Origin of the sequence: Cryobacterium sp. TMT1-19 (genome assembly GCF_004403055.1) — a bacterium.
GTDB classification, from domain to species: Bacteria; Actinomycetota; Actinomycetes; order Actinomycetales; family Microbacteriaceae; genus Cryobacterium; species Cryobacterium sandaracinum.
Genome location: NZ_SOHB01000017.1, coordinates 1 through 56406, shown reverse-complemented (window position 1 = coordinate 56406; position 56406 = coordinate 1). Strand labels below are relative to the sequence as shown.

The window sequence follows — 56406 nt, the reverse complement described above, 5'->3', positions numbered from 1 at the left end:
TGAGCTAGCAGTGACTCGCCTAGTTTGCGGCCATGATGTTCCTATGTCCAACAACCGCAACGATTCGTATACGGCCGTCGATGATCTAGCCGATTGGTCTGACTGGGCATCCTTCGCAACTGCGGCACCCGTTGCTCCGCTGACACCGGGTGTCTATCAGATGAGAACGCGCGATGGGGTGATCGTCTACGTTGGCATGGCCGGCGAACGCAAGGGTCAGGGCATTCGGGGCAGGCTTTCGATCTACCGTCGTGGGAAAGGCGCGGTGAGCGGGTTTGGCGAGGCGGCGCTCGATCGTGCGCTGGCGGACGCTACGTTCCTCGAGGAACACCTCGACGCCGTGCGCGCCGGCCAGCCGACACGAGCTTCGGTGTGGGCGCAGGACGCGATTCGGTTGCTCGATGTTGAGATTCGGTGGGCGGAATGCGCGACCCAAGGCAATGCTCTCGCGCTCGAAAGCGCTGTGGTCGAGATACTCAAGACTCATTCGATCTGGAATCGCATCGCATCCCGTGCACCGCGCACACAACGCCCCACTGGAACTCCATGGTCATCAGGTTTGGACCCCGAGGAAGAATTCGGTGCGAGCGGAGATCGCACGGTGACGGTCGCCCAGCTCACTCTAGAGCTCGGCCGCGACGGTGGGGCGGTTCGCCGGGCACTCCGCGCCGGGTTTCCGGACCATGCGAAGGGCAAATCATGGGATCCGCTCACCGCCGCTCAGATCGCTCATGTCCGCATCGTGCTCTCGCGGTAGCGACGGTTGCTAGCGTTGGCCGGAATCCAGATCCCTCAGCGGAACATTCGCCCTGCGTGAGCGTGAAGCCAGTCGCTTGCTTGCCCGGGATCGCTACTAGGTCGTCACCACCACCGCGGGTGAATATCGATCCGGTCGCCGTGATCGTCCTCCCGCGCGGTGCTGACGCTCGAGCCCGACTAAATCGAAAGCAGCAGCTGGACCTTTTGTGGCACGCTAAGGAGAGGGGCGTGACAGTCGAAGATTTCGCAACACCTCCAGAAGTATCAGTTCGACTGACTTGAGATTCTCCGCGGTAGTTGTTGCGGTTGCGGTATACCCGCGCCCAAGCTCGGCGTAATAAAGTTGTGCTTGAGCGACGCGCACTCCGTCTGGCGGCGTCCACTCGAATGTTCGCAAGTACCCGTCGCGGTTACCCAGCACCGCCACCCGCTCAAATGACTTCTCCTCATACTCGGGGAATTCCTTGTCGAGGAGGTCGCCCTGAATATCTGCGTACTGATCCGTGTCGATGGATGAGTCCAATGGCTCGCTAGAAGCGATGATGTTTGACCTACCGTCAGGTGATAAAAGTGTTGTCGATTCCTTCACTAACCAACCATCGGGAACCAAAGCGATGATCTCACCACGAAATTCAGTCATTCCACCCGCCTCCTTCACTTCGTCGAAAAGTTCATTGAGGATCTTGCGCACTTCGTCGGAACTGCCCGTAAGGCTGGCTACAGACCCGCATTCTTCAACCAGCCCCCAGATAGACGAGCGGATCCGGCCAGCCATCATGCACTCCAGGGACTCCCGGAAATGTTCTTTGGCCATCGCTGCGTCGGTTTCCATTGCTGCCAAGAATCCCAAACGAACGAGGAATTCTGCGTCGTCAAGCGGGGTCTCCGTCGTAAGCCGGGCCAATTCCAGGCCGTACGCATACTCCGAGGCCGCCTCCAGTCGCCGTCCGTTTCGGATCAACGAATCCCCGCAACTGCGTTGCGCTCGGACTGCCATGTTGCGGGTCGCGTTGACGACCGCCGGATCGCCGTCCGCGGCATCGGAGACAACGTCGACCGCCGCTCGCACGAACCGTCGCGACCGATCTGCTGCAGCCGCCTCTGTCAGCTCGAAGCCGAGTCCCGAAAGCCGCAGTGCCGCCTCTCGCTCGGCGGGCGGCGCCGCCATGACTACCGCAATCACTTCGCGCAGTCGACGCTCGGCCTGCGGGATGTCGCCCTCCGCGACCGCCAGCCCAACGAGACTGATAAGCCCCTCAGCAACCCGGTAGTGCCGGGGGCCGTAGTTCGCTTCATAAATTTCGATGCCGCGAGTGAGGCGCAAGCGCGCGGCTTCGAAGTCGCCGAGCCGCCTCAGAAAAACGCCCACGAGGAGCTGGCCCGAGGCGACCGCAGGATGCAGCGGACCGTATTCGCCCTCAAGGTATGCAGTAAGTTCGATCGCACTCTCAGGTGCGCCTTCAGAGCCTTTAAGCACCTTGAGAAAGAAGCGATTGATCGTCGACTCGGGGGATTTCCCGCGGTCGTTCAACTCCCGGATCGTGAGCGTGCGCTCGAGGAGCTCGGCTGCGTCCTGCCAGCGCTCAACCTCGAGCAGAAGCTCGACTGCGCTGTCAAGGATCGGGGTGAGCGTGATGTCGTCGGGCCCGTTGAGCTCGGTGAGGATCTCTACTGCCTCACGGTAGTGACGCGCGCTCAACTCGAAGTCGCCCTGCCGGTGCGCAATCGTTCCGAGATTGCGTAGGTCGTCGGCAACATTGGCGTCGGGGGCCAAACGCGCGGTCGTCGCGCGCGCAGCGTCATGGGCGGCAAGGGACTCGACAGCGCGGTGCTCAAGAAGCGGCAGTGAACCCCCAAGCGATTCTCGGTGCAGTTGGTGCAGCTCTAGTGCCTGGCTCGCCTTGAGCTTGGCGCGATTGAACTTGCCTAGCTCGCGTTCGACGACAGCGAGTTGATTGAGTACCGTCGCGTGCAAGGGACCGCCTCCCGCGACCTCAGAGACGCGTTTCAGTGCGACCGAAAGGGTCAATTCGGCGGCCTGAAGCTTGCCCTGGTAGGTCAGATAGCGCCCCGTTCTCAACCGCAATTCAATGGCCATGAGCGGCTCGATATCGAGGGTCTCAAGATGATCGATCACGCGGGCGGCGTGTGGCAGCAGCCGACCGGCCCAGGGCCAAGTCTCGGTCGGCTCGGGTACCGGGGGGAACGAATGCAGTACGATCTGCGCCGCGGCAGCTGCCCAAGCCTGCCGCTCCCGAGGACTTAGGCGCTCACGGATTGCTGCCTGACGTACGCGGTGGATTCCTAGAGCATTCCCGTCGCCCTCCAGCAATTGGTAACGATCGAGTGCAGCGACGGCCGTGATCAACGCGCGGGAGTTGGCAATCGGGCCGCGATAACCTTCTGGTACTGCATTAGCCCCGCGCAATAGAAGCCGCCGTGGAATGTCCTCAGGCCCCAAGAACGCGCAGAGGAACAACAGGAGCACAGAGGGGGGCGACTCTCGCTCAATCTGTTCGATGGCGATGTCTGTGGTCACGCGGATGACGCGAAGGTCATCCATCGATGCAAGACTCATGACAAACCCGATTCGCGCAAGTACTTGAATTCGTCAATGCTCATCGCGCCAACCGAGACCTATACTCACGGAGGAAGGCGCGCAGGGAATCGCCCTGATGCTTCACCGCAGCCGCGGTATCCTGCAGGGCAAGGGGTCGGCCCTCCAGCAGGTCCGCGAGGTCGGCGGCCGCAGCGGCATCATCGTCGCCCGTCAACTTCATCAGCAACTCGGCCGCGTGGTCGGGCGAGAGACGATCCACATCCATCTCTGTGGCCACCTCTGTCCATCCGTGCTTTCGCGACGTGATGATGACACTGCCGCTGAGCTTGGCGGGAAGGCACCCCCGGACGTCATCTACGTCGGTGGCATTGTCAAAAACCAATAGCCAGCCTTCATTGGTTTCTAGCCACTGCCGTAAGCCCGCGTGGCCGTCAGCGTCATCTGAGGGGGCGAGCCCCAGGTGCATCGCCATCCTGGCGCAATCCGACCCTAGTGTCATCGAGTTCTCAGCTCGAAGCCACGCGACGAAGTTGTACCTCGATGCGTACTGCCACGTGTACTCCAGCGCTACGGTTGTCTTCCCAACCCCTCCACTCCCCACGAGCGCTACCGAGCGGTCGCTCACGAGCTTGGAGGCTAGGGACCCGATCGCATGCATGCGCCCCACGACAACTTCGCGCCGTTCCGGTGCTCCAATTACGTGTGGGGGTGAAGTTGGTCGGCCTGCGCTTTCGAGGTATTTGGTCGTCGTCGCAACTGGTTCGGTCTCGGCGATTCTTCGTATTTCCTGTGCCACGCGGCTGTAGGCTTCCCTGCGTCTTTTCCAGGTATCTATCGGGCGAAGGCACTTGTCAACCTTCAGAAGGCCCTCGATCCGCTTGAAGGGTGTCCCCGGGTAGTCGACCTCGGTAACCACAAGGGGGATGATTGTCAGACCCTGCGTGAGTCTCTCCTCTGCGCGCTGAAACTCGACGTCCATCACGTAGTCAGATTCGCAGCATTCATAGCTGACCAAAAAGATGATGACGTCGGCCCTCTCGAGTTCTGCCCTGATCATGGAGTCCCAGTCGTCGCCTGCCTTGATGTTTTCGTCGTCCCATGTCTCAATGAGGCCGAGTCGGCGCAACCCCGACAGAGCGATGTGAAGTTCGCTCGAGAACTTATAGTCCTTATGCGCGTAGGAACAAAAGACACGCAAAGGCGCCCGCTGAGGCGTCGTTCGCTGCGCCATCGCAGTGCGCTCAACGGAACCGGTCACCTCAGAAGAGTCACCTCTGTTCACACCCGCATTCTGGCACGTATCGTCCCCATAGTGATCAACTCACTCAGAGCCGGGTTTGAGTCGACTCCGGGCATGTCGACGAAGTAGAGACGGAGACTTGTGCGTATTCCTCACACTGACGGTGCGACCCGCGTTCGTGCCTTGTCCTGTCACGCAACCAGACGCCGACGGGCGTCTTTGAGGCTCATGGTTGAGGCTCCGGGGTCTACTGCACGTGCAGAATCATCTTCGGTGCGAGCGCGCGGATACGCCTCACCGGGTTCGACAACCGTCAGGGTTACTCACGAGAACGCGATTTGACGTTTGGCAAAAATGGGGAGTAGACAACCCTCGTCGCGGTGTTCGAGGCCGACCCCGATAGGGATTCAGACCATCTCAAGAAGTATACGAAGTTGCTGTCTCTCTCAGCGGGTGACCCGAGAGGAACCGCACCTGGCGATGGTCGTCTGGATTGAGCGGACCTACCACCGCCGGCGGCGGCAACGCCGCCTCGGCAAGCTCACCCGGATCGGGTTTGAGACAGTAAACACGGCCCTCAAAACTGCCTGAAACCACTCGCCCCTCGAGTCAACTGAACTCGGGGCAGTCGCCTCGGTCGTTTGTGGGAACTCGTCGGCGGTCTGTGGCCAGCCGCAGCGGCCTCGCTCATCGGGAAGTGCCCACTGCATTCCGGTGTTCAAGCAGTGCAGATCACGCACACCAACTTCTTCTCAAAGCTGGGTTGCCGGTGTCGGCGGCCGCGAAGCAGGGGCTGTCCTGAGGAAGCCGTCGAAGTGCTCGCGCCGGACCTGCTGCGCTACCTTGCGACCCACCCGTTGGAGCTCGTCCATATGGCTCGTGGAATCGAGGCGTTGGACGTCACGCGGGTCGATGTGGCCGAGGCTGTGGCCCCCCAGCCACTCAGCGGAGAGCTCGGCGTCGTACCGGACATAGGTGAATAGCTTCGGGTCGGCGGGGCCCCGCTTGTCGATCAAGGTGCCGACCTCACGGTCGAGCTCCTCGCCGTGCCGACACTCCCCGAACACCCGGCACAAGAAATCCTGCTCGTTAAGCGCGGCGAACATCAGCGCCGACGGTATGGAGCTCGCGTTGTAGATGAGATTCATGTCCTCGGGTGCGAGATCCTGGTTGGCCTTCGGGCTCGTGCCGGTGCCGATCGATACGACGAGCATCTGGTCTTGGCGAGCCGTCCAGCGCAAGTTGTACGGCTCGACCGTGGCCATCAGGAAGACCAGGAACGCGGGGTTATTGTACATGGTCACACCCCCGTCGACCATCAGGAAAGCCCCCGGTCCGCCGGCCTGGATCACCTCGGGCGGAAAGTAGGTCGGCGCGGCAGTGCTCGCGCGAACCAGCTGCCAGAGAAGGAGATCGAGGTTGCAAGCGAGCCCGTCCCGGCTCCGGTGCTCAAGGTTGTACTTGGCGTGCGGGTTGTTCGATAGCGGCCACGGCGAGTCGGTCGTCGCGTTACGCATGACGATCAGCAGCAGCGTCTTGAGCCGATCCGTCCCCAAGGTGGTGTCCGCGCCGATGACCTCCTTGAGTTTTGCGGCGAGCTTTTCGTCCTCGAACTTCGTGTGGAAGCGGCGTAGGAGAGTCGCCTTGTCGAACATCGCGGTGCCGCTGTCGCGGTAAAAGGCACGGATCTCGGCGACGCTCATTCCGAGCGAGAGGCATGTGGCGATGATGGCCCCGGTGCTGGTCCCGGCAATGTAGTCGAACTCGTCTGAGAGCCGGAACTCATCGCCACGGTCGCCCCGCAGCTGATCCTCGATCTCGCCCAACACCTCGATGGTGATCAAGCCGCGTATGCCGCCACCGTCGAGCGCGAGCAGCTTCCGAGGTCCACTTCGTTCCAAGACAGTCTTGACAGACACGCTGGCCTCCCGGGGTCGATGTCCCGAGCCAAGCACGGGTGGGTCAAGCCGTCAATCGGTGGAGGACGGCTACGGTGTTGGGTCGATCACGACGACGTGGTCCTTGCCCGAGACGCGCGCCAGGCGGGCAACGAAGTCGCTCGTGCCGCCGGGCCCGTCGCCCTCCTCGCCATTCCACACGATCAGGGCGAGCGGGTGATCGTCGACGTCGCATGCTCGCTCAATGATGCGCTCGTTCGTCCGCTCGTACACCTCATCATCGGAGCCGCCGACGATCTCTACGTCAACCCGATCGACTAGCGCGTGGAACCTCTCCTCCCAGTCTGTCTGCGGGAGTGAAACGGAGTCCGACACGAAATCGCCGGGGTCGCGTGCCAGCACTAGGCGGACCGACGCACCGCGCTCCAGCGCCGCCTCAGCGGCAATGATATCGGCACCGCGAGCACCGCCCGTAAGCAGCGTCGTTCCGGGACCGACGCCCCAGCGTTCAAGCTGGTCGCGCACCTCTGCGGCCACGCGCGGCACCTGCTCGGGCGGAAAGCGCGGCTGCGGCCGGCCGGCTCTATCAACCATGTGGCCGCTCACGACGACAGCCCGCGCTCGCTGAACCATGCTTTAAACTCTGCACCGCTGACTGGCGCGCGTCAAGAAGCCGAATGCGCCGCCGCTTCCGCCTACAGTCTTCCGATGCCCGATCAAGTCTGGTCCGCCACGTGTACAAGGTCGCCTCGGAATTGAGAGGCACGCCGCAGCTTGGTCCATGGTGAGAATGCCGACCTGCTGGCCGGTATCGATTGTTGTGCTCATCATGTGCTCCTTTGCCGTGACGTGAACAGGTTTGCGCTCGTGCCCAGAAGGTGCGCAGGTCGCCACCAGGATGCCCATGGACGGCCGCGGCCGGACTGAAGCAATGAATGCTCAGCGCCCGACGGACAGGAGGGGTCGAACATGTTGGGCTACGAGTGGATTGGGGGTGTCCCTTGGCGATCAGATGTGCGGTGGTTTGACTCGAACCAGAGTCGCAGGTTCAAATCCTGTCCCCGCAACAAATAGTCCCGGAAACCGCAAGGTTTCCGGGACTTTGAGGTTCAACGCACGTGTACGACCTACAGAAAACCTATGGAAACCCCTGCGCGAACGGGCTGCTCTCTTTCAGTCCTCCGGCGGGTACAAGGTTGTTCTGGTTACTGCCGGTCGGCAGGTCCGCCCGGGCGCACCTCCTGAGCATGAGCAAAAACGAATCGATCACTGGCAACCCGGGGGGCCTGGAGCCCTTGCTCGACGTGGGGGACCTGGCCGCCTATCTCGGTGTGCCGGTCTCGACCGTGTACGACTGGCACACCAACGGCAAAGGGCCGACTGCGTACCGCTTCGGCAAGCATTTGAAGTTCGCGGCGTCGGACGTGCGGATCTGGGTCGAGCAGCAGCGCGAGTCGCTCTCGTCCGACGGGCGGTAGTCCGATGAGCCGGCCACGGCTGTCCATCGGCACGTTCGGAGAGCTGGGGTACTTTTCCGCGGCGAGCGGACGTGTTACTGCGCGAGCTGCCTACCGGGATTGGGATGGCAAGACCCGGCTCGTACAGGCCACTGCCGGCACGGCGAAGGCGGCTTAGCGCGCGCTCAAGACCAAACTTGGACCAAGGGGCCGTTTGCGAAACTCTTCACGAAACGGTCCGGTCGAAACAAGAAGAAATCGCTCCTGAGACTTGTCAGGAGCGATTTCTGGTTTAAGGAGTTCTCGCGTCCGGTTTCGGTCGCGATTCTTGAATTGTGAGCGGGATTTTTGCGGGGGTTGAAGTTCGTCAGCAGGATGGTGACGCGACCTCCGAAAATTCGGGGCGCTGCGTGCAAGACTTACGGCGGAAGCGACATATTTAGTATGTGAGGATCGCCAACACCCCAGCCACCGCCGACATGAGCGAGGGAGCGGCGATGCCTGACAGCGCGGACCCGCCCAAGACGGCGGCCGACGTCGACTGGTTCACCGTGATCGTCCGGGCGCACTCGACTGCGCTCGTGCGCTACTTCGCCCGCCGCGGACCGCGTCAGGATGCCGAGGACCTGGCCGCTGAGGTCTTCGCGACGGCTTGGCGACGCCGCAATGACCTGCCACGGGAGGCGGTGCTGCCGTAGCTGTATCGCACGGCGGGATTCACGCTCGCGAATTCGCGCAGGAAGCACATCGATCTTCCCGTCGACGAGGTGCCCGAGTCGGGCGTAGTGCGAGTCGACGGCGATCCGGAGTTGAACCTCCTGTTCGATGCGGAACTCCGCGGCGCGCTTGCAAGCGTGGGGGAGCGCGACCGGCAGATCCTTCTCCTCCACGCGTGGGAGGGTCTCGACGGAGCCGAGCTCGCCGAGGTGCTCGGTATCTCCCGATCCGGGGCGGACGCCGCGCTGTCGCGCGCGCGTAAGCGATTGCGAGAAGCCTGGGGCGAGCGGATGTCGTTCTAGGGCTTCTGCAAGATTCGGCACGCCCCGCACATATAACAGGTGAACCGAAATTCCGGAGGCTGATCGATATGAACGACGACGACAAACAACGAGACCTGGTTGCCCGGCTGCGTGCCGCCGACCCAGCGGGGGATGTCGAGGCGCGTGCCGGGTTCGCCGACGAGGTCGTCGCTCGGATGACCGGTTCTGAGGCTGAACCGATGGCCGGATCGGCACCCGCGGCCGACCTGGCCCAGGCACGAGCAAGCCGACGGCCACGCTGGCTCCCGTTCGTCGCGGTCGCGGCGTCGATTGCGATCGTGGGTGGCGCGGGATACGGGATCGGAGCGACCACAGGCGGGCCAATGAGCCTCGCCGACGGCGCTGCACCGCCCATCACTCTGCAGTCCAACGGGGGCCCCGAAAGCGTCACGCAAGGCGGAATAGAGCCAGCCGTGGGCTCTGGCGCCGCTACCGACCAGAAGATGTCTCCCTTGACCTACCCCTACGGATCCGGCCGGAACGCCTTCAGCGCGTCCAGTCTTGGCACACAGGCGGGCACAGCTCAGGCCTACGCCTACGACCCCCGTTCGGCATCCAGCTCAGACAAGGTCACCGCGCTCGCCGCGGCGCTCGGCATCGGGTTACCAGTCGAACTGCGCGATGGCAGCTGGGTCGCCGGCCCGCAGGACGGCAGCGCCCCGAGCCTGTCAGTGAGTCTCGACGGCATGCTGTCCTTCTACTTCCAGAACCCGGAGGTGAACCCGTGGCAGTGCGAGGGTGATCAGGTCTGCGAGCCGACCGGCGAGCCGCCCAGCGAAGACGCTGCGATCGGAGCACTTCGCGCGCTCCTCGTCGCCGCCGGCCGGGACCCTGCCGCGTTCGAATTTACCTCTCAGGTGTGGGAAGGCTCTCCCACGCGAGCCGCCGAGGCAAAACCGGTCATCGACGGGCAGCAGCTCGACCAAGGTTGGTCATTGGAGATGGCAGAAGATGGTGTCGTCTCCGCCAATGGTGCCCTCGCCGACGTCGTTGCTCTGGGGATGTACCCGGTGGTAAGTGAGCAAGAGGGCTTCGAACGACTCTCAGACCCGCGGTTCAGCGGAGCACCGACGGTTCTGCCGATGGCCCTCCGTGATCAGGCGTTGACGACCGAGGAGTGGGTGGCGCCGATGGAGCCGCCCGGGACACCAGTCGCCGGTACCTCGGTCTCATGGCCCGTGAACAAGGTTGAGATCGTCAGCGCACAGCTCGGTCTCGCCAGCCAGTGGCAGCCGGACGGGAGCGTCCTGGTGGTCCCCGCGTACGCGTTCACGGATGCCGAGGGCGGCACCTGGTCGGTTCTCGCCGTCGAGGAATCGATGCTCGACGTCCGGGCTTTTTAGACCATCGTTCACTGCCGGTTCGTGGGCGGGGAAGGCTTCATCGAGAAGCCCGACGTGCCCGGCCGGGTCCGCCGATCAGGACAACCCGACGATCTCGCCGTTGTCGTCGATGTCGATGCGTTCGGCTGCCGGTGCGGACGAGAGACCAGGCATGGTGCGCATGTCGCCGCAGATGGGATAGATGAACCCGGCCCCGATCGACGCACGCACCTCACGCACTGGCAGTCGCCACCCGGTGGGTGCTCCCTTGATTTTGGGGTCGGCCGACAGGGACAGGTGTGTCTTGGCGATGCAAACCGGCAGGCTGCCGAAGCCTGCCCGCTCGTACTTGTCGAGTTGCCGAGCTGCCAGAGGCGAGAGGTCCAAGCCGTCGGCGCCATACATCTCGCGCGCGATCACATCGATCTTGTCGACCAAGGGAAGTTCGTCGGGATAGAGCCGGTGGAAGCTCGACGGTTCAGCGCAGGCCTCCGCAACCGCCTCGGCCAGCTCGACCGCACCCCTGCCGCCTTCGGTGAAGTGGTAGCTGATCGCCGCGCGCACACCTTCCTCTGCCGCGACGTCCATGATCGCTTGATGCTCACTGTCGTAGTCGGTGGGAAATGCGTTCACCGCAATGACCGGCGTCACTCCGTGCCGTCGGATGTTGGCGATCTGCCGGCGCAGGTTCGCTGCCCCGGCGATGACGTCGTCGGGATTCTCGGCGAGCATCTCCGGTGGCAGCGGTCGGCCGGCGACGACCCGGTACTTGTTTGAGTGAGTTTTCAGGTCACGCACGGTCGCGACGATGACGGCGGCATCCGGCGCCAGCCCGGAGGCACGGCACTTGATATTGAAGAACTTTTCCGCGCCGATGTCTGCACCGAACCCCGCCTCGGTGATGAGGTAGTCGCCGGCATGGATGCCGATCAGATCGGCGACGACCGAGGAGTTACCGGTGGCGATGTTCCCGAACGGACCGCTGTGGACGAGCACTGGCGTCTGCTCCACGGTCTGCATCAGGTTCGGCTTGATGGCGTCCTTGAGTATCGCGGTCATGGCGCCGGCCGCCTTGAGCATCTCGGCGGTCACCGGTTCGCCGCCGCGGTTGTAGCCGACGACGATTCTTCCCATCCGTTCACGGAGATCCCGCAACGACGTGCACAGCGACAACAACGCCATCACCTCGCTGGCTGCGGAGATGTCGAAACCGGATTGGAACGGATTGCCGTCGTCAGGACCGCCGAGCCCGGTGATGATGGTGCGCAGCTCGCGATCGTTGACGTCGAGGACACGTCGCCAGGTGATCTCATGGGGGTCGAACCCGAGACGGTTTCCCTTGTGGATGTGGTTGCCGATCATCGCCGACAATAGATTGTGGGCCGCGGTAACGGCGTGCGTGTCGCCGGTCAGGTGCAGGTTCAGTGCCTCCATCGGGACCACCTGAGCGTAGCCGCCACCAGCGGCTCCGCCCTTGATGCCGAACGTCGGCCCCATCGACGGCTGCCGTATCGCGACGATCCCGAGCTTGTCGATGTGCCGGAAGCCCTGACCGAGCCCGACCGCGGTGGTCGTCTTGCCCGACCCGAGTGGAGTCGGCGTGATTGCGGTTACGACGACATACTTGGCCCGTGGACGGTCACGGAGCTCATCGATCGCATCGAGGGAGATCTTCGACGCCGCACTTCCGTGCGGTTCCAGCAGGTGTGGACCGATGCCCATGTCGGCTGCAACCTCTTCAAGCGGGCGACGGGCCGCAGCGCGCGAGATAGCGAGATCCGACGGCATGGCCGTGGTGATTGATCGAGATGGCTTGAACATGGTGCCTCCTCAGCGCCTCAGCGCCTCTGGGGCCTGGTGACCCAAGCGTACTGTCAGGCCACGGGCTCGTGCCGGCATGGCGTGGAGCAGTTCGAATGGGGCGTGCGGTACTGCCCCGGGTCCAGTTGACTCGTTGGAGCTCGTCAGAGTCAATCAAGTCGTCATCAGTCCCCATTAAACGAAACGTGATGAGACGACTTTCCGAGGCGCTCGGGGCAGGGGTACCGAGCTCAGCGACTAGGTCCGGCTCAGCGCTTCCTCATCGGCCGCAACATTCTTCTGCACGGCGAACTGGGTCCGGTGCAATTCCTCGTACCGCCCACCCACAGCCAGCAGTTCCTCGTGCGTACCGCGCTCCACGATCGAGCCGTCCTCAACCACGAGGATCAGGTCCGCGCTGCGGATGGTGGAGAGGCGGTGTGCGATCACCATCGCCGTCCGTCCCTTGAGCGCCTCGCTGAGCGCCGCCTGCACGGCGGCCTCAGACGTCGAGTCCAGCGCCGCCGTCGCCTCGTCGAGGATGACGACGCGCGGCTGGGCGAGCAGGAGCCTCGCGATGGTCATCCGCTGGCGCTCACCCCCGGACAGCCGGTAGCCACGCTCTCCCACCATGGTGTCCAGCTGGTCCGGCAGGGACCGGATGAGCGGCTCGAGCCGCGCACGGCGGACGGCGTCCCACACCTCGTCATCGGACGCCTCCGGCCTCGCGAGGCGCAGATTGGAGAGGATGGTCTCGTGGAACAGGTGGCCGTCCTGCGTCACCATGCCCAGGGTGTTTCGCATGGAGACGAAAGTGACATCGCGGACATCCGTCCCCGCGAGGCGCACGGCGCCGCTGTCGACGTCATATAGGCGCGAGAGGAGCTGCGCAATTGTGGACTTGCCGGCACCGGACGTACCAACGAGGGCAACGGTCTGCCCCGGCTCGATCCTGAAGGACACGCCGTGCAGCACCTCCTCGCCGCCTCGGGTGTCTAGCGTGGCAACCTCCTCGAGAGAGGCGAGGGAGACTTTGTCCGCGGACGGGTAGGCGAAGCGGACGTTGTCGAACTCGACGGCCACTGGGCCTTCGGGGACGGCGACGGCGTCGGGTTTCTCCTTGATGAGCGGGTCGAGGTCCAGCACCTCGAAGACGCGCTCGAAGCTGACCACCGCGCTCATGATCTCCACCCGTGCGTTTGCGAGGCTGGTGAGCGGCGCGTAGAGGCGGGTAAGGAGGAGCGCCAGGGTGACCACGTCACCGGTATTCAGCTGGCCGGCGAGTGCGAGGGAGCCGCCGAGCCCGTACACGAGCGCGAGGGCGAGAGCGGAGACGAGCATCAGTGCGGTGAAGAAGACGAACTGCAGCATCGCGGTCCGGACCCCGATGTCGCGGACGCGGGCGGCGCGGACGCGGAACTCCTCGGCCTCCTCGTCGGGCCGGCCGAACAGCTTGACGAGGGTGGCGCCGGGCGCCGAGAAGCGCTCGGTCATCTGCGTGCTCATGGCGGAATTGTGATCGGCGGCCTCGCGGCGCAGCGCGGCGAGGCGGCTGCCCATGCGGCGCGCGGGTACCAGGAAGATGGGGAGCATGATCACGGCGAGAACCGTCACGAGCCAGGACGTGCTGAGCATGACGATCAGGGTGAGGATCAGCGCCACGAGGTTCGTAACCACGCCGGACAGCGTGCCGCTGAAGGCCTGCTGGGCGCCGATCACATCGTTGTTGAGGCGGCTCACGAGGGCGCCCGTCCGCGTGCGGGTGAAGAACGCGATCGGCATCTTCTGCACGTGGTTGAAGACGGAGGTGCGGAGGTCCAAAATCACGCCTTCGCCGATCCGCGCCGAGTACCAGCGCGTCACGAGTGACACGGCGGCGTCGGCCACGGCCACGAGGGCGATGACGACGGCGAGCCAAACGATCGTGGTGACCTCGCCCTGGGCGACGATGACGTCGACCACCTGGCCGGCGAGTACCGGCGTCGCGACCGCGAGGAAAGCTCCCACGATGGAGAGGGCGATGAAGATCAGCAGCTTGGACCGGTAGGGCACCGCGAACGTCATGATCCGCCGCACGGACTCACGGGAGAAGCCGTGCTTGCCGTCCCTGGCGGTCGAGATCTTGTGTAGCGAGCTCCAGGCCGCGCCTTCCATGCTCATTGAGGTTCCTTCCGTGGGCACCAAGCTCAGTTTAGATGGCGACTTGCCCGAGCTTTGCGACGCGGCTGCCGAGGTGACGCGCGGTGCGCCGGTCAGGACGGCGTCGGGTTCGCGGTCATTCCACGACTGTGCGCTGGCTCCGGGTTAGAAGCACCCTCAGGCACGGGTTGCATCGAGTGCGCACTAGAATATGATGCACAAGTCATATTGGAAATAAGGAGGAGACGATTGTGGCAGCTTCATCTACTCTCGTCCGCGCCGCTCGCCGGAGCAAACACCTCACTCAGGCGAGACTCGCAGAGCTAACCGGCATTGACCAAGCCAGCGTCTCCCATCATGAGCGTGGACGGGATGCTGCCTACAGTACGGTCGATCGGCTGCTCGCCGGCGCCGGACACCGACTGTATGCCGCTCCCACTCGTCGTGATGACGCTGCCAGCTCCGCAGAGGCGATCAGAGAGTATCTTCGAGCGAAGGATACAGACCGCGCGCTCCGGGCTTTGCTTCAGTTGAACGATAATCTCATCGCCGAACACGGACTCGTTCGAGGAATCCTTGGGCTGACGGAGCCGGAACCCACCGGCGATCATATGTGGGATGCCGCCATCGCGGCTCTCGTGGCATGGCGACTCAATCAAGAGAACATCCCGCTGCCTGGATGGGTCAACAACCCCGATCGCGCACTGACCGAACCTGTCGTGTTTCGGGTCGACCCGGCCGACCCCGCGCCCGAACGTGATGACGTGCCGAACGAGTTCGCCGAACGCGGCGTTCTTGCCTGGGCAGATACCTTCGCGAGCGTCTGATGTCCGGCACCGCGCTGGACCGCAACGCGATCATCATCGGCCTCCGTGATCTCGTCGCCGAGCTTCGTAATTTGGGGTGAGGTGGCCGGCATCCGGCTCGTGGGCGGTGCGGCACTCGCCCTGTGCTACTTCGATCGGGTGACCACGCAGGACCTGGATGTCCTTCACGTCCGCCCCGGCTCGGACGATTCCGTCGCTGCCGCCGCCGAACGAGTCGCACTGAAGCATGGGTGGGACGCGAAGTGGCTGAACTTCGAGGTCACGAAGGCCGACGCCGTCCCGACCCTCGGCCGCGTCGTTGAGTGGGAGACAATTGACGATGAGGACGGCATCGTTTGACTAAAGCTCCCGTTGACGTCGGCTTCGAGTCCGCCGGTGAAAGCCCAGAGGGCCATCAGCACCGGTGGACCCGCGGCGATGCCACCATCGACGTCCTCATCGCAGAGCACGTCGGTGAGAAGGCCGCAGCACGACGAGGAGTCACAGGAGGCACCCCCCTGGAAGCCCGAGGATCCAACCAAGCAATCGACCGGGCTGAGCTGGTCACCGTCAACCATGATGAACGCCGGGCCCAGATCTGGCGGCCGAACCTTTTTGGGCTGACGCTGGGGCGTCGACCTGAGGATGCCTGATCGCACGCCATCAGAGCCTGCTGGGGCGGTTCTCAAGATGATGTTAGCGTCGAAGTCGCTGATACCGTCAGGAGTTCCAATGACCGACGCCCTACCCGTCACTTTCACTGCAGGCGATGCTGGCCAGTGGCGTATTGATCGCATCATCGCGGTGACCGGTGACGGGCTCCCCGCCGCCGCGCGTCTGCTGATTCGTGAAGGAGCGGCAGAGGATGAATCATGGTTGTCGGGGTCATCGGCCACGGACGCCCCGGGGTGGACCCTGCGCGGCACCGTTAGTCATCAGCGTTACACGACCGCTGCCGAACTGGCCGAGCTGACGGCGCGGTCACCGGCTCTGGGCCGACCCGGCGCGACCGTCGCCTCCTTTATCCCCATCACCAAGTCAAAGGAGTGGTGGGAACTGGCCCAAGACGAACGCCGGCAGATTTTCGAGGAAACCAGTCACCACATCCGACGTTCCATGAACTCGCTGCCAGCTGTGGCCCGGCGGCTCCATCACAGCCGTGATGGGGGTGGGCCGTTCGATTTTTTGACCTGGTTTGAGTACGCGCCCGAAAGTGTCGCGGATTTCGACGAGCTGCTCGATGAGTTGCGGAGCACCGAGGAATGGATCTTCGTCGAACGCGAGGTCGAGGTGCGCTTGTCGCTCGGTTCGCAGTGACGAGCGCCCCGACGCCGGTCAGTTTACCGCAGATGATGAGCAACGGGCGAGAATGTCCCTCCGGTTCTGGCCTTGGCGTGGTGTCCGGTGGCTGGGGCGTTGGTGGGTCGCTAGTTGCTCCGGGACGGTCCCCGTTCTGGAGCCGGCGGGGCTGCGGGCGGTGAGGCCACCCACCCGGACACAAAGTCATCGTCGTAGAGGGATTCCCAGCCGGGGTTCTTCGCTATGGGTATGTATGTCTCGGCGTGGGCGTTGAGCCAGTCGCCACCCCGCCCTCGGTTGTCGGCGATCTCGAGGGCCTACTCAAGCGCTCGGGAAGAGGGACGAATCTCAGCGTCGATATCGTCGGTGAGACCACGATCAGGGATGTATCGAAGGGACAATGCGGCGCCTCCAATGAAGTAGACACCGGTGCTCAAACCGTCGCCCTGCAGACGTTGGACAAGGTCCCGGAGGCCGTCGATCAGGTCGGCTCGGCCAAGACGGTTAGCACTCTGCGGCATTTTTAGATGGCCAGGACGGACTTGTCTAGTACTATGTCGCGACGGGAGAACCCTGCCGGCACGTTCTCATCCCGAATCGTCCTCGTGTAAGTGCTGCCTGAAACATCCGTTGTTCCGGGGTGGGCGAGCAGCTCTTCGCTTTCCGAGCCGTCTGCGCTCACCATGAACGGCCGTAGCCGCGTGATGGTTGGGATGCCCGTTCCCCCACCCGCTTCGAACACCCGCAGGGGTGAACGTTGGCCTTTCCAGCAATCAAGAACCTCCATCGAAACGGGGGTGCGATACTACTGTTGCCGTATGTTCACGATCGAGCCGCTGCCCAGCCACCCCGCTCCGGATAACCCGTCGGGGAAGCTGATTCTCTTGCGCCATGGGGAGACGGAGTGGTCGAAGGATGGCAAACACACTGGGCTCACGGATGTTCCGCTCACCGACCGGGGAGAGGGACTTGCCCATGGCGCGGGCAAATTAGTGGCCGGTTACGATTTCTCCCTCGTGCTGACCTCGCCGCTGCAGCGTGCGCGACGCACCGCTGAGCTCGCTGGCCTTCATGCTGAGGTCGATCCGTTTCTCGTTGAGTGGGACTACGGCGGGTACGAGGGGCGTACGACGCGGGACATCCGCAGTGAACTCGGCTACAACTGGAGCGCATTCACCCACGGTGTGATTCGTGGTGACACGCCTGGTGAGACGGTGGAGGAGGTCGCCGCCCGCGCGTCGCGGGTGCTCACGCGGGTGCTGCCTGCCATGGAGGAGGGAGATGTCGCCCTGATCGCGCACGGACATTTCCTGCGCATTCTCACCGCCGTGTACCTGAGGATGGCCCCTCGATTCGGTGCTCAAATCACCCTGGATGCTGGATCAGTCTCCGTGCTCAGCTTCTACCGAGAGCAGCCGGCCATCTTGTCGTGGAACTACGGAGCCGAACTGCCCTTGGTGCCCTCAGAGTCCTAAGTCGCGACCCAAGGTGCTGAAGGACGTGGGATCACGATGCCGACCGCGACGGTTCAAATGGTCATCATTTACTCATCACATTCATCTCGATTCGACCCAAATTGACAAAGTACAATTGGAGGCAGCGAACCGCCCGGTTCCCTGTCAACATAAGGGAATCCGCGAGTATTGCGGGATGTTCGGCGAAGACAGAGTTAAGGCCTGAGCCTTCAAGGGGTCGCGGGTTCAAATCCTGTCAGTCCCACCAAATGGGCCGTTTACGAAACTCATTACGAAACGGTCCGGTCGAAACAGCAAGAAATTGCTCCTGAGGCTTCTCAGGAGCCATTTCTGGTTTATGGGGTTCTCGCGTCCGTTTCCGGTCGCGATTCTTGAGTTGTGTGCGAGATCTGCGGCGACGGCCAGTCCGGGAAACCGGTGCTTCCCAGGGGTTTCGGAGTCGACGCGGACGGCGATATTGATTTCCCAGCCCCAGCGGAAGTTTGCGTTCCGGGCCTTCTTGATGGGTGTGGTTTTATCGACCTGCCCTTTGGGCGTCGACACCGCTGAGCAGCGAATGAATTTGCCCCTCGCGCTGGGTCCGATCCGAGTCAGTGTCCGCCGGACTATTGCTCGAGCGTCGTTAGTCCATGAGGTCGGGCGCGCGCCAGACTCCAGTGTGGCGGCATCCGTTGCCCTCGATTTGCACGGGTGAGATAGTGACCTCATGGTGTGGATGCGAGGGCTAGCCGGCGCGATGGCGATCGCCCTCGACGGCACGGGCGCCGGAGCGCCCTACGACTTCACGTGGGCGTTTGTCCTTCAACCTCGAACCGACGGGTCGACGCGGCTTGTCGTTCGCGAGCGGTACGCGTACCTCACCGACTGGGCCAAGGTGCTCGTGGAGCCGATCGAGATGGTGAGCTTCCTCATGACCGAGCGGATGCTCCGGGGCATCCGGGACCGTGTGGAGCATTCTCCCTCGCGCGCCTCCTTGCGGTCGCCGAACCATCGTTGAGCAATTCTTATTGAGATCCCTGTTCCTGGCGATACTCGGAAGGGGACGGGACGACCCCCTTGCTGATGAAGCCGGGAGAGAGTTAGAGGTCACTCGCTCCCGCTTCTGGCATCCGACCGTGTCGACGCGGTGGAGAACGGGTGGCCGCCTTGATGGGCAGTAACCCCGATCCGCTCGCCGAGAGTGGGGTGACCGAAGAGGCTCGCACCCAGGCCGCCCCGTCCAGATTCCGCCGGCGCGATGAGGACTCGCACATGTCGAGGCGTGCTCGGCCGGTAGCGGCGACGCTACTGTTTGTCGCTGGCCTGGGTCCGCGGTTCTGATCCGGTTCCTACGCCGTTCCTGAATGTCCACGCAGAACCCTGTCGGCATCCGCGATGGTGGCGCTGCATCGTCGTTAGGAAGTCACCGTGTTTTGCTGGAGAAATCGTTCGGGTCGAGGCCGGCGATTCGATGCGCATGCTCGTGGAGTGCTTCTTCGCTCACGGTGTGTCCAGCATCTGCGAATCGTTCACGCAGCGCGTCGAGGACTTGGGGCTCACTGTGGCCGGCGAGGTCAGCTTCCTCCTGTGCGAGAATCCCCGCCACCTTGTCCTCGTCCGATTGAGAATGCTGGTCTTGGATCGGTTCACTCTGTGTGCCGTCACCATTCATGCTGCTCCTCCGATCTCAAGGGTTCTGTTAGCAAGCCTAACGTTCAGAGTGAGACGCGGACAGGCTTTAGTGTGAAGCGGTCGACGTGGACCCGGATGTGCTGCGGGCGGCCGAGTTCGACTTCGCCGGCCCGAGCGTCGCCTTCGAACGCGTCGACGAAGCTGTGGCGGACCACCGCGCTGCGGAAGGGACGAAGTGGATGACCGGCCTCGGTCCCGACCTGGACAGGGTTTTATCTGCCGGGCTCCTGGATGCCATCAGCGGATTCCTCAACGATTTCGGGGCGGCCGCGCCCCTGCCTGCGCTGATCTGGACGCTGGGGTTCGAATACGACGCGGTCTCGGTCAGGCTGAGCCGCTCCACGGCGCGGGCACGATGACCCACAGCACGACGGCTGGCTGGCCGCCCTCGACCTGCCAGGTGTGCGGCTCTCGACCGGGGAAGGTCAGTGCGTCGCCGGCGTGGACGGCCACGGTGCGACCGGCGAATCGCACGGTGAGTGATCCCGAGACGACGTGGAGCGCTTCGACGTCGCAGTTGATCGTGTACAGATCGGTCCCGCCGTGCGCGTCCGGCTCGAGTTCTGATCGCAGCAGCTGAACCCGCTCCTCGCCGCGCGGCGACATCAGTCGCTCGTCGGCGTGCACTCCGCCCAAGTTGATCCGCGGAGCGTCGGCGTACGCGACATGGTGAACGTCGGGCTCGGCGAAGAGCGCTCCGACGGGCAACGAGAGCACCTGACACAACTGGACAAGCGTTGCCACGCTCGGTGACGTCTCGTCGCGCTCGACCCGGCTGAGGAAGCCCTTGCTGAGGCCCGTCGTCTGAGCGACCTGGGCGAGTGACATGCCCTGAGCGGTGCGCGCGGAGCGCAGCTTGGCGCCGATGGGTGTCGCGGTGCCTTCGGCGGTGGGGTGGATGGCGCGCACAGTTCCTCCTCGAAGCTGCTCACACATTCGTCCTTGACGATCTGCACGGGGCAGCGTATGGTAGCGCTGTAGTTGTCTATAGCGTACCGAAAGTTGTCAAATATGCAACCGTTCAGCAAAGATGCGACGGATGAGCCCCGCGGGCCGGTGGACGCGAGTGTCGTGCCCCGGTTTGCCGGAATCGCGACCTTTGCGCGACTCCCGCGGCTCGACGAGGTCGAGCGGGCAGACATCGCGATAGTCGGGATTCCCTTCGACAGCGGAGTGAGCTACCGACCCGGTGCTCGGTTCGGCCCCGCGCATGTGCGCGAGGCCTCGCGCCTACTGCGACCGTACAACCCTGCGCAGGACGTCTTCCCGTTCGACGCCCAGCAGGTCGCCGACGCCGGCGACATCGCCGCGAACCCGTTCGACATCGCTACTGCCGTAGCCGAGATCGAGGCAGGCGCGCGCCAGCTCAGCGAGCACGCCGACCGACTAATCGCCATCGGCGGAGACCACACGATCGCTCTTCCGCTGCTTCGCGTCGCGCACGCGCAGCACGGGCCCGTCGCGGTATTGCACTTCGATGCCCACCTCGACACGTGGGACACGTACTTCGGGGCGCCGATGACTCACGGGACCCCCTTCCGGCGGGCGTCCGAAGAAGGCCTCATCGACCTGACCGCGAGCATGCACGTCGGAATCCGCGGCCCCCTGTATTCGAAGGACGACCTCGAGGACGACGCCCGGCTCGGCTTTGCGATCGTCACGAGCGAATTCGTCGAAGAGCACGGCGTCGCGGCCGCCGTCGAACGCATCCGCGCCAGAGTCGGAGACGCGCCGCTCTACATCTCGATCGACATCGACGTACTCGACCCCGCCCACGCGCCGGGAACAGGAACTCCGGAGGCGGGCGGGCTCACGAGTCGAGAATTGCTCCGGATGCTGCGTGCCCTGGCCGACCTGCGCATTATCGGCGCCGACGTGGTCGAAGTCGCCCCCGCGTACGACCATGCCCAGCTGACCGCTGTCGCGGCCAGCCACGTCGTCTACGAGCTGCTGAGCGCGATGGCGCCTGAGGTGACCCAACCCGACCGACAAAGCCCCGACCCGACGTAGAAGTCCTGAACCCGACCGACAAGCCCGACACAGGAGACACCCATGACACTGCCCACCCCGACGGACGAAGCAGTCCGTGCCGCGGCATCCGCCATCGTCGAGGCGTTCGCCGCCACCGACGGCCCGCGCTACTTCTCACTCTTCGCACCTGACGCAACCTTCGTCTTCCACACCGAACCTGCGCGAATCGAGGACCGGGCTGCCTACGAAGCCATGTGGGAGGAATGGGTGGGCGGCGGCTGGAGCGTGGAATCCTGCGCATCGAGCGCGGTCGCAGTGCAGGCGTTTCCCGGCGGAGCCGTCTTCACCCACTCCGTCGGCACGAGCGTGAGCACCGCGGACGGACCCATGTCTTACCGGGAGCGCGAAACGATCGTCTTCCGGTCTGATTCTGGCGGCCTCATCGCCGTCCACGAACACCTCTCACTCCAGCCCTGACCCGACCCCTTTCATCGAGGAGCCCAAAGATGTCGCTCTACACCCGTGTCGACCGCCGACTGGACACCAACTCAGATGACGCGGGCCCGGTTCGCGGAACCTACTCGCTCGGCCGCGTGCTCATGATCTGGCTGGCCGCGAACCTTGTGGTCACCACCCTTCTGACCGGCACGCTCTTCGTGCCGGATGTGCCGTTCGGCCTCGTCATCGCTCTGATCGTGGGCGGAACGATCGTCGGAGCAGCAGTGCTCGTGACGGTCGGTGCGATCGGAACGCGCACCGGCCTGCCGACGATGGCAATCACGCGCGGACCGTTCGGGACGCGCGGGAGCCTGCTGCCGGTGGCCGCCAACGTGGTCATCCTCATGGGCTGGAGCTGGGTGCAGGCGATGCTCGCCGGGATCGCCCTCAACTACATCGTCGCGTCGATGACCGGGTTCTCGAACCCCGTCATCTTCGCGGTGCTCTGCCAGACGATCGTTGTGATCCTTGCGATCTTCGGCCACGCCGGAGTCGCTCGGGTGGAACCGTGGTTCGCCGCGGTCATCCTCGCGATCGCCGCCTACATCTTCGTCGTGGCTTTCACTACGTTCTCGCCGGCAGACTTCGCGGCCATCCCGGCGCCGCTCGAGCCGTTCTACTCCCCGGGACTGGCGTTCGATGTCGTGGTCGCGACCGCCATATCGTGGACGGTGCTCTCGGCCGACTTCAACCGCTTCGCATCGACGACCCGCGCGGGCGTGGTCGGCTCGGGAATCGGTTACACCCTGTCGACGGTGATCTCGATGACGCTCGGCGCTAGCGCGATCGGCTACGTCGTCCTGCGGGGCGGCGACGCGATGGCGTTCGACCCTGTGACGATCATCGAACCCTTCGGCGCCCTGTTCGCGGTCGCGATCTTCCTATCCGTGATGGCGACGAACACGATGGTCGTCTACGGCATGGTCACAAGCGTGGTCAACGCGCTCCCCGGCCGCCGGGTGAAGTTCCTGCCCACCGCGATCGTCCTCGGGCTCATCTCGATCATCGGTTCGACCTTCTTCGGTCTGCTGGCCCAGTTCACGACCTTCCTGGTCACGATCGGTGCCCTGTTCGCACCGATCTTCGCGATCATGATCGTCGACTACTACATCGTCGCGCGCGGCAGCTACAGCGCCGACATCCTGAAGGCTCAAGGCGGTCGCTACTGGTACACCGGCGGCATCAATTGGCTCGCTGTCGCGTCGTGGGTGGTCGGTGCGGTGTCCGCCTACGTGTGGGCGTACGTGTGGCCGCTTCCGTTCGGTGCGACCGTTCCCGCATTCCTCCTGACCTTCGCCGTGTACTTGGCCTTCTCGCTCGCGCGCCGCAGCAAGACGCCTTTCGAGCCCAGCCGGCACCTCGCCGATGCCGACACCTCTCGCTGACGGCCCTGGAGCGCCGCCGCGCACGGCGCTCCGGGACCTCAGCCACCCGATCACCGACGGGATGCCGGTGTATCCCGGCGACCCGGCGGTCCACGTCGACGCCGCGCTGGACCTCGACCGCGACGGGGTGGCCGTGACGGGGCTGCGAATGGGGTCTCATACCGGGACGCACATAGATGCGCCGTCCCATACCGTCGCCGGTGGCCGGACAATGGCCGATGTGGCCCTCGACGAGCTCCTCGGCGATGCGCTGGTGGTGCGGGTGCGAGCGCTCGCCGAGGGCGAGGTATACGGGTGGGACCGGCTGAATGCGGAGCATCCGCTACCGGATCGATTGCCCCCGATCGTCGTGATCGACACGGGCTGGGCGCGGTGGTTCGGCGACGCACGCGCAGTGCGGCATCCGGCCCTCGATGCCGGTGCTGCGAGCGAGCTCGTCGCTCGCGGGATGCGGATCCTCGCGGTCGACACGCTGAGTCCCGACCCGACCGGCACGTCGTCGGCCGCCTTTCCCGTGCACGAGGTCGTGCTGGGCCGCGGCGGGCTGATCGTCGAGAACCTCTGCGGACTGGATGACCTGCCCTCACAGGTGCGGATCGGCTTCTTCCCCCTGCGACTCGGCGGCGACGGGGCGCCGGTGCGCGCGGTCGCCTTCGTCTGAGGCCGAGCAGCGAATGAATTCGCGCCTCGCGCTGGGTCAGATCGGGAGTCAGTGGTCAGGCGCTGGCCTTCCTGGAGGAAAAGAATGAGGGCTGCGGAGGAAATGGAGTTCAACCCTCACCGCCGATCCGCGCCCTGCTGGCTTTCGTAAACAGCCCACCAAAAGGGCCGTTTACGAAACTGTTTACGGAACTGCCCGAGAAGTCTTGTTTCTGCCGTTCTAGGGTGTGTTGAGGGGCGCGATTCTGTGGCTGCGGATGCCATCTGGCTCGGTTTCCGTGTTTTCGTGCGCGTCGGATTGTCGTGAATGCGGGGCAGTCCCGAACCTTGAGCGGGCGATGACGCGCAGGTGGCGCAGCCAGGAGTGGTCAGCGGGGAGGTGGTGACGGTTAGCATCAATGGATGTCCTACTCCGTTGAGCTTTCAGACGATGCCACTCTTCGACTGCTCACCGCGCGAGACATCGGACCAGTTCTTGATGCCTATAAAAGAAACCGCGAACATCTTGCTCCATGGGATCCGGCCCGTGCGGAGTCCTTCTTCACCACCGCCGAACAGACTCGGATCCTGGCGGGCCAGATTGAACAGCTGGAAGCCGGAGCCGGCTATCCGCTTGTCATCGTGAACGGTGCCACTGTCATCGGCCGGGTCACTCTCTCCGGAATTGTTCGTGGGCCCTTCCAGAGTGCGAGCATTGGGTACTGGGTCGACAATGAACACACCGGGCAGGGCCTCGCCTCCGCGGCCCTGCGAAGCGTTGTAAAGCACTGCCTTGAGGATCTCGGTCTGCACCGCATCGAAGCAGGCACGCTGCTGCACAACCTCGGATCCCAGAAGGTACTGCGCAAGGCTGGATTCGCGCCCATCGGTATTGCCGAGAAGTATCTCAAAATTGCCGGTACATGGCAGGACCACTTGCTCTTCCAACGCATCCTGAGTCAGTAAGGCACCCAGTGCCTCTGGAAGCACCAGTGACCAACCTTTGACGGACCAACCTCATTACTCGGGAAGCCTGATCCAACGAGCATGCTCTGAACCGATTCACTTGCTCAGGAGGTGCGCTCAGTCACCTGCGACGCAGGGCAAACTGGTCTAGATCCATCGTGTGGTGTCTTTTGTGAGTTCTTTGATCGGTACTCACTGACCATCCCACGGTGGCTCTTCACGTTGACAAAGCAACACTCAGAAGCCGGAAACCACACCACTCACGGGGGCGTAACCCAAGCCTGACCGCCCGCAGAAAGAACTCCGGTCACTTGCTCTCGATAGCGGCGAGGTCGAAGGTGACCAGCTCGGTTGGCGCTCCGAGTTGCCGTAGAACGCGTCCTGCTGACTTCTCTCGCATGATTGTCCTGCTCAAATGCTAGGGCCAGCGCGTGATGCGTCTTTCTTTGATTTCTTTGATCGCAAGACTCAAACCAGGGCATGGCTTTCGCTCAAGCCGCACACCCTCGTTCCGGAACCGGGGGCGAGACCCGGTATGCTTCGATCAGCATCATCCAATTGGTAGGCTAGAACGCATTCCAAGTGGAGTGCGTCCACCCCATGCCCCCGGCCAAGTCTCGCCGGTCGCATCGTGGGAGCCGCCGCGGCAAACGTGACGACGTGCGTCAAGCGTATTTTGACGCGCCCCACTGCCCGTAGTGGCCCGCCTCCTGTTCGGGATCCTCAGCTGGGCGAGCATGACCTGCCATTAGTGCCTGTTTTGCGCGCCGAAGAGCCGTGTGAACCTGCGACAAGTAGGAGGAACATGCCATGAAGATTCCCGCCATGAAACGAAGAGATTTTCTCAAGGTTGGCGGTGGTGTGGTCGCTGGCGCGGCCGTTGGCATCACCGGCACGAACCTTGGCAACAATCTAGGAGCCGGTGGGGAACTCGCGGCTGTGGCCTCAAGCCGGGGACTGACCGGTGCCGAGGCGCGTGCGGCTCTGACGTCGGTGGTGCCACCCGGCAAGTATGATCCGTACTTCATGTTCGCGTCCGGCGGGCACTCCGGTCAGATCTCGATCATCGGCATCCCTTCGATGCGGCTGCTAAAGATCATTCCCGTGTTCTCTCGCGATTCATTCTCTGGATATGGCTTTGGTACGGACGTTGACGGCGTCATCCCGCGGGGGTCCGATCCGACCAAGAGCAATCTGCTGAGCTGGGGCGACACCCACCATCCCGCCCTCTCGGAAACCGGAGGCCGGTATGACGGCCGCTGGCTGTACGTCAACGACCGTGCCAACGGGCGGATCGGTATGGTTGACCTCGCCGACTACAAGACGAAGCAGATCTACGACATCCCCAACATCGGCAGCGCTCACGGCGGAGTGTTCGTCACGCCCGATTCCGAGTACGCCCATGTGTCGTCCATCACTCCCCGGCCGATTACCGATAACGGATATGCGCCGCTCGAAAGCTACGCGGACCTTTATCGAGGCTTCTCGAGCTGGTGTGCGATCGACCAGACAACGGGCCACCTGGTGCCCGAAAAAAGCTTTCAGATCGAGCTCCCACCCTATAATCAGGATCTCGCGGACATGGGCAAGCTGGCCAGCGCGGGCTACGGGTTCCTGAATTCGTTCAACGCCGAGCTCTCGGTCGGCATGTCTCACAAGAACCCGCCGATTGAAATCGGGGCGGCCAAGAACAAATACGACTACCTCCACGTCATTGACTGGAAGAAAGCCGAAAAGGTCGTCGCGGCAGGCAAGATCATTATGCGGAACGGCATCCGCGTGATCCCGTTGCAAGTGGCCATCAGTGAGGGCATCCTGCACTTCATTCCTGAGCCGAAGAATCCGCATGGAGTTGAGGTCTCTCCCGACGGAAACTACATCGTGATCGCGGGCAAGCTCGACCCGGCCGTGACGGTTTACTCGATCACGATGATCAAGAAGGCCATCGAGGACAAGAACTTCGAGGGCACGGACCGCTACGGCGTTCCGATCATCCCGATCACGGCCGTCACTGCGGCGCATGTCGAACTCGGTGCCGGGCCGCTCCATACGCAGTACGACGGCAAAGGCAACGCGTACACGAGCCTCTTCATTGACAGTGCGATCATCAAGTGGACCCTGGGTCCCGATGCCGGTGTGACTGAAAAGCCGTTTACCGTTCTTGAGAAGATCCCCGTGCACTACAACATTGGCCACCTCGCGATCCCCGGCGGAGACACCGTAGCGCCGGTCGGGACGTACATGGTCGCCCTCAACAAATGGTCGCTCGATCAGGTGCAGAAACTTGGTCCGCAGCATCCGGTGAACTTGGAGCTTTTCGACATTGATCACACGCCGCCACGCGTGCTGAGCAGTTTGCCCCTCGGCGGATCCGAGCCGCACTACGCGCAGATTATCAGCGTCGACCGGCTCAACCCGCTCACGGTCTACCCTCCGGGTACCAGCCCGGAGACCATGGCTAAATCGGAGTTCGCAACCGCCTCCGGGCAGGAGCGAATCGTGCGCGCGGACGGCTTCGTCGATGTCTACGCGACTGTCATGCGCAGCCACTTCACCCCTGAGCAGATCCCGGTCACTGTCGGTGAGAAGCTGCGCATCCACCTGACCAACATCGAGACAGCGGAAAACGCCACACACACATTCGCAGTGCCCAATCACAACCTTCAGGCCACGCTCGACCCGGGGGAGACCGTGAGCGTGGAGTTCACCGCCGACCGGGTGGGATCGTTCGCCTTCTACTGCGCTCAGTTCTGCTCTGCCATGCACATGGAAATGTACGGGTGGCTGCTTGTAGCACCGGCGGGCGCCTGATGAGGCCGGCATCCTCGCGACGCGCGGGCCTTGCATCGTTGTTCTTGACCGTGGTCCTGCTGGCGACGGCATGCAGCACCGGCGGGGCTCAGCCTGACCGGTCGGCGACGTCCTCGTCCAGCTCGTCCACCGCGGTGCTTGCCGTGGTCGGCAAGGAGTTCTCCTTTACGCCGGCCGCCCTCACTGCGGTCGCGGGCGAAACGACGATCCGCTTCACGAACAAGGGAACGACAGGGCATGACCTCTTGATCGATGAGTTGCATGTGCATCTCATGGCTGATGCCGGTGAAACCGTCGAGGCAGACGTCACCCTCGCACCGGGCACATACGCGGTGTACTGCTCGATACCCGGGCATCGGTCAGGCGGAATGGAAGGAACGCTGACGGTCTCATGACGGCAGGAACCGAAGGTTTCGCCCGCTTTTTCCGGCGAGGTTCGGTGACGCGAATCGGAATCGCGCGGATCGTTGCCGGTGTCGCCGGGATCGCTTTGGTACTCGTCGCTGCCACATTGCCGATCTGGCAAATGAGGTTCCTCGCCCCCCAATACCCAGCCGGCCTCGACATCAAAGCGTACGGCAACAGCGTCAGTGGCGACCTGAGTGAGATCACGGTGCTCTCGCATTACATCGGGATGCCGCGCTTCGACGCTACAGGGATGCCCGAGATGACGCTGTGGCCGTTTGTGATCCTGCTCGCTGTGCTGGGAGTAATCATTGCGACAGCGGCGGACAGAGCCTGGTGGCGACGTCTCGCCTGCACCGGATTGTGGCTTATACCTGTCGGGGCGCTGGCCGATGTGCAGTTCCGCCTCTGGCAGATGGGACACAACCTGGATGGTTCCGCACCGATGACCATCGACTCTTTCACCCCACTGGTCGTGGGCCCGACCGTGGTTATGAACTTCACAATGTGGGGCATTCCCGGATTGGCTCTCGCGCTGATCGCGGCCGCCGCCGCACTGGTGACGTTCGCCCCGGCAATCCCACGACGCATCCCACGGCGTGTCTCCGAGCGCTGAACGCAGCGCTCACCCGTTCCACTCACGAACACCAAGCAGTTTGGCAGGACATTCGAATGTCTAATAAAGCAGACGAGCCAGTCGAGGCAGGCGACAACCGGGTGAGAAAAACCGGCGTCGGCACGGAAGGTAAGTCGCACACTCTCAGCCGTCGCAACCTCCTCGCCACCCTCGGGATCGCGGCAGCCGGCGGAAGTGCCATAGCCCTCGGGTTCCTCAACGACGACGCGGAGGCGACAACCGGGCAGGGAGAAACGAATGGAAAGAAGGGAAAAGGACCGGAGCACGCGTGGTGCATGGTCATCGACCTCCGAAGCTGCGACGGCTGCAAAGCGTGCACAATTGCCTGTCAACAGCGGCACAAGCTACCGGAGGAGCAGACCTGGATAATGGTGTATTCGATGGAGGACAGCACAGGGGGCACCTATCCGATGCCACGGCCGTGCATGATGTGTGAGAACCCGCCGTGCCTGTCGGTCTGCCCGGTGAGCGCCACCTTCCGCACTGATGAAGGGCTCGTCCTCGTCGACCCGAACACCTGCGTCGGCTCCCGGGCCTGCATGGCGGCCTGCCCCTACGAGGCGCGCTACTTCAACTGGAACGAACCAAAACCAGTCACCATGATGCCATTCCCTCCGACGCCGCAAATGCCGGTGCCCCAACAGAAGGGAACAGTCGGCAAGTGCGTTCTATGCGCAGACCGACTGCCGTACGGTGAACTACCCGCGTGTGTGACCGGCTGCCCAATGGGTGTCATGTATGTCGGCGACCTGATCACCGACGTCGCCGTGAATGGCCTCGGTGACGTCAAGGTACTCTCCGAATTTCTCAAAGAGAACGACGCCGTGCGATTCAAGGAGGAACTCGGGACCAACCCGCGGGTTTACTACATTCGCGGCCACGGACAGGACCTCTCGTGAGCAACCCGGTCCGGGCCGCAGCGCTTCGCCCATTCGGGACCCCCAGCCGCCGCTACTGGTACGCGATCACCGCCCTCGGCATTGTGGTCCTGGCCGGTGTCGTCGCCTGGATCGTACAGCTTGTGTTTGGGATGGGCGTCGCCGGCTACAACGATCAGGCGTTCTGGGGCATCTACATCGCCGACGTGATCACATTCATTGGGGTCAGTTACGGCGGAGCGGTGGTTTCCGCGATCCTGCGCCTCACCGGCGCCGACTGGCGTGCACCGCTCACCCGGCTTGCCGAGGGCACCGCAGTAGTAACTGTGCTTGTGGGCACGGCACTCATCATCCCGCACCTGGGACGCCCGGAGCGAGTCTGGGAGCTGTTGACCCAACCAAACTTCGCGGCCCCAGTATTCTGGGACTTTATCGCCGTGATGACCTATACCGCCGCATCCCTGGTGTTCTTCCTGTTGCCACTCGTGCCGGACATGGCCATCCTGCACGGTGAGGGCCCGCACCGGCTCGGCCGGTTCAGAGCCGGCTTGTACAGAGTCCTATCGCGCGGCTGGGTGGGTAACCCTGTACAACGGAGGGTGCTGAACCGGTCACTTGGACTGGTGTCGATCATGATCATTCCCTTGGCGGTGTCGGTGCATTCCGTGCTGTCATGGGCCTTCACACTAACCAACCGCCCCTGGTGGAATGAAAGCATCTGGGCGCCGTACTTCGTCGTCGCAGCACTCTACTCGGGCGTAGCGCTGGTCATTCTTGTCGTCGCGTCATTCCGTCGTGGCTACCACCTGGAGGCGTTTATCACCCCAAGACACTTCGTCCGTCTCGGGATGCTGCTGGTCACTTTCTCCGCGACCTACCTCTATATGACCTTTGCGGATCTCCTGCCTGGCGCGTACATCGGTGAACCAGACACCCTCGCGGTGTTTCACGAGCTCCTGCTCGGCCGCCTGGCCGTCTGGTTTTGGCTATTCGTTATCGTCGGGGGCGTACTGCCGATCGTGATCATGGCGTTGCCCTGGACCAGGAATGTGTGGGGCATCGTCACAGCGGCGGCCCTCGTCGTTCCGGCAATGTGGCTGAAACGGATGCTCATGGTCGTTGCTCCGGCCACATTCGACAACATGACCGGAACCTTCGGCGACTTTCGAATCACATGGGTCGGAGTGGCCATGACCCTCGCCGCAGCGGCCGCCGTTCCGCTGCTGCTCATGCTGCTCTTCCGGGTGGTGCCCCTGTTGTCCATCGACGAGATCGAGGAGATCGACGCCGCGAATGGGACTGTCCGGAAAGCAGAATCCGGGCAAAAGGTTGTTGGTAACGGGCGGATGGCCCGATCCGTGGGTATCGTCGTCCTGCTCGTGGGGCTGATGGGTGGGGCGGCAGTCGGGGCTGCGGCTCCCGCTCAGGCGGACACGACGTCAGACACGGCATCCATCGCCCTGACCGGGGTGGAAGCGACCGGCCTAGTGCGGCTCACCGCGACCCTCACCGATCCGGACGGTCGACCCATGTCCCAGGGGGATGTCGAATTCCTCACGACGACGAGCGCACTGGGGGAACGGCTCCTTCCCCTGGGCACAATCGCCACCGATACCACGGGCGTCGCCGTCCTGACCCTGGGCGGAGACTCTGACCACCTCTACCGGCCGTCAGAGGCCGGGCCGCAGGAATTCTTCGCCCACTACACACCGTCTATGGGCGAGCAACCGATCACAGACTCGGTAACCGTGAATGTCACGGTGGGCCAGTCGGCATACCATCCGGCCGAACCCAAACCCTTTGTCACGATGGGAAAGGTCACGGTCATAGCGATCTTCACCATCGTCGCCGCCATCTGGTTGACGTTGACCGTGCAGGTTGTAAAGGTCCGACGGGTCTGTACCGACGCCCAGCTCAACCAGGACACGCAGGGCAGCGAGGGCGGGAAGGTCACCTCCGGCTGACCCCGGACCAGCTACGAAAAAAGGAACGTCCGCGACAATATCGCGGGCGTTCCTTGTATGCCCTTTGGCACCCGTCTCAGAGACGGGGGGCAGGCTCCGGTGACTCGGGTGTAGCGGCCACCGGGGCATCGAGGCCTGATTCGGCGGAGGTCGTACTCTGCATTTCGCTCTTCAAAATCTTTGTCGACTGCCCAAGGCTGCGAGCAAGGGCGGGAAGTTTGGACGAGCCGAAGAGAAGCACGACGATTGCAAGGATGATCAGGGAATGCCATCCGGTTAGGTTGCTGAACATGCGGGTCCGATCTGTAATTCGGTAGGGGTGTCGATACCGCCCCCATCCAGGGGGAGGTGGACAACGTCAATCCGAAATCTCCGCGGCCGCTCAATCGCGACGCTAAACGTCGCTGAACGCCTCCGAACTAGCGATGACCTACTAAGTAATTTAGCACTCTGCGTTGCGGACCCGGAGTGGGGACGACGACGAGATCGATATTCGGGTGAGCAATGAGGTCGTTGTTGCCGCCGAAAGCATTCGCAACTTTTAATTCTTCAGCGAGCTGGTCGGCGCTTTCCTGGCTCCGGCTCAAGACGGGGACAAGTCGAGCTGATTCAGTCTTCTCAGCGGGAATGTGGCCTCCTTGGTCCAGCCGCCGGCCCCGATGATGCCGACTGTGACGGTGTAAGTACCGCCGACAATGCGCAACGCCGCGGCGTTCTCATTCCAGTGGGTACAGCTCCGCGGTTCGAGGGCGAATTGAACGGCCTCGCTCTCGCCCGCGTGGAGGTGCACTCGGGTGAAAGGGGCGATTTGTCGCAGGTGACCAGGCTCTGCTCCTTGGTGTCCCGCAGGAGTGAGGTGTTCCCGGGCGAGCCGGATCCGCCAGCAGGCACGGCGCGACTCTCCTCGCACGCCACCACCCTCCTGGGTACCCCAACGTGCTGGCCTGAAGTACATGCGGACCGACGTTTCTTTATGAGCGGCCAGCAGACCCCGCGGATTCCGCGGGTCCCCTCGATGCCCTACTCTGACGACACAAGAGATTTTCACTGCGGCATTGTGCCGTGGTATCCGAGTGAATCTCCCCACCCGGGAGCTTCCATGCGCGCACACCGTCACATCCGATCCGTGGTCGCGGTTTCGGTCGTGTTACTTACCATCCTGGCCGGATCCACCGGCATGGCTGCCGCCCCCAGCGCGTCGGCCGCGTCGAGTGCTACCACTCTCTCATTGAGCCCGAACACCGGCCCGGCCGGCTCCACACTCACCGCCAGCGGACGCGGATTTCCGCGAAACACCGCGGGCACGGTGACCATGGGAACTACCCGTCTTGCGGTTCAAACCAGGGCGAACGGAACCTTCAGCGCCGATCTGACGGTTTCCAACACCACAACCAGCATCCTGCCGGTGACGGCAACAGTAGGCACCGTGACGGCCAGCGCGTCCTTCACCGTCAGCTTCGCCCCCGTCTCCACCGCGGTGGACCCGGCAGCCACCACCACCCTCACCCAGCAGGCCATTACAACGAGCGCCCCAATCAGCGCGTCCCGTCTACGTTTCGGGGTGGCCACCCCGGGCGGCGCCCTGGCGAATTCCGAACTGGACGCGGTCGCCACTCTCGTAAACGAGAGCCCCTCGATCGTGATGTCGTACAAAGACTTCAACCAGGCCTTGTCGATCGCCGAACTCGACTCCGTGCGGGCGCGCGGAGCCACGAGCCTAATCACCTGGGAACCCTGGGTTTGGGGCGGCGGGCTAAGCCAGCCGGCCTACTCTTCTACTCGCGTCACTGACGGCACCTACGACACCTACCTCACCCAGTGGGCCAGGCCCTGGCCGCCTGGGGGCAGCCGGTGATGCTGCGCTACGGCCATGAGATGAACGGCAACTGGTATCCCTGGGCGGATAGCGTTAACGGCAACGCCCCGGGCGACTACGCCGCGGCCTGGCGCCACGTGCACGACGTCGTCGCCGCAGCCGGAGCCACCAACGTGTCCTGGGTCTGGAGCCCGAACATCCCGTTCACCGGTTCGACCCCGCTGGCCGGCCTTTACCCCGGCGCCGCGTACGTCGACGTCGTTGCGCTGGACGGGTACAACTGGGGTACGTCGGCGGCCTGGAGTACCTGGGAGGCACCAGCGGCCCTCTTCGACACCGGGCTCGCCCAACTGCGCGCACTGGCGCCCGGGAAGCAGATCATTATCGCCGAAACCTCGTCCGCCGAGGCCGGTGGGTCGAAGTCGAAGTGGAACACCGCCTTGGTGGCCTACCTGGCGAAGCAACCCGACGTCACCGGTTTCGTCTGGTTCCACTTCCTCAAGGAGACCGACTGGCGCATCAACAGCTCGACAACCTCCACAAGCTCCCTCACCAAGGCACTGGCGGCGCGCTCGGTGAATTGAGCCGCCAGGTTGGTGACAGCCGACCGCTGAAATAGGAAGGGGACTGCCCCCGGTTTGGTTGACTCCTAACCTGTGGAGATTCGTCTTCGCTGGAAGGATGTCATCATGCCCAAGCCCTATCCACCCGAGTTCCGCCGCGATGTTGTCGCGGTCGCCCGGAAGCACGAAGCCCCGCTGAATCAGATCGCGAGAAACTTCAGGATCTCGGAGTCTTGCCTGGCGAATTGGCTGAAGAAAGCCGACGTCGAGGAAGGCGTCAAGCCGGGCGTGACCGAGAAAGAGTCCGTTGAGCTGCGGGATGCGAAGAAGCGCATTCGGCTGCTCGAGCAGGAAGCCGAGGTCATGCGCCGTGCCGTCGCCTATCTGTCCCGGGACGTCAACCCAAAATGATCTACCCGCTGGTCCTTGAACTGGCTGTCGACGGTGTCCCCGTCACGGTGACCTGCCGGGTGTTGCGCTTCTCCGAACAAGCGTTCTACCAATGGAAGCGCGACCCCATCTCCCAGCGCGACTGGACGACGCCCACCTCACCAACGCCGCCTGGGATATCCACCGAGACGACCCCGCGTTCGGCTACCGGTTCATCTCCGACGCGCTCGGCCAGGCCGGCCTCACCGCAGGTGAGAACCGGGTCTGGCGGCTGTGCTCGCAGCAACGGCTCTGGTCCGCGTTCGCGAAGAAACGCGGCCTCACGCGCAAGGCCGGCCCGCCCGTCCACGACGACCACGTCAAACGGAAATTCACCGCGACACGCCCGAACCAGCTCTGGCTCACCGACATCACCGAATACCGCACCGACGAGGGCAAGATCTACCTCTGCGCGATCAAAGACGTCTACGCGAACAAGATCGTCGGGTACTCGATCGACTCCAGGATGAAGGCGTCCCTGGCCGTCGCAGCCGCCCGGAACGCGATCGGCCAGCGCAACATCGACGGCACGATCCTGCACTCCGACCGAGGCTCGCAGTTCCGCTCCAACGCGTTCCTGCGGGTGCTGAAGAACAACGGCATCACCGGGTCGATGGGCCGCGTTGGCGCATGCGGCGACAACGCCGCGATGGAGTCGTTCTTGGCCCTGCTACAGAAGAACGTCCTCGATCGTCAGCGGTGGTCAACCCGGGAGGAACTGCGCCTGGCGATGGTGGTCTGGATCGAGCGCACCTACCACCGAAAGCGCCGGCAGCGCCGCCTCGGTAAGCTCACCCCGATCGAGTTTGAGACAATAAACGTGGCCCTCAAGGCCGCCTGAAACCACTAACCCTTTGAGTCAACTGAACTCGGGGCAGTCCCAAATCTCCAAAACGGTACTTTCGCAGTGCTCTAACTTCGTGGTGCACCGGATCCAGAACCCGGAAGACCTCCAGCACGTCCGACGAATGACCCCTTTCATATCCGAAGCGGTGCTCAGCCGCCTGCCGTCTCTGCCAAAACAGCACGCACTGATCTTCGGTAATTCAGTGAGCGTGCCCACGACATTCAAAGTTCGCAACGCTAGCCCTACACCGAGAAGCGACGATGCAAATATCCGACACGTCTGGTTCGTGGAGGACGCATCGGTTGCTGCACTCTGAATGAGTGGGGGAGTGCCGCTCGGCCGGACTGGCGGGTTTCGGCCGGGCTGACGTAACCGGTCTTATCGGGGACCCCATGAGCCGGGGCTGAGTCCTCAGATCAACAAGTCAGTGGACAGCTGTTTACGCCAGCAACGCGTTGGCAGGAAACCGGGAACGGTTCAACCCGGCATGTGATTGATGTCATAGCTCTCAGCGACTTTGTGCGGTACTGCCCCATCAGTCCTGGTTGCTGAACACCGCGTCAAACGAAGTCGACGCTGGCGTCCAGAGTAGTGCCCGAATGAAAGCGAGCGCTTCCGGGGCACCGCGAAGTCGGTCCATACCGGAGTCCTCCCATTCGATGGAGATGGGACCGGTATAGCCGATCGTGTTCAGGGCGCGGAAACTGGCTTCCCAATCCACGCTGCCGTGACCCGCCGAGACGAAGTCCCATGAGCGTTTCGGGTCGCCCCACGGTAAATGCGATGAAAGCCGCCCGCGACGGCCGTCCTTCGGCAGCAAAGTGGTGTCCTTGCAATCCACGTGATAAATCCGATCGGCAAAGTTATGTATGAACGCCGCAGGGTCGATGTCCTGCCACATCAAATGTGAAGGGTCCCAGTTCAGGCCAAACGCCGGACGGTGTCCGATGGCTTCAAGCGTCTTCTCCGTCGTATACCAGTCGTAGGCAATTTCGCTTGGGTGAACTTCAAGGGCAAACCGCACACCATTGTCATCAAAGACATCCATAATCGGATTCCATCGGTCCGCGAAATCTTCATAACCCGCCTCGATGACATGCTCCGGTACCGGCGGGAACATGGCAACGTACGGCCATATTTTTGAGCCCGTAAAACCCACCACGGTGTCGACGCCAAGCCTGCGAGCGGCGATGCCGGTGAGTTTGAGCTCCTGGGCGGCGCGCTGGCGAACGCCCTCGGCTTCACCGTCTCCCCATACTCGCGAACCAACGATGGCCTGATGGCGAAAATCGATGGGATCATCGCAGACGGCCTGGCCCTTGAGATGGTTCGAAATTGCAAAGAGTTTCAGGTTGTGGCGCTTGAGAATATCGAGGCGTTCCTGAAGGTAAGCATCATCTTCTGCGGCACGCCATACGTCGAGGTGTTCGCCTGAACAGGCGATTTCCAGGCCGTCGTAGCCCCACTCGGCTGCATACTTCGCGACCTGCTCAAGCGGCAGGTCGGCCCACTGACCGGTGAAAAGGGTGACGGGTCGAGACATGTGTTTCTCCTTCCTGGTCAGTATGAATCTACTGAGTTAGGGCTGCGTCGAGGACGCTGAGGCTGTTGTTCGTCACAGCAGTAATTCCATCAGTAGGACCCACGACGTCGACCCATCGGCCGGACTGTGCGGAAGTCAACACTGCATCTGTGATGATCGCAGCCCGTAAACCGTCGACAAACGTGGGAAGGTCATCGACATTCTGGTCCTGAAATGAAGCATAGGCATCCGCTGTAAAAGCGTTGAAAGCATCTTGATATCCCTTCGGATGCCCGGCAGGAAGATGTGCCAGACGCTGGGACGACAGGGCGGACAGCTCTGCGGAGCCAGAGTAGATTGTGCTTTCACTACTCTGGTTCGAAGCCGTGAACTTTCCCGGGTGCTCCTGGTTCCACCGGTATGATTCCAGTTCCCCATCAAAGGAAAAGTGGAGCCGGTTCTTGCGCCCATGGGTAATCTGACTGGCGATGAGCGTGCCGGATGCGCCGCGATCTGTCTCAAACAAGATGGATGCGGCATCTTCGGTCGACCCGCGTTCAGGATGTGATCGCGAGAGCGCTGAGACGAGTCTGGTGATGCGGTGCCCTGTCACGAACTCCATCAGGTCGCACCAATGAACGCCGATGTCAGCAAAGGCACGCGATGAGCCGCCGACCTTCTCATCGACCCGCCAGTTTGTGGTTGTGGGCAGTGCGAGCCAATCCTGGAGATACGAGCCGTGGAGCAGGTGCATCTCTCCGGCCGAACCGTGTGAGATGCGCGACCGAATCTCACGAACCGCAGGGTAATAACGGTAGATGAACGGAACGGCAGTCGGTGTTCCAGAGATCCTGGCGCGGCTCACCAGGTCTTCCGCGTCTGACACCCGCGTCGCCAACGGTTTCTCGCACACGACAGGTTTTCCGACTAGAAGAGCCAGCCCTGCCTGCTCAGAATGAAACGCATTCGGTGTGCAGACATGAATGACATCCACCGCATCGGACTCGATCAAGGCGCGGGCGTTTGGAGCGATACCGTGGATACCCAACCGAGCCGCAGCGCGAGCGGAGCTGTCGGGCGAAGAGCTCGCGATCAGTACAACCTCGGAGCCGGCTGCCCGGATTGCCCGGGCATGTACTTCTGCCATGAAACCACCGCCGAGGATACCGGCTCGGAGTCGGGGCTGCATCAGCTTGAGGCCTTTTTGCTCGACAGGGCGACGGCGACAATGATGATGGCGCCACGAACGACCTGCTGCTGACTCACTTCAAGGCCGGCGAGGATCAAACCGTTGTTGACCAGGCCGATGAAAAGCGCACCGAAGAGTGATCCAATGATTGCACCGCGGCCGCCGAAGAGGGACGTTCCCCCAAGAATCACAGCAGCGATGACTGAGAGTTCATCACCGGTTCCCCACTGGAAGCGTCCCGACTGAAGTCGACCCGCGTAGAGCATGCCTGCGATGGCGGCCACGAGCCCGGAGAGGAGTAAAACGTAGAATTTGATCCGGGCGGTGTTGACTCCAGTAAACATGGCTGCCTGAGTATTCCCACCCGTAGCCCGAACTTGGCGGCCGAATTTCGTCTTGTTCATGACGACCGCGCCAATGGCCACAACGACCACGGCCCAAATCAGAAGGGACGGAATCGCGCCGACATTACCGCCACCGAAGATCTGGATGAACGTGGCATCGGCGATCGGCACCGGTGCAGAAGCCGTGATCCAGCGAGCCACGCCCACAATGAGACCGAGCATTCCCAAGGTCACGAGAAAAGACGGGACCTTGAGCCATGCCACGAGTCCGCCGTTGACAGCACCGACAACGAGTCCGACCAGAAGGCCGGCGAGAATGCCCGGTACCAGTCCATAGGAAGACACGGCCAGGGCAGAAACCACGGAGGACAGACCCGCGACAGACCCGATACTGAGGTCGATTTCGGCGGTGGCGATCACGAATGTCATGGCCACGGCCATGATCGAAATGGTGGCCGTCTGGCGCGCAATGTTCAGGAGGTTGTTGGCACTCGTGAAACCGCTGTCGCCCAGGAGTACGGCGAAGAGGATAAACACCACTACAAAACCGACGTAAATAATGTTCTGACGCCAGTCAAAGCGCTGAACAATTCGAAAACTGCGGGTCATTTGCGTAGTCAGCGTAGACATTTATGCTCCTTGCACAGCGAGTTGAAGGAATTCTTCAGATGGGATCTCGGCCCGCGAAAGATCGCGAACCGCTTCGCCATCTCGGAGAACGAGGATGCGGTCGCTCACCGATAGCAGTTCCGGAAGTTCGGACGAAATGATGATGACGGCCTTGCCGTCGTCGGCAATCTGGCGAACCATAGCCAAGATCTCCTTCTTGGTACCGATGTCTACGCCAGCCGTGGGCTCATCCATCATGAGGATGTCTGGATCAGTGCCGAGCCATTTTCCGATCACGACCTTCTGCTGGTTTCCACCTGAGAGCCTCGAGACATCCATTGTTTGGTCGGCGACCTTGATGGAAAACTTGCCAATGATCTCTTGTGCTCGTATGGCTATCTTGGAGGAACGCAGGAGCGGACCACTCTTGAGCTCGTCGAGAAGAGGAAGGGTGATGTTTTCCTGCACGGAGTGCTCGAGCACCAGACCCTGAGCTCGGCGATCTTCGGGGATGAGTGCGAGCCCGAGGGAGATCGCGTGCCCTGGATTGCGAATGGATACGGTCTGTCCATTGATCGTGATGGTTCCAGCGGAGGCCCGATCGATTCCGAACAACGTGTTCACGAGTTCCGTGCGACCGCTGCCCATGAGACCTGCCAGACCGAGAATTTCTCCGCGGTGCAAGTCGAAAGTGACATTTGACAGACGTTTGCCGGAAGCCAAACCGGTCACGGTCATCACGGCATCCGTGCTGATCTTCGCGCTGCGGTCTTCGTAGGCCATGATTCCGGACATTTCTCGTCCAACAATGGCCGCGACAATCTGCGCCGGAGAGACATCGGAGAGTTTTGCGGTCAGAGCTTTCTTGCCGTCACGAAGCACGGTGATGCGATCGGCAACCCGGTAAACCTCATCCATGCGGTGTGAAATGTAAATGATGGAGATTCCACGGGCCTGGAGTCGCTCGATGAGTTCGAAGAGCGCATTCGTCTCGTGCTTGGCCAGCGATGCCGTTGGCTCATCCATGATGAGCACACGGGCGTTCTGGGCCAAAGCTTTGGCGATTTCGGTGAGCTGCCAGAGCGCCGTGGGCAGATTCTCGAGCAGGCTCGTGACGTCGACGCTGACACCCATGTCCACGAAAATGGCATGCGCTTTCTCACGGGCGAGTGAATCATTGATGAGACCGAATTTTCCCATGGGTTCAGCCGTTAGGAAGACGTTCTCCCAGACGGTGAGGGTGGGGATGAGGCTGAACTCCTGGAAAACCATACCGATGCCTGCAGCCCGCGCAGCGAAGGTGTCGGTCAAGGAGACTGTCTCACCCGCAACCCTCACCTCGCCGCTGTCACGCTGATACACGCCCTGCAGTATCTTCATGAGAGTCGACTTGCCCGCACCATTTTCACCAGCGAGAGCGTGCACTTCGCCAGTGACCAGTTCAAAATCGACCTCGCGAAGAACAGGAACTCCGCTGAAGGCCTTGGTGATGCCGGACATCTCAACTGCGAGCACAGGAGTCGTGGACATCTGGTTTATTCGACCCTTCCGGTCTCGCGGTTGAGCTGAGGAACCTTAACCCACTGCCCGGACGCTGCCGAGGTGAGAATGGCGTGATCGACCAAAGCAACCTGGTAGCCATCGCCGAAGTCGGGGCGAACAGGGTCACCACCTGCAATAGCGGTGAAGAGGTCATGGGCTTCGATGATCTTCGTTTCGCCATAACCGATACCCAACGCAGGGATGGGCCACAGATTGGCGCCATTGGGGTGGTTGGGGCCGGTGTATACCGTGCGGAATCCGCGACGATCGTTTTCATCGCTCTTGAAACAGACCTGAAGTTCGTCCCTGTTCTCGTAGTTGAAGACGATGGACCCCTCCGAACCATGGATTTCGAGGGTGATGAAGTTGTTGCGACCCCAGGCATTACGCGTTGCTTCTACGGAACCGATGGCTCCGCTGGCGAACTTCACAAGCGACAAGACCTCGTCTTCTACATCAACGGATCCCATTGGTCCGCCATCAGTTTTGGAATTCCCGAGCGAGTCGGCACCAGCCTGCTGCAAGGGGCGTTCCGTGATGATGTTGGCCGTCAGACTGCTCACTTCGGTGATCTCACCTGCGAGGTAACGAGCCATGTCAAGCACGTGGGTCAGGATGTCGCCCACAGCGCCCGAACCGGCAATTGACTTCTTGAAGCGCCACGACAGGGGAGAGTTTGGGTCGGCCGACCAGTCCTGTAAGTACGTCGCACGAAGGTTCAGGATGCGCCCAATGGCGCCTTCGTCAATATATCGTTTCGCCAGAGCGACAGCGGGGGTTCGGCGGTAGTTGAAGGCCACCATGTGGACGCGATCGCTTCCGCGCGAGGCTTCGTACATTCTCTCTGATTCTTCCACTGTGCGGGCCAGTGGCTTCTCGCAGATGACGTGCTTACCGGCTTCGAGAGCGGCGATGGCGATCTCCGCGTGAAGATTATTAGGGGTTGCGATGTCAACGAGGTCAATCTCCGGGTCATCGATGATGGAGCGCCAGTCACTTGTGGACTTCTGAAAACCGAAGCGCGCCGCAGCGTCTGAAGCCAGGTCATCCGTGGCCTCCGCGATGCTGTGTTTAACCGGCATGATGTCGGTGGGCCAGTAAAACATGGGGACAGCCGAATAAGCCAGCGAGTGGGCCTTGCCCATGAATCCGCCGCCGATGAGGCCAACATTGATTCTCTTCATTGTGAATTCCTTGTCGTTTTAGGCGAAAGCTTTGGAAAGGCTGCAACCTAGCTGTTTCGGGCAAAGCGTGAAGTCCGTGGGGCCGGCAGCAAAAGATGAAATGTCTGCTGCCGGTCCCACAGTTGGAAGTGCGTTTTATTTCGTGTAAGCGCTTGAGATCGAATCAGGTGCTTCGACCTGGTAAACCGTCTTCCACGATTCGAGGACGTTCTCGTGCGTCACCGCGAGGGCGCCGAGGGCAACGAAGTTCGGAATGTCTGCCTTGCCGATGAGTGCCGCTGCGCCAAGACGAGCCTCCGCTACACCCTGGTCATAGGGGCGCTGAGCGCCCAGGCCTACGATGAGTTCGTCCTTGGCCAGAGCAATAGCAACGTTGGTTCCGAGGTCTTCGGTTGCAATCTTCAGGTCCGGGCGACCGGACTCACGGGCAGCGGCCATGATGCCTTCGGCAGGAACGTCCCAAACTCCCCAGATTCCGGCGAGGTTCGGGTACTTGGTCAGCAAGGCGGTGGTGGCTGCCTGCGCGTCGCCAGCGAAGTCGGGGCCGCCGATACCCTTCTCTTCAACAATGGTGATGCCGGGGTACAAGGCAATCGTTTCTTTGAAACCCTCGTAGCGCTGTGCTGTCACGAAGAACTCCGCGTCGTGGAAGACGAGACCAATCTCGCCTTGGCCGCCGAGAGCTTTGGCCAAAAGGTGAGCTGATACGACACCGTTGCCTTTATTGTCGGCGGAGACAACCGAAACGTAATCCTTGCCGCCGACAAAACCAGCAGGAACGTTGTCCATGAAGACGAGCTTCACGCCGGCGTCGCGAGCCTGTGCGTACGCGGAAGCGGTTGCCACCGGGTCGGTGGGAATAGACACGATCAGGTCGGGTTTCAACGCGAGTACGGTCTCCAGGTCAGAGACCTGCTGCTCGGGTTTGAAGTTGGCGTCTGTCACTGCAACGACTTCCATGCCCAGGCGAGTGAATTCTGACTCGAGCCCTTCCACCTGTGCAGTGGACCAGTCGTTTCCGGCGTAGTGCATAACAATCGCGACCTTGAAGTTTCCGGTCTTGACCTTGGCAACTTCGTCATCGGTCAGCGTCGTTGCATCGAAACCCGCGGGTTTTTCGCCGTTCGGACCAACACTCAACACCTGTCCCGACAATTCGGACAGTGCTGCGTCTACCTGCGCCGACACATCAGCGTTTTCACTGCTCGCGGTTCCGGTGGCTGCTGTTGAGCATGCTCCAAGACCAAGCATCAACGCTGTGCCGAGGGCAAGCGCTGCAATTGATTTCTTCATTGAAATAGCTTTCTTTTTGTGGGAGAGGGGGGATTAGTCTCGAAGCGTGTTGCTAGTGGGCAAGAACGTCATCGAGGTACCGCTTACTGATGACGGCGGCGTCGGTGGGGTCGCCATCGTATGAATCCAGTTCGACCATGAGCCAGCTGTCGTAGCCAGCTGATCGAACTGCTGCAATCACGCCAGGAATATCGATGTCTCCCTGTCCAAGGGGAAGAAAATCACCGGTGGCGTATTTGTAGTCCTTGAGGTGTACGTGGGCCAGACGGTCGGCGTATTTTTCGATCAGTTCAACCGGATTTCCGCCACCAGCAGTCAGGTGGGCGGTATCGGGACAGAACTTGATTGTGGACAGACCCATCAGCCGTTCGAGGGCGTCCGGCCCCTCAACGATGGTTCCGAGGTGAGGATGGTAGGTGCAGTCCAGACCAAAGGAGGCGGCGATCTCCACAACTTGGTCAAGGGCACGACCCAGCTTGGCCATATCGTCTGGCTGCTCGCCTCGAGCGCGCTTGGCGCCACCGCCCACAACCAGCCTGGTGGCGCCGAACTCCGAGGCGAGCTTGGCCGACTGGGAGATTTTGTGAAGCTCATCTTCGAGGATGTCGTCATAAATGAAGTTGGCGCCGGTGTAGACGGCAACGAGCTCAAGCTTGGCCTTCTTGAAAGCATCAATCAGCACGTCTGGCCGATCCGCATATTCGGCGAGATCTCCGTCGAACACCTCTGTCCCCTGATAACCAGCGGATGAGATGTCCGAGATCGCTTCGAGGGTATCGCCGTTCGCACGATAAAAGAGGTCTTTCACAGCCGTGACGCCGGAGGGATGCCCTACGACCCCGCCCCATGTAATGGTCGAGTAGCCAATCTTCATCGATGTGCCTTTCATAAGTAAAGCTCCACTGCCCTGTGGCATTGATCTCATGGTGATTCTGTGTGTGGATCGATAATGACAGTGAACAATGGTCTTCTGTCGAAAATCAACATTACGTTACCTACCTGTTATCAACTACTGTCGATAACAACCAGATCAGGGGCAGATCGTTGCGTCCGGCGCCAGTAAAATTCGGGGATGGCTGAGATTCAAATCAAATTCAACGGCTTCAGTGCCGCAGCCCTTTTTCAGCTCCTACGAGATGGGCAGCCACGAACAAAGGCCGAATTGGTGACAATGACGGGCTTGGCTCGATCGACCATCCAGCTCCGCATCGACACTTTGCTTGAGCTGGGCCTCATTGCACCTGTCAATGATGCCGTTTCTACCGGTGGTCGACCCTCAGCCCAAGTAGCCCTCAACCCCAAAGCCCGTGTGATTGCGGCCGTGGACTTTGGGGCAACGCAAGCGAGCCTGGCTCTGACAGATCTGGCAGGCGAGATCCTCGGCCGAACATCGTCAAAAATCATCATTGCGGATGGTCCTGAAACATGTCTCGGCTGGATGGTTAGGACAATTCGCTCAGAACTCGCATCTCTCCGCCTCAAAGAAGCGGATCTGATCGCCATCGGAATCGGTCTCCCCGGCCCCGTCGAGCACTCTACCGGGCGCCCTTCGAACCCACCGATCATGCCAGGGTGGGATGACTTCGATGTACCTGGTTTCGTCAACCACCATCTCACAGCGACCGTCCTTGTCGATAACGACGTGAATATCATGGCGCTCGGAGAGCAGAAGTTCGCCTGGCCCGACATGGAGAACATCATCTTTCTGAAGGCGTCCACGGGGATCGGCTCCGGAATTATCAGCAGCGGCGTACTCCAACGGGGCGCCGAAGGTATCGCAGGAGATATCGGGCACGTGCAAATCGCCCGCGGTCAGAACGTGCCCTGTCGCTGCGGCAACAGCGGTTGTTTGGAGGCTATGGCCGCTGGACCAGCGTTGGCTCAGCGACTAGCCCTCGCCGGAGTCGAATACAACGGCAAGTCCATCGCTGTTCTCAGCGACGTGGTGGCCGCCACAAAGGCTGGCGAATTGGCCGCCATTCAGGCAGTTCGACAGGCGGGCCGCGATATCGGCGAAGTCCTCACCACCTGCGTCAGCGTCCTGAATCCCTCCATCATCTCGATCGGGGGTTCCCTCGCCTTCGCCGGGGACCATCTTCTTGCCGGCGTTCGCGAAGTTGTCTATTCGCGCACGATGCCGCTGGCCACGGAACATCTCATCGTGGCACAATCTCGAGCCGGTGCCGACGCCGGCATTATCGGAGCCAGCGTCATGGCAATCGACTTCGCCCTCTCGTCCGCGAGCATTGACGCGATGGCGGCCGCGCTGGAGTCTGCAAACAAATAGCGGGCACTTCGGCAGGCAGTTCTTACCAGGAGCGGTCACTGCAAGAAGATCACCGGCGCGCTGCCGATGAATTGCACAACCTGGTAGGACGTGACCATGGAAATCCACTTGCAGATGCACGACGCATGGATCTGGATCGTTCTTGGCCATCGACCTAGATGTACCGCCCAGAGACGTTAGTTAAGCGGCTGATGGGCGGGTAGTTTCCGATGGCGGTGTGGGGCTTTGTGGTGATCGTATTCGTGGATCCATGCTGGCAGTGCGTTTCGACGGGCTGATTCTGAGGCGTAGAAGCGCAGGACCTCTTGGACGAGAAGGGTCCAACCGTGGCAGCATTTCTCCGAGCCATCGATCGGGCCGAGCAACTCATTGTGAGCGATTCAGCCGAGGTGGAAAGACTCCTTGCCCTATACGAAGAGGCCATGGACACCGCCACCCTGGAAGCCCTGATCCCGATCATTCAGGCGCACGTCTCAGCCAGCTCACAACCCACCGAATCCGGTTTCGAGAAGTCCGTCGACTTCCAGCTCCAAACAGGGTTGGTGGACGATGCTCCCGCATTCTCCGACATCATTCCAGCCGACTGGATCGAAACGGCGCTGAAGGGTTGAACCCTTACGAGCGGGAGCCGAAGACCGCCAACGGTGATCTTCGACTTCCATAATTTTGCTCTGATGCCGACTGATCTAGACCTTGCAAACTCCCACGAGGTTCCGAAACATTCGGTGACAACCAACCGAGACGGCTTCTCACCGCTCTGAAGAGAGCAGCGGACGGTGAAGCATCTCTCGCGATCGCCGCCCATCAGCCGCTGAACTAACCTCCTTGGGCAGTACAGCTAGCGCGGAGGAGAACGGCGACAGCCGTGACGCCCGTTTCGTCGGCGTGCACTTCGGCGTAGGCGAGGCGGGTGTGGTCGTCGATGACAGCGTGCACGTAGTCATAACTGACCCGAACCTGCCCGGCTGTGTGGTTGGTGCGGGTTGACCGGGCTGGGCCCGCCAACCGCCGCCGTCGGGGATACGACCGAGCTCCTTCACGTCGATATGCCCCATCTCGCCACGGCGGCATAGAGAGGTTTCGTTAAGTGGAGGAAGATCCAGAAATCGTGGAGGAAAACGCCTTCTGCGATCTTGCGAGACCCGTGCCCCACTGCTTTTCGTAAACAGCCCACCAAATGTCCCGGAAACTCAAGGGTTTCCGGGACTTTTTTGGTTAGAGATTTGACTACCCCATCACAAACCCATCTTTTACTCCTCTCCGGAGCTGCTGAAACGGCATTCCCATCCGGGGCGGAGACGTCGTTTTCGGTCCAGCCCGGTCGTCTGGGATTGCGGTGCGCACCTTCTGGGTATGAGCATCCACGACGACTACCCAACCTCCTCCTCTACGCCCTCCACCGACGCGTGGGGCCTGGAACCCCTGATGGACATCAACGAGTTGGCGTCCTACCTGGGCATACCGATCTCCACGGTCTACGACTGGCGTGTGCGGGGCAAAGGCCCGACGGCGTACCGATTCGGCAAGCATCTGAAGTTCGCCATCTCCGATGTGCGGGCCTGGATTGCCGAGCAGCGGGAGCCGTCCAGCCCGCCCCGGCGCCCCGATCGGCGGTGAGCTGATATGTCGCGGCCACGGTTGACGATCAGCACCTTCGGCGACATCACCATCCGGGTGACGCCGTCCGGCCGATTCGAGGCTAGGACCCGCTACCGGGACTGGGACGGTCAGACGCGCCAAGTGCAGGCCACCGGCGACACAGCCATGGCTGCTGAGCGATTGCTGAAGAGCAAGCTCACGACGAGATACCTGCAGCAGCCGACGAACACGTCGCTGACGCCGGACAGCTCGTTCGAAGACTTGGCGACGTACTGGCTCGAGGACATCGACATGGAAAATTGGATCTCGAAGACCACCCGGAATCTGTACGAGCGCAACATGCGCACGCTCGTGCTCCCGGTGTTTCGCAGTCTCACGCTGCGTGAGATTGGCGTCGCTCGCTGCGATCACTTCATCAAGCAGCTGGCGAAGCTCTCTCACAGCCGGGCCAAGCAAGGTCGTGTCGTTTTGCGGCTGGCGCTTGAGTTGGCAGTGCGGCATGAGATTCTCCCGAGCAATCCGATGGATCACGTGTCCCGCCTGTACCGCGAGCCGCATCTCCCCGATGCGCTCACGGCCCCGGAGGTGAACGTCATCCGCGCGGCAATCGCCCAGTGGGAGAGCGCCGCCAACCACACCTCAGGACCCAAGCCCGACGGCCAGCTCAGTGCGATCATCGAGGTCATGCTCGGCACCTCGGCCCGGATCGGCGAGGTGCTGGCCATCCGCCGCCGGGACGTCGACATCACCAGTGCCGTACCGTCCATCCGCCTGGCCGGCACGATCGTGAGCCGCAACGGCGAGCTGACCTTCCGGCAGGACCACCCCAAGACCGCCAAGTCGCGCCGCGTTGTTGCACTGCCCACGTTCACCGCCGACGCGGTCCGCCGACGGCTCGCCAAAGTCGGCAGCATGGGTCTGGATGAACTGCTGTTTCAATCCCGGGACGGCACACCGCTGACCACCGCGAACGTGCGTCGTCAATTGCGTCACGTGCTCGGGGGAGCAGGAATCGAGGCTGTGACCCCGCACATGTTCCGCCGCACGGTCGCGACCGCGGTCAACGCCAACGCCAGCATCGAACTAGCCGCAGAGCTGCTCGGCCACACGGACACGAAGATCACCGTGCAGCACTACATCCAACGGAGCGAGCTGGTGAACCCAGCGACCGCGGCTCTTCTAGACCGGGCATTCGCAAAAGACGAGGAATAGAGAGGCGTGGCGGGAGCCGAACCCCCATCTATTTTTCGTTCCCCTTCTGGGAACCCTTTGCGGATCGCGGGAACGATTGCGTCGTCTGTAGGGGCGAGACCTGCGAGACTCACCGCATGACAACCCAGACGAGTACTCAGAAACGACGCGCTGTGTCTCCGGTGCTCATCGGATTCGTGGGGATGATCATCGTTCCGTTCTGTATCGTTCTCGCGACCAACTCCTGGGGTGCTCCAGACGCAGCAGACTTCGTCCGGATGGCGTTCGGTACCGTAATCGCTTCCACCTTGGCGACGGTGGCGGCTTGGTGGCTGGCCCTCAACCGGATGAAAGCGGGTCGGAATGACCGTTACTGGTTCTGGGGAGTGGCTGGTATCTTCACCGTCTCCGCAGTCGGCAGCATCACCGGCGCAGCCGAGACACTGCTGACGCAATTGACTAATCTCTAGGTCGCCGATCCGCGGCCGGGCAATTAGCCTTCATCGGGAACAGAATGCGGGCCGCTACTCTGGGGCGATGAGTACAGACGACACGGTCTTGGTTCGCGGGGTCCAGGCATCAGATTTCGCCGAGTGGGCGGGGCTGTATGGGGAATATCGAGCGTTTTACGCACTTTCCCCTGACGAAAGCATTGTTGAACGTGTGTGGACTTGGATCAACGACGGCGCGCATGAAGTTAATGCCTTCGTTGCCAGTTCCGGGGATCGCCTCGTGGGACTCGCGCACTATCGACGATTTGCCCGGCCCTCCACTGGCAGCGTGGGAATCTTCCTCGACGATCTGTTCACGTCCCCGAACACTCGCGGTTCCGGCGTCGGGCGGGCGCTACTCAGCGAACTCTCCTCATTGGCCGACGGTGAGGGCAGCTCAGTCGTCCGCTGGATCACGGCGGAGGACAACACTCGTGCCCGTCGCCTTTATGACTCGACCGCCACTTCGACGAAATGGGTGACATACGATCTGAAGCCGGGATCGCTCTGAACGCTTGATAGCCGAGCGGTTAATGGGAAGGCTGAGGAGTTCCGACGGTGGATCGTAAAGCGTGCGCTTGGAGCGCCGCGGTTCAGTCGCGTAGTGGTGATCCGACGACGTTGAAGCGAAACCCGCCAAAAGCGCCGGACAGAAGCCGCCTTGCGGTCGCTATAGATGCTTGGACCTCGGGCAAGGCGAGCGAAGCTTGATGCGCTTCGGCGCTGTCCCATAGCTCCACGACGAACACCGTGTCGAGGTCGTCGTCGCTGACCCCTACCTCATACGCCAGGCAGCCGATCTGTTTCAGGGCGTCGCTGCGCTGAGTCAGATGAGCGACCAGCTCATCACGTTTACCGGGGACGACACCGAGTGTTCCCGCGTTTGCGAAAGTCATGGCACAACCCTACCCAGCGCCCGAGCATGCCGATGCTCTATCTTTTGGGAACCTTGTACGGGACGGCCGTGTCGCGCTTCAAAGGAGCCGAACGCAACAGTGCACGTCACAGTCGTGCTTGCCAGTCAAATACCTTGTGAAGTTCTAGATTCCGAAACAGCAGCATTGGGAGCGGGGACCTTGGACTGACTTGGTACGAATAGTTAGGCTTGGACAAACAGGGAGGGGATGAACTGGGATGCACGTAATTGGCTTGGGCGTTTCGTGCTTGATAGACCACACGTCTGAGGACTCGCTCTCTTTTTCGCTTCAAGAATTTGCATGCCTTGACGATTCCTCGCAAGTTGCCTTTCGGAGTGATCGCGGGTTTGGAATAAGCTACCGCCCTGACGCCCGTCAGGGGCAGTTGGCGGAATCCGAGCTGCGGCATCACGTCTCGATGGCCTTGCTGCCCGATAAGGGAATCGTCGAGGATGCTGGAGAGCGGCTTCCTCGGCATGAATATTGTGAGCTTCTGGAACGAATCGGGATAAGCGCATCGATCGAGATGTTGAAGAGTAGCCCTTACGTTTTGCATTTCTCTCCCGAAGTGCGGCGACTACTTGACGATGAGTAGTCGCGGGGACAATCGTCCGGTCAGAACGACACAATCTGGAAAGCAACTACGAGCGTTCCAATGATGAGTGGTGAACAGACGACCGCCTTCGCGTCATCCGGCTGCTCAAAACTGCTCCGTAGACGCGCGCCCGCGATGAGGAACGGTAGCCGCAATAGGATCCCTATCCGTACCGTGCGCGCCGTCGGCCCATGTACCAGTGAGTGGTAACCTACAGCCGCGCAAGCAACTCCGCCTTCTTCTGCGCGAACTCGGCTTCCGTCAACACACCGGCCGCTTGCAGTTCCGCCAACTTCTGAATTTGTGCCAGCACGTCTGTCTGGGCGGGCTCGGCGGTCACCGGCGGGGTCTTCGCGGCAGCGATGGTCGTCTCGAATGCCTGCTGAATCGCCGCGATGGTCTCCTTCTTGTACTTGACCAAGAACTCGATGGTGTTGACCATCGTCAGCACCTCAACATGACCACCCGTCATGGCGTTGCCTCGGCTGTTCACGCTCTGAACCTGGGCGAGGTCTACGGAGATCGTCTTGTGGTCCAGCAGCACCTTATACGTGAAGATAATCCGCCTGGAAGTCAACGCAATTGCACCCGGGAGCTTCTCGGTCTTTCGGGTAGCTGTCGTCGTGACCGTCACGTTCGTCGGCGCGATGTAGATCACTGTCTCGTCGGGGGTTAACCTCTCTTCAAGCGTATTGATGATGCCGCCCCTCCCGAAGGTGCTGACGTCGAACTGCTTCAGCGCTTCCTCGGTGTCTTGCCGCATCTTGTCTCCCGTCGTGATTCTGACCTAAAAGTAGGGTACTGGTGACGGTCGGTCCACGCGACGCGGCTCGCCCCGACATTCGCGCGCGCGTGCTCGCCGGAGTTGCCAGTATCCGCGGCCTGGATCGGTCAAGCCACGCGACCGACTCAGCCTCATGGGGCTCTTCGGAGTTGAGGGCGTTGTTGGGTTTAGCGCGACGTTGGCCGAATGAGGGACAAGTTCTTCCGAAAATGGGAGTTCTCACACTGTCTAGCCGAAAGACTTAGACATGCACCGCGCTACCTTCGCGAACCCTGATCGGCCACGTTTTGCCGCCTCGATACAGGCCCATCGACATCTGCTGAGGTTCGCCTTGCGTCTCCAGGAGGGTCGACGCAAGACGGTCGAGGTCACGGAAAAAGCTGTTGTCTCTCACTGCTCCAGAATTCAGGCCCGTAAGCGGGACGTCCAAGGGCAGGCCCCACCGCCCCGGGGAACAGAGTGCGTTCCACATGAAGTGTGGGGGCCTGATTCTCGTTATGCCCGCCCAAGAAAAGGAGCGGTCAACGTGGGCTAACCGGGGCACTTCAAACGAGTGACCATGATGCTCAGCGTCGAGACTCGCAGCAACTTGTCGATTCGTGTGCGCACTGGTCAAGTGTCGATGTCCTTGATCGCCAAAAGGCGAGTCCTTAAATCAAGGCGACTCGGCGCGCGCATAGAAAGCCGCCTCGGCCGCGCGGCGCGTGGCGACATCATCGACGACGAACTGCACGAAGTCCTCGTCGCGATCGCTGATCACGATGTCGTCAACGGCATCCGCAGGCGGTTCGCCTGACCAGACTGTCTGGCGCGTCGGACGGTCGCGATCGAGGCGCGTCCCCGATGTCGCAACCCAGTCGTGGAGACGCTGGCGAGCGTCGGCGAAGTCGCGGTGCCATCCGAATGGGGCTGAGCCGTGCTGGTCGGGGTCGTATGCGCAGAGCCAGTGCAGGTGCAGGGCGGAGAGTTTCCAGACGAGTTCGGGGTGGCGGTGCCAGAACGGTGGCACGACGGATGCCGGCAGCCCGTAGGTCCGTCGTAACCAGCTCACCCACCGGTTGAGTTCGATCCACTCTGTTTCGGCATCGTCTGCGCTGAGGAGATTCCAGTTGATGGGATGCGGCGGCTCCGCCGAGAGCGGCCCATCGAGTTCGTCTTCGCCGAATGAGGCACCCTGGTCGCCGGACGCCCAGTCGACCAGGGACGCTGCCATCGTTGGCCTCACATTCCGAGCACGGCTGAGCCGGCGCGAGCGTGCTCCGCCTCGAGCAAGACTGCCTTCTGGGCTGCTAGCGCATCCCGTTCGGTGCCTGCAACTGAGCGGCGGGTCCGGTCGACGTCGTAGTTGGTACGTGCGAGGTCGTGGCCGATCTTCTTTGCGACGAACTCTTCGCGATTGACGCCCTCGCCGTCGCGCTCAAACTGGAAGTTGCGCACGTAGCCCTCGGCAACGAAGCTGTCACCCTTGGCAAACCGTGTCAGTGCCCGGTCGGCGGTGGCACGGTAGGCGACGAGGTCGTGGAAACTTGGCTCGAGAACGGTGAAGCTACCGCTGTCTTCGCGACGGAAGTGCGGTTGGCCGACGCGCACGTAGAAGCGGGATTCACCGTTCTCGGTCACCGACTGCTGCGGATCCGACGCAATGAAACCTGACAGTGATTGCTGGGTGTGCAGTGTCATGGGACTCAACCTCCTGTGATTTGGGCGGACCGTCGTGATCCGCGTTCACTAGGAGGTGCGCCGCGAGCTCCGAGTCTGGCTCGGCGTATCTGGAGTTGTTCAAACACGTCGGAGTTAGCGCCACTGCGGGATCCTACGGAGGCTAGAACATGACCTTGTTGATTTGGTGCGGCAGGACAGAGCGCCGCTAATATTTTTGGTGGGAAGTGTTTCCGAACCTGGTGATTGTTGGAACTACCGCCCTCAGGCTGAGGCAATGCCTCCATTAGGAATGTCGGAGGAACACTTAGCCGAGCTTCGCGGCGGGCGTGGAGGCCGGGGCCTCCACGGGCTTAGCTGTGCGGCCACTGAGGGCAATTGCGGCCTTGGCAACAAGCGTCCCGAATCCGGCCGCATCGCTGGCTGTCCATAGCTCGGGATCGTCCTTGGCAAACGCGGCAAAGGCATCCACTGCGATGGCCGTCTCCAAAAGTTCGGCCACGAGTTCGTTGTCGAACTTTTCGCCCTTCCAACGCGTGAGGTAGCATGCAAAACCGTATGCGAGCGCCGGAGCGCGCCGCACGGCAGCCGCGTCCTCGCCTGTCTTCAGGTCGTCGGAGAGTCTGCTCTGCAACTCTTCCTGGCGCTTGAGAAGGGAACCCTGATCGGCCGCCGGTGGTCGAAGGTTGAGCAGCATTGCGACGAGTGCCTTTTGCTGGATAATTAGCCGGGTGCGGGCGGTCCGATCCTTCACCCGCGCGTCACCCTTCCCGGTGGCGTGCGCGATTCTCGCTTCCAGCGACTCTTCCTCCACGCGCAGCCGGTCTAGCAACGCCTCGACACCGAGCAGGACTTCATCCCCGTGCATTTCCTTTCGGGCGACGGCGAGCTTCGCGGCCGTAGCCATGTTAAGCACCGAATTCTTCGCTGCCGTCGCCTCGTCCGCCCCTTTCGTCGCCTCCTTGCGCGCCGAGTCCGTGCGGCGCGCGAGCCGCCACGCGGTGCGGGGCACCAACCGGGAGTACGCCTGTTCGGCGGCGAGTCGCGCCCTCTCAGCATGCGTGTATGTGCGGTCAGCGGCGGCCCGGGCATCTCTCGTCTTCTCGTCGATCTGAGGGAGATCTGCGGCCTCGGCGCTCTCTGCGGCCTCTTGCGCTCTCAAGTGCTCCGCGCGCGCCATTGCCGCTGCGGTCCGCGCGAATTTCCACGCACCCCTTGTCCCGGGCGGCCAGCCGGTTGCCTCTACGACCGCCAGGGGAGCCGCAATCGAGGACTTGGGATCGGAAGCGTCCGCTTGCGGCTCGGCCAGCAGAGGGGCTGCGAGATTGCGGGCGATCGCCGCGCGGGTGACTAGGAGTCCACGCTCGAGTTCGTCCGGTGGCTGACCCTTGCGCTTCGATGATTGGGTAAGACCGAGCTCGGTATCCACCCACGTGCGGTACCTCAACAGCGTGGCGATGTCGGTGGACTGGCGGTGGCGCGCATTCATCAGCGATGCCTGGGCCAGGCGGTTGAACGGGTCGCGCCCAGTGGCCGTCGTTAGCAACTCGTCGGCCTCCGGCGAGTGTGGCTTGCGCATGTACCCGGTGACAGCAATGTTCTGAAGCGCGACGGAGACGGCCTCCGTCGCCCCGTAGAGCCCCTTCTCGAAGTCACGGGCATACATGGGCCGGATAGACATGAGGATCTCGGCGGCGATGAACGTCGCGAGCACGTCGGCGTTGGTGAGCGGCTTGGGTAAGTCGTCGAGGGCGCGCAGCCCGGGACCCTCGGTGATCACCCGGCGCACAGAGAGGGTGCGGCCGTTGCGAGCAACCACGACGGATGCCCACCGGTCTGATATCACCTCGACCGCAGCGTTCCACGGGACGACGCCAACAAGGAACAACAGCACCTTCTGAATGGCCGCGATCCACTGCGTCCCAGAGATCGCCGCGAGACTCGCACTGAGCACTGCCACGTCGGTGGATGCCGGGAGCTCGATGGTGCCGCCGCGGCGCCCGGCGAGTTGTCGCACGCGCTCCATGACCTGCGCCCGATCGAGCTTGGAGTTGTCGGGCGCGGTGACGCTGATGGAGATGCGAAGCCGCGTAGCGAGCCAGGCAGCGAGCGAGACGGATGCGACGAGACGGAGGCACGCGAGAGCGCAGAAAAACCAGGTCACGGAGCCGCCGGAGATGACGCCGGCTGCGACCATGACTCCAGCCGCGGTGAGGAGCAACGGCACCGCCAGGAGGAGTGCCAACCCGAGCACGCCGAAGACGACGCGGTCGCTCCGAGATGTCGCTGAGCTTGTGGAAGACCAGCATGTTCGCAATGCCGAAGTGACGGGCGAGGCGCCACTGGGCATCCATGCGGCGCAAGAGCGCCGGATAGGCCATGAGCCGCCAGGCCTCGTCGTAGATGACCCACCGCTGACCGCCGGCCGGGTCGGCGAGCGCGGACTCCATCCACGCAGATGAGCACGTCATCAGCACGGAGATAAGCGTGGAGTTCTCGGCCACGCGCGACAGGTCGAGCGAGACCATCGGCAGGGAGGGGTCGAAGCGCACAGTGGACGGTCCGTCGAAGAGGCCGGCGAGGTCCCCGGCAACCAGGCGTCGCAGCGCATGACCGACGAGGCGTCCATCCTCTGCGAGCCGGCCCTCGTCGTCCTCGGGGTTCGGGGCGAGGATGCGATCCACCACCATCGGCAGGATCGGCACTTCAGCGCTCCGAACAGTGTCCGCCAGCGCGAGGTCAATGGCCGTGTGCTCGAGCGGACTGAGGGTTCGATCGAGCACGGTCTCGGCGAGCGCGCCGATCAAGTCACGACGCCGCGAGGCGAGCTGTGCCGACCACTCGGCATCCGAGGCGGATGCCGCCCGGTGCCCCTCATCGAGCGGGTTCAGTCGGTTGCGTAGTCCATGGCCAAGGATGATTGCCTTGCCGCCGACGGCCTCGGCGACGGCGGTGTGCTCGCCCTTCCGGTCGCCAGGGACGTAGACGCGTCGGCCGAAGGCGAGTGAGCGTGTGTAGAGCGACTTCGCCAGGGAGGACTTGCCGGAGCCGACGATGCCGGCGAGGACGATGTTCGGAGCGGTGATCATCCCACGTTGGTAGAGGACCCAGGGGTCGTAGACAAAGGAGCCACCCGAATAGAGATCCTGCCCGACGAAGACGCCGGCCGATCCGAGTCCGGCCTCAGCGAGAAACGGGTAGTGGCCGGAGAGCGTCGCGGAGGTGTCCTGGTGCTTGGGAAGCCGTAGACGTCCGGGCATCCGCAGTTGTGCAGAACCCGACTCACCGGCGGCGGAAAGATAGGCCCCCGATCGCGCCTCGTCCCGCTCGGCGAGCCATCTTGTGCGCGCCTCAAGACGCTTGACCTTCTGAGCATCCGCTTCGATCTTCGCTGCAGCACGCCTGCGAGCTCGACGGTCGCGGTGCACCTCGCCGTGCGGCTCGACCAGCGTCGTCGTGTGCAGCCGCTCATTCACCCCCGCGTTATTCACAATGCCACCCTGTGCCCCACGCGACTTGCTGACCGGTCGCGCGTGGCAACCCAGGGATCGGCAACATCCGGATGCGCCCGAGCAGTCTGCATGGCTGACACCCTGGACGCCGGGACGAGTTCTGATTCAGAATCGGCCGGATGCCGACGCAACAGCGATACGTAACCGAACGTCGTGCTGTACGTCAGCGCGTAGGTCGAGCCGTCGCTCTCGATGGTTCGGTCGGTCGATCCAGCCGGGATGCCGTCGTAGACGTACCCGTTTTCGAGCGCGGCACGGTTACGTCCCTGTGAGTGGTGTGGTTTCCGGCTTCTGAGTGTTGCTTCGTCAACGTGAAGAGCCACCGTGGGATGGTCAGTGAGTACCGACTAAAGCAACTCACAAAGGACACCACACGATGGCTCTAGACCAGTCTGCCCTGCTCGACCTGCTGG

Annotated in this window: 54 protein-coding genes and 5 pseudogenes; 33 read left to right on the top strand and 26 right to left on the bottom strand. The window is 62.2% G+C overall.

What is annotated here, in order from left to right; genetic code table 11:
* Positions 1-43 precede the first annotated feature (43 nt).
* Positions 44-757, top strand: coding sequence for a hypothetical protein (locus E3T40_RS16530; protein ID WP_174843645.1), 714 nt, complete (start codon positions 44-46; stop codon positions 755-757).
* Between the two features lie 216 nt (positions 758-973).
* On the opposite strand, the gene E3T40_RS04005 is transcribed toward E3T40_RS16530, so the two are convergent.
* Together E3T40_RS04005 and E3T40_RS04000 are read right to left on the bottom strand one after the other, a co-directional pair.
* The gene (locus E3T40_RS04005; protein ID WP_166786570.1) at positions 974-3322 is read right to left on the bottom strand and encodes a tetratricopeptide repeat protein; all 2349 of its coding nucleotides are present in this window, start codon (positions 3320-3322) and stop codon (positions 974-976) included.
* 55 nt (positions 3323-3377) lie between these two features.
* Positions 3378-4601, bottom strand: a complete 1224-nt coding sequence (locus E3T40_RS04000; protein ID WP_134542721.1) for a toll/interleukin-1 receptor domain-containing protein — start codon at positions 4599-4601, stop codon at positions 3378-3380.
* Between the two features lie 414 nt (positions 4602-5015).
* Between E3T40_RS04000 and E3T40_RS16920 the strand changes: the two are divergent.
* Positions 5016-5150 (top strand): annotated as a pseudogene (locus E3T40_RS16920) (IS3 family transposase); the annotation flags it as partial.
* Between the two features lie 161 nt (positions 5151-5311).
* Here the strand turns inward: E3T40_RS16920 and E3T40_RS03995 are convergent.
* Both E3T40_RS03995 and E3T40_RS03990 read right to left on the bottom strand, forming a co-directional pair.
* The gene (locus E3T40_RS03995; RefSeq protein ID WP_255453793.1) at positions 5312-6478 is read right to left on the bottom strand and encodes a patatin-like phospholipase family protein; all 1167 of its coding nucleotides are present in this window, start codon (positions 6476-6478) and stop codon (positions 5312-5314) included.
* 69 nt (positions 6479-6547) lie between these two features.
* The gene (locus tag E3T40_RS03990; RefSeq protein ID WP_134542720.1) at positions 6548-6994 is read right to left on the bottom strand and encodes a hypothetical protein; all 447 of its coding nucleotides are present in this window, start codon (positions 6992-6994) and stop codon (positions 6548-6550) included.
* 710 nt (positions 6995-7704) lie between these two features.
* Between E3T40_RS03990 and E3T40_RS03985 the strand changes: the two genes are divergently transcribed.
* From E3T40_RS03985 to E3T40_RS03970, 4 genes are all read left to right on the top strand, one after another.
* The gene (locus E3T40_RS03985; protein ID WP_134542719.1) at positions 7705-7935 is read left to right on the top strand and encodes a helix-turn-helix domain-containing protein; all 231 of its coding nucleotides are present in this window, start codon (positions 7705-7707) and stop codon (positions 7933-7935) included.
* Positions 7936-8411: 476 nt separating this feature from the next.
* A complete protein-coding gene (locus E3T40_RS16915) occupies positions 8412-8612 on the top strand; it encodes a sigma factor (RefSeq protein ID WP_241981665.1) in 201 nt (66 codons plus the stop codon).
* Positions 8613-8699: 87 nt separating this feature from the next.
* Positions 8700-8933 carry an RNA polymerase sigma factor gene (locus E3T40_RS16910; RefSeq protein WP_241981664.1) on the top strand — a complete coding sequence of 78 codons (234 nt, stop codon included), beginning with the start codon at positions 8700-8702 and terminating at the stop codon, positions 8931-8933.
* Between the two features lie 68 nt (positions 8934-9001).
* Entirely contained in the window at positions 9002-10297 is a 1296-nt protein-coding gene (locus tag E3T40_RS03970) for a hypothetical protein (protein ID WP_134542718.1), read from the top strand.
* Between the two features lie 75 nt (positions 10298-10372).
* Here the strand turns inward: E3T40_RS03970 and E3T40_RS03965 are convergent, their stop codons facing one another.
* Positions 10373-12097 carry a formate--tetrahydrofolate ligase gene (locus E3T40_RS03965; protein ID WP_198411923.1) on the bottom strand — a complete coding sequence of 575 codons (1725 nt, stop codon included), beginning with the start codon at positions 12095-12097 and terminating at the stop codon, positions 10373-10375.
* 237 nt (positions 12098-12334) lie between these two features.
* Positions 12335-14236 (bottom strand): ABC transporter ATP-binding protein, encoded by a 1902-nt coding sequence (locus E3T40_RS03960; RefSeq protein WP_134542717.1) that lies wholly within the window; start codon positions 14234-14236, stop codon positions 12335-12337.
* Between the two features lie 230 nt (positions 14237-14466).
* Here E3T40_RS03960 and E3T40_RS03955 point away from each other — a divergent pair, with 230 nt between their 5' ends.
* From E3T40_RS03955 to E3T40_RS03930, 7 genes are all read left to right on the top strand, one after another.
* The gene (locus E3T40_RS03955; protein ID WP_198411922.1) at positions 14467-15042 is read left to right on the top strand and encodes a helix-turn-helix domain-containing protein; all 576 of its coding nucleotides are present in this window, start codon (positions 14467-14469) and stop codon (positions 15040-15042) included.
* 45 nt (positions 15043-15087) lie between these two features.
* Positions 15088-15381: a hypothetical protein gene (locus tag E3T40_RS03950; protein WP_134542715.1), complete on the top strand. Its 294-nt coding sequence runs from the start codon at positions 15088-15090 to the stop codon at positions 15379-15381.
* Positions 15378-15674 (top strand): hypothetical protein, encoded by a 297-nt coding sequence (locus E3T40_RS16270; protein ID WP_166786569.1) that lies wholly within the window; start codon positions 15378-15380, stop codon positions 15672-15674. Before E3T40_RS03950 ends, E3T40_RS16270 begins: the two co-directional genes overlap by 4 nt.
* A 79-nt stretch (positions 15675-15753) precedes the next feature.
* Positions 15754-16338, top strand: a complete 585-nt coding sequence (locus tag E3T40_RS03945) for a chlorite dismutase family protein (protein WP_104100427.1) — start codon at positions 15754-15756, stop codon at positions 16336-16338.
* Positions 16339-16583: 245 nt separating this feature from the next.
* Positions 16584-16847 carry a hypothetical protein gene (locus E3T40_RS03940; RefSeq protein ID WP_104100428.1) on the top strand — a complete coding sequence of 88 codons (264 nt, stop codon included), beginning with the start codon at positions 16584-16586 and terminating at the stop codon, positions 16845-16847.
* 291 nt (positions 16848-17138) lie between these two features.
* Complete coding sequence (locus E3T40_RS03935; RefSeq protein ID WP_134542714.1) at positions 17139-17795, top strand: histidine phosphatase family protein; 657 nt, start codon at positions 17139-17141, stop codon at positions 17793-17795.
* A 706-nt stretch (positions 17796-18501) separates the two neighbouring features.
* Positions 18502-18792, top strand: a complete 291-nt coding sequence (locus E3T40_RS03930; protein ID WP_134542713.1) for a hypothetical protein — start codon at positions 18502-18504, stop codon at positions 18790-18792.
* Between the two features lie 405 nt (positions 18793-19197).
* Here E3T40_RS03930 and E3T40_RS03925 read toward each other — a convergent pair whose 3' ends face one another.
* Positions 19198-19446: a hypothetical protein gene (locus tag E3T40_RS03925; RefSeq protein ID WP_134542712.1), complete on the bottom strand. Its 249-nt coding sequence runs from the start codon at positions 19444-19446 to the stop codon at positions 19198-19200.
* Positions 19447-19531: 85 nt separating this feature from the next.
* On the opposite strand from E3T40_RS03925, the gene E3T40_RS03920 reads away from it, so the two are divergent.
* Positions 19532-19825: a hypothetical protein gene (locus tag E3T40_RS03920; protein ID WP_134542711.1), complete on the top strand. Its 294-nt coding sequence runs from the start codon at positions 19532-19534 to the stop codon at positions 19823-19825.
* On the opposite strand, the gene E3T40_RS03915 is transcribed toward E3T40_RS03920, so the two are convergent.
* Positions 19791-20375, bottom strand: a complete 585-nt coding sequence (locus tag E3T40_RS03915; RefSeq protein ID WP_134542710.1) for an XRE family transcriptional regulator — start codon at positions 20373-20375, stop codon at positions 19791-19793. The genes E3T40_RS03920 and E3T40_RS03915 overlap by 35 nt on opposite strands.
* A gap of 102 nt (positions 20376-20477) precedes the next feature.
* On the opposite strand from E3T40_RS03915, the gene speB reads away from it, so the two are divergent.
* The 10 genes from speB to nrfD all read left to right on the top strand — a co-directional run bounded on the left by speB (position 20478) and on the right by nrfD (position 31620).
* On the top strand, positions 20478-21476 hold the full coding sequence (speB, locus tag E3T40_RS03910) for an agmatinase (RefSeq protein WP_134542709.1): 999 nt from the start codon (positions 20478-20480) through the stop codon (positions 21474-21476).
* 42 nt (positions 21477-21518) lie between these two features.
* Positions 21519-21914: a nuclear transport factor 2 family protein gene (locus tag E3T40_RS03905; RefSeq protein WP_134542708.1), complete on the top strand. Its 396-nt coding sequence runs from the start codon at positions 21519-21521 to the stop codon at positions 21912-21914.
* Positions 21915-21943: 29 nt separating this feature from the next.
* Entirely contained in the window at positions 21944-23320 is a 1377-nt protein-coding gene (locus E3T40_RS03900) for a cytosine permease (protein WP_134542707.1), read from the top strand.
* Positions 23301-23981, top strand: a complete 681-nt coding sequence (locus tag E3T40_RS03895; protein WP_134542706.1) for a cyclase family protein — start codon at positions 23301-23303, stop codon at positions 23979-23981. Before E3T40_RS03900 ends, E3T40_RS03895 begins: the two co-directional genes overlap by 20 nt.
* A 401-nt stretch (positions 23982-24382) precedes the next feature.
* Positions 24383-24925, top strand: a complete 543-nt coding sequence (locus E3T40_RS03890; RefSeq protein WP_134542705.1) for a GNAT family N-acetyltransferase — start codon at positions 24383-24385, stop codon at positions 24923-24925.
* 810 nt (positions 24926-25735) lie between these two features.
* Positions 25736-27736 (top strand): Sec-dependent nitrous-oxide reductase, encoded by a 2001-nt coding sequence (gene nosZ / locus E3T40_RS03885; protein ID WP_134542704.1) that lies wholly within the window; start codon positions 25736-25738, stop codon positions 27734-27736.
* Between the two features lie 50 nt (positions 27737-27786).
* The gene (locus tag E3T40_RS03880) at positions 27787-28131 is read left to right on the top strand and encodes a cupredoxin domain-containing protein (RefSeq protein WP_233191351.1); all 345 of its coding nucleotides are present in this window, start codon (positions 27787-27789) and stop codon (positions 28129-28131) included.
* Positions 28132-28175: 44 nt separating this feature from the next.
* A complete protein-coding gene (locus E3T40_RS03875) occupies positions 28176-28757 on the top strand; it encodes a hypothetical protein (RefSeq protein ID WP_134542703.1) in 582 nt (193 codons plus the stop codon).
* A gap of 56 nt (positions 28758-28813) precedes the next feature.
* The gene (locus E3T40_RS03870; protein WP_134542702.1) at positions 28814-29677 is read left to right on the top strand and encodes a 4Fe-4S dicluster domain-containing protein; all 864 of its coding nucleotides are present in this window, start codon (positions 28814-28816) and stop codon (positions 29675-29677) included.
* Entirely contained in the window at positions 29674-31620 is a 1947-nt protein-coding gene (nrfD, locus tag E3T40_RS03865) for an NrfD/PsrC family molybdoenzyme membrane anchor subunit (protein ID WP_134542701.1), read from the top strand. Before E3T40_RS03870 ends, nrfD begins: the two co-directional genes overlap by 4 nt.
* A 76-nt stretch (positions 31621-31696) precedes the next feature.
* On the opposite strand, the gene tatA is transcribed toward nrfD, so the two are convergent.
* From tatA to E3T40_RS16905, 3 genes are all read right to left on the bottom strand, one after another.
* Complete coding sequence (gene tatA, locus E3T40_RS03860) at positions 31697-31912, bottom strand: twin-arginine translocase TatA/TatE family subunit (RefSeq protein ID WP_134401341.1); 216 nt, start codon at positions 31910-31912, stop codon at positions 31697-31699.
* Between the two features lie 291 nt (positions 31913-32203).
* Entirely contained in the window at positions 32204-32575 is a 372-nt protein-coding gene (locus tag E3T40_RS17520; RefSeq protein WP_134542700.1) for a fibronectin type III-like domain-contianing protein, read from the bottom strand.
* Positions 32576-32733: 158 nt separating this feature from the next.
* Complete coding sequence (locus E3T40_RS16905) at positions 32734-32934, bottom strand: hypothetical protein (RefSeq protein WP_241981671.1); 201 nt, start codon at positions 32932-32934, stop codon at positions 32734-32736.
* Positions 32935-33025: 91 nt separating this feature from the next.
* On the opposite strand from E3T40_RS16905, the gene E3T40_RS17515 reads away from it, so the two are divergent.
* From E3T40_RS17515 to E3T40_RS03845, 3 genes and pseudogenes are all read left to right on the top strand, one after another.
* Positions 33026-33475, top strand: a complete 450-nt coding sequence (locus E3T40_RS17515; protein WP_370287865.1) for a hypothetical protein — start codon at positions 33026-33028, stop codon at positions 33473-33475.
* On the top strand, positions 33439-34020 hold the full coding sequence (locus E3T40_RS17510) for a glycoside hydrolase family 26 protein (RefSeq protein WP_370287864.1): 582 nt from the start codon (positions 33439-33441) through the stop codon (positions 34018-34020). The genes E3T40_RS17515 and E3T40_RS17510 overlap by 37 nt, the downstream gene beginning before the upstream one ends.
* A gap of 105 nt (positions 34021-34125) precedes the next feature.
* Positions 34126-35269 (top strand): annotated as a pseudogene (locus E3T40_RS03845) (IS3 family transposase).
* 541 nt (positions 35270-35810) lie between these two features.
* Here E3T40_RS03845 and E3T40_RS03835 read toward each other — a convergent pair.
* From E3T40_RS03835 to E3T40_RS03805, 7 genes are all read right to left on the bottom strand, one after another.
* Positions 35811-36818 carry a sugar phosphate isomerase/epimerase gene (locus E3T40_RS03835; protein ID WP_134401338.1) on the bottom strand — a complete coding sequence of 336 codons (1008 nt, stop codon included), beginning with the start codon at positions 36816-36818 and terminating at the stop codon, positions 35811-35813.
* Positions 36819-36846: 28 nt separating this feature from the next.
* Positions 36847-37986, bottom strand: coding sequence for a Gfo/Idh/MocA family protein (locus E3T40_RS03830; RefSeq protein WP_134542699.1), 1140 nt, complete (start codon positions 37984-37986; stop codon positions 36847-36849).
* Positions 37986-38960 (bottom strand): ABC transporter permease, encoded by a 975-nt coding sequence (locus E3T40_RS03825; protein ID WP_134341919.1) that lies wholly within the window; start codon positions 38958-38960, stop codon positions 37986-37988. The genes E3T40_RS03830 and E3T40_RS03825 overlap by 1 nt, the downstream gene beginning before the upstream one ends.
* Entirely contained in the window at positions 38961-40469 is a 1509-nt protein-coding gene (locus E3T40_RS03820; protein ID WP_198411920.1) for a sugar ABC transporter ATP-binding protein, read from the bottom strand.
* 5 nt (positions 40470-40474) lie between these two features.
* Positions 40475-41665, bottom strand: coding sequence for a Gfo/Idh/MocA family protein (locus E3T40_RS03815; RefSeq protein ID WP_134542698.1), 1191 nt, complete (start codon positions 41663-41665; stop codon positions 40475-40477).
* Between the two features lie 135 nt (positions 41666-41800).
* Positions 41801-42958: a substrate-binding domain-containing protein gene (locus E3T40_RS03810; RefSeq protein ID WP_134542697.1), complete on the bottom strand. Its 1158-nt coding sequence runs from the start codon at positions 42956-42958 to the stop codon at positions 41801-41803.
* A gap of 52 nt (positions 42959-43010) precedes the next feature.
* Positions 43011-43832: a sugar phosphate isomerase/epimerase gene (locus E3T40_RS03805; RefSeq protein WP_134341921.1), complete on the bottom strand. Its 822-nt coding sequence runs from the start codon at positions 43830-43832 to the stop codon at positions 43011-43013.
* 198 nt (positions 43833-44030) lie between these two features.
* On the opposite strand from E3T40_RS03805, the gene E3T40_RS03800 reads away from it, so the two are divergent.
* Complete coding sequence (locus E3T40_RS03800) at positions 44031-45245, top strand: ROK family protein (protein WP_134401397.1); 1215 nt, start codon at positions 44031-44033, stop codon at positions 45243-45245.
* Positions 45246-45399: 154 nt separating this feature from the next.
* On the opposite strand, the pseudogene E3T40_RS03795 reads toward E3T40_RS03800, so the two are convergent.
* Positions 45400-45541: pseudogene (locus E3T40_RS03795) on the bottom strand (IS481 family transposase); the annotation flags it as partial.
* Positions 45542-45667: 126 nt separating this feature from the next.
* Between E3T40_RS03795 and E3T40_RS16755 the strand changes: the two are divergent.
* A complete protein-coding gene (locus E3T40_RS16755) occupies positions 45668-45856 on the top strand; it encodes a hypothetical protein (RefSeq protein WP_134542696.1) in 189 nt (62 codons plus the stop codon).
* 226 nt (positions 45857-46082) lie between these two features.
* Here E3T40_RS16755 and E3T40_RS16900 read toward each other — a convergent pair.
* Positions 46083-46306, bottom strand: a pseudogene (locus E3T40_RS16900) (IS481 family transposase); the annotation flags it as partial.
* Between the two features lie 292 nt (positions 46307-46598).
* Here E3T40_RS16900 and E3T40_RS03785 point away from each other — a divergent pair.
* From E3T40_RS03785 to E3T40_RS03770, 4 genes are all read left to right on the top strand, one after another.
* On the top strand, positions 46599-46862 hold the full coding sequence (locus tag E3T40_RS03785) for a helix-turn-helix domain-containing protein (protein WP_241981662.1): 264 nt from the start codon (positions 46599-46601) through the stop codon (positions 46860-46862).
* Positions 46863-46883: 21 nt separating this feature from the next.
* Complete coding sequence (locus tag E3T40_RS03780) at positions 46884-48056, top strand: site-specific integrase (protein ID WP_241981661.1); 1173 nt, start codon at positions 46884-46886, stop codon at positions 48054-48056.
* Positions 48057-48172: 116 nt separating this feature from the next.
* Positions 48173-48505: a hypothetical protein gene (locus E3T40_RS03775; RefSeq protein ID WP_134542694.1), complete on the top strand. Its 333-nt coding sequence runs from the start codon at positions 48173-48175 to the stop codon at positions 48503-48505.
* A 67-nt stretch (positions 48506-48572) separates the two neighbouring features.
* Complete coding sequence (locus E3T40_RS03770) at positions 48573-49037, top strand: GNAT family N-acetyltransferase (RefSeq protein ID WP_104170580.1); 465 nt, start codon at positions 48573-48575, stop codon at positions 49035-49037.
* Positions 49038-49119: 82 nt separating this feature from the next.
* Here the strand turns inward: E3T40_RS03770 and E3T40_RS03765 are convergent, their stop codons facing one another.
* The 6 genes and pseudogenes from E3T40_RS03765 to E3T40_RS16895 form a co-directional block, all read right to left on the bottom strand.
* A complete protein-coding gene (locus tag E3T40_RS03765; protein WP_134542693.1) occupies positions 49120-49422 on the bottom strand; it encodes a putative quinol monooxygenase in 303 nt (100 codons plus the stop codon).
* An 827-nt stretch (positions 49423-50249) separates the two neighbouring features.
* Positions 50250-50801 (bottom strand): SHOCT domain-containing protein, encoded by a 552-nt coding sequence (locus E3T40_RS16660; RefSeq protein WP_134542692.1) that lies wholly within the window; start codon positions 50799-50801, stop codon positions 50250-50252.
* 676 nt (positions 50802-51477) lie between these two features.
* Positions 51478-52035 (bottom strand): DUF4913 domain-containing protein, encoded by a 558-nt coding sequence (locus tag E3T40_RS03755; protein WP_241981660.1) that lies wholly within the window; start codon positions 52033-52035, stop codon positions 51478-51480.
* A gap of 8 nt (positions 52036-52043) precedes the next feature.
* Positions 52044-52502, bottom strand: coding sequence for a single-stranded DNA-binding protein (locus tag E3T40_RS03750; protein WP_134542691.1), 459 nt, complete (start codon positions 52500-52502; stop codon positions 52044-52046).
* 286 nt (positions 52503-52788) lie between these two features.
* Entirely contained in the window at positions 52789-54726 is a 1938-nt protein-coding gene (locus tag E3T40_RS03745) for a hypothetical protein (RefSeq protein ID WP_206750352.1), read from the bottom strand.
* A 34-nt stretch (positions 54727-54760) separates the two neighbouring features.
* Positions 54761-55945: pseudogene (locus tag E3T40_RS16895) on the bottom strand (ATP-binding protein); the annotation flags it as partial.
* Positions 55946-56406: the final 461 nt, after the last annotated feature.

Coding starts and splice junctions, on each gene's coding strand:
- E3T40_RS03775 (WP_134542694.1), top strand. CDS start 48,173: ATGACAACCCAGACGAGTACTCAGAAACGACGCGCTGTGTCTCCGGTG.
- E3T40_RS03820 (WP_198411920.1), bottom strand. CDS start 40,469: ATGTCCACGACTCCTGTGCTCGCAGTTGAGATGTCCGGCATCACCAAG.
- nosZ (WP_134542704.1), top strand. CDS start 25,736: ATGAAGATTCCCGCCATGAAACGAAGAGATTTTCTCAAGGTTGGCGGT.
- speB (WP_134542709.1), top strand. CDS start 20,478: ATGCAACCGTTCAGCAAAGATGCGACGGATGAGCCCCGCGGGCCGGTG.
- E3T40_RS03895 (WP_134542706.1), top strand. CDS start 23,301: ATGCCGACACCTCTCGCTGACGGCCCTGGAGCGCCGCCGCGCACGGCG.
- E3T40_RS16660 (WP_134542692.1), bottom strand. CDS start 50,801: ATGCGGCAAGACACCGAGGAAGCGCTGAAGCAGTTCGACGTCAGCACC.
- E3T40_RS03825 (WP_134341919.1), bottom strand. CDS start 38,960: ATGTCTACGCTGACTACGCAAATGACCCGCAGTTTTCGAATTGTTCAG.
- E3T40_RS16905 (WP_241981671.1), bottom strand. CDS start 32,934: ATGGTCACCGTGCCCGCGGTGTTTCGCGGAAATCCGCGTCCGCTGGCG.
- E3T40_RS03870 (WP_134542702.1), top strand. CDS start 28,814: ATGTCTAATAAAGCAGACGAGCCAGTCGAGGCAGGCGACAACCGGGTG.
- E3T40_RS03830 (WP_134542699.1), bottom strand. CDS start 37,986: ATGCAGCCCCGACTCCGAGCCGGTATCCTCGGCGGTGGTTTCATGGCA.
- E3T40_RS03900 (WP_134542707.1), top strand. CDS start 21,944: ATGTCGCTCTACACCCGTGTCGACCGCCGACTGGACACCAACTCAGAT.
- E3T40_RS03835 (WP_134401338.1), bottom strand. CDS start 36,818: ATGTCTCGACCCGTCACCCTTTTCACCGGTCAGTGGGCCGACCTGCCG.
- E3T40_RS03965 (WP_198411923.1), bottom strand. CDS start 12,097: ATGTTCAAGCCATCTCGATCAATCACCACGGCCATGCCGTCGGATCTC.
- E3T40_RS03925 (WP_134542712.1), bottom strand. CDS start 19,446: ATGAATGGTGACGGCACACAGAGTGAACCGATCCAAGACCAGCATTCT.
- E3T40_RS03935 (WP_134542714.1), top strand. CDS start 17,139: ATGTTCACGATCGAGCCGCTGCCCAGCCACCCCGCTCCGGATAACCCG.
- E3T40_RS16755 (WP_134542696.1), top strand. CDS start 45,668: ATGGACACCGCCACCCTGGAAGCCCTGATCCCGATCATTCAGGCGCAC.
- E3T40_RS03755 (WP_241981660.1), bottom strand. CDS start 52,035: ATGGCAGCGTCCCTGGTCGACTGGGCGTCCGGCGACCAGGGTGCCTCA.
- E3T40_RS03930 (WP_134542713.1), top strand. CDS start 18,502: ATGGTGTGGATGCGAGGGCTAGCCGGCGCGATGGCGATCGCCCTCGAC.
- E3T40_RS03890 (WP_134542705.1), top strand. CDS start 24,383: ATGTCCTACTCCGTTGAGCTTTCAGACGATGCCACTCTTCGACTGCTC.
- E3T40_RS03970 (WP_134542718.1), top strand. CDS start 9,002: ATGAACGACGACGACAAACAACGAGACCTGGTTGCCCGGCTGCGTGCC.
- E3T40_RS03800 (WP_134401397.1), top strand. CDS start 44,031: ATGGCTGAGATTCAAATCAAATTCAACGGCTTCAGTGCCGCAGCCCTT.
- E3T40_RS03960 (WP_134542717.1), bottom strand. CDS start 14,236: ATGAGCATGGAAGGCGCGGCCTGGAGCTCGCTACACAAGATCTCGACC.
- E3T40_RS17520 (WP_134542700.1), bottom strand. CDS start 32,575: ATGTACTTCAGGCCAGCACGTTGGGGTACCCAGGAGGGTGGTGGCGTG.
- E3T40_RS04005 (WP_166786570.1), bottom strand. CDS start 3,322: ATGGATGACCTTCGCGTCATCCGCGTGACCACAGACATCGCCATCGAA.
- E3T40_RS03815 (WP_134542698.1), bottom strand. CDS start 41,665: ATGAAGAGAATCAATGTTGGCCTCATCGGCGGCGGATTCATGGGCAAG.
- E3T40_RS16530 (WP_174843645.1), top strand. CDS start 44: ATGTCCAACAACCGCAACGATTCGTATACGGCCGTCGATGATCTAGCC.
- E3T40_RS03810 (WP_134542697.1), bottom strand. CDS start 42,958: ATGAAGAAATCAATTGCAGCGCTTGCCCTCGGCACAGCGTTGATGCTT.
- E3T40_RS03945 (WP_104100427.1), top strand. CDS start 15,754: ATGACCGACGCCCTACCCGTCACTTTCACTGCAGGCGATGCTGGCCAG.
- E3T40_RS16915 (WP_241981665.1), top strand. CDS start 8,412: ATGCCTGACAGCGCGGACCCGCCCAAGACGGCGGCCGACGTCGACTGG.
- E3T40_RS03770 (WP_104170580.1), top strand. CDS start 48,573: ATGAGTACAGACGACACGGTCTTGGTTCGCGGGGTCCAGGCATCAGAT.
- tatA (WP_134401341.1), bottom strand. CDS start 31,912: ATGTTCAGCAACCTAACCGGATGGCATTCCCTGATCATCCTTGCAATC.
- E3T40_RS03985 (WP_134542719.1), top strand. CDS start 7,705: ATGAGCAAAAACGAATCGATCACTGGCAACCCGGGGGGCCTGGAGCCC.
- E3T40_RS03905 (WP_134542708.1), top strand. CDS start 21,519: ATGACACTGCCCACCCCGACGGACGAAGCAGTCCGTGCCGCGGCATCC.
- E3T40_RS03750 (WP_134542691.1), bottom strand. CDS start 52,502: ATGACACTGCACACCCAGCAATCACTGTCAGGTTTCATTGCGTCGGAT.
- E3T40_RS03805 (WP_134341921.1), bottom strand. CDS start 43,832: ATGAAGATTGGCTACTCGACCATTACATGGGGCGGGGTCGTAGGGCAT.
- E3T40_RS03765 (WP_134542693.1), bottom strand. CDS start 49,422: ATGACTTTCGCAAACGCGGGAACACTCGGTGTCGTCCCCGGTAAACGT.
- E3T40_RS03785 (WP_241981662.1), top strand. CDS start 46,599: ATGAGCATCCACGACGACTACCCAACCTCCTCCTCTACGCCCTCCACC.